Below are 55,533 nucleotides of genomic sequence, written 5' to 3' on the forward strand. Positions count from 1 at the left end.
ATGCCAATGATTTGTTCTTCTGTGAAACGCTTCTTCATGCTACCTCCACGGAGGCAGACTCTACATCATTACCGTACTAATCTCGGGGAGCAGGTCAGACGCCCACAGGCTGACGGCGTGGCCACCGACCACGAAATCTTGGTGTCGTCGTTCATCGTCACTCCGCTTCTGTGGCAACCAGTCGCGGCGATAGCGATGGCCGCGGCACCGCGAGCGAGCCGTTCATCCAGCTCAGGGTCTCCCAGGCGACCGCCTGCTCGAACGGGTCAGTCTCGGGCAGGCTGCAATACCCGCTGACGGCGCCGGCATCCATGCGGTGCTCCAGCACCGCGATGGCGGCATCAACGCGTCCTGCGAGGCCTTCAGGCGCGCCAGCGCGCAGTGCCGTCAGGTCGTTCACTTCCTGTTCAAGTTCCTCATCGAAGCGCATGGAATTTCCCTCGGAGAGCGAGCAACCAGGGCTCGATGTTGACGCCGAGCATGGCGTGACCGGCCGCGTTCGGATGCAGGAACGTGGGCGATGCATCCCGGAAGAACGCCGCGCCATTGGTGAGGTTGTAGGGACGCAGCTGCGACATGCGTAGGATGTCCAGCACAGGGATGGCGTAGTACTCGCACACGTTTTTCGAGGCGTCCGCGTACTGCCACAACGTCCCGTACGACGGGCCGGGGATGTCGCGCATGTGGTAATTGGGTGGCAGCGTGATCCATCGCCGCCGTGCGCCGCCTTCATGGCGCTGGCATCAGCGTCATGGTTGCCCGCGCGCCGGCCCTCGGCAATGCGGACTTCCTGCTGATCGTCAACGGCGGGCGCCACGCCGATGCGGCGTGGGACCTGGCCCGGGTCATCGGGCAGGGCTCGCGGGTCCAGCTCGAACACACAACCGCGTTTATGGGGCTGGCGTCTCGCAGCTATTCGACCGTGCAGTGGTTTCCGCCCGAAGCTGGCGGGCCCGCTGCTGGCGTGCGCGGCGTAGCTTCCATAAGAGGGCATAGCGTCGATGCCGACGCCGTAGACGCTGCAAGTCGAAATACACCGCTCCAGCATACCCAGCGGCTGATACCGCTCAGCGCACCCAGGCCTCAATCCTGGAGGCGCCCGTTCGATTCGATGCAAGCACAAGGCCAAGCGCAATGAGCAAGCCCACCAGCAGGGGCGACGTGCGTAGCACGACCAGGCGCACCAGCCGGTTGGTCTGGAGCATATGCGCCGCCAACGTGTTGATTGTTCTGGCCGTCGAGCTTTTCGAAATGGTCTTCGCCATTGAGCGCCACATCGGCTTTCTGGTCTTGGTCGCGCAAGTGCTCACAGTTTTCTATGCCCTGGTCCTGGTGGTCGGCTACGTGCCCGACCGTAAGGATAGCGGGCGCGATCCGTCCTAACCCCGACAACCCGCCCCGGTTGTCGGGGCCACATTCCAGGAGAAGACGATAGTGAGGACCATTCGCTATCCCCGCCGCCGCGGCTACATCAGCCACTACCGCGCTGGCCGCATCAATCGCCGCGAGACCAGCACGGCCTGGGCCGATCGGATGATCAAGCTCGACGGCCAGACGCGCACCGCGGCGTTTCGCCAAGGCCTCGTGGTCGCCCACGCTGCGGGCCACATGTCCGACCCCGTGGGGCGGTACGGCCGGCCCGGCACCAATACGCCCGAGTTCGATGAATATCAGGCCGGCTATGACCGCGCCCAAGAGCTGCTTGTACAGCATCCGTAGGAGCCTGCATGCACCACCAACCCACCACCATGGCAACGCACCCCATGCGTCTGTCTACCCTGACCGTGCCGCGGCACATTTACGAGAGGGCATGCGCGGCGCGCGATGCAGCCCAGCGTTTGTATGACGGTCAGACGTTGGCATTGCACCAGCGATCGATCGCCTACCTTGCTGCCAACGAAGAAATCCACCGGTTGAGACAGTTGCTTGTGGCTCACGGCATCAGCGCGCAGAAAGGAACAGAGTAATGACGCCTTCCAAAACTACTCGTGCCACAGTCGCTTCACGTCCCGATGTGCTGAGCCAAGGGCGCCGTAAGGTCGCCTGCCGTTACTACATAGCTGCCGAGCAATGCGATCAATTTTTCCGAAAGAAAAAGAGTCAGTTTGCAATGGTCTCGGAAGGCTTGGTTGGCGAGTACGTATTTTTCCAGCAAGCCCTCCACATCCCGACGATGCCGTTCAAGCATGGCGATCGCGGCGGCGAGGCGAATGCCGTTCTCATGCGGCAATTGGTTCAGTTGCCCGAGCATTTGTCGGGTCAATGGAAGATGCATTTTCCCAAGTTGGCGACTGACCTGCCCCCCCCATGGATCATCCGACGTAACTCCGACTCCATTCTCGAAATTCGCTCCTCGGTGCAACAGCACTCCCAAACTTCTGGCGGCTTGATAGGCAATAGTGCATTCGAAGAAAGCAAGTTGTCCAATCTCATCAGCGAAGGCTGCTTGACGACGTTCACGTTCTCTACGTTCAGTGCCTGCTATGTACAAGGCTACTGCGCTGGCGACAAGAGTCGCACTGGCTCCAAGAGCTTGCCAGGGCTCTCGAAGCAGATTGTCAGCCGCAGCATCCCAGTACGGGGTCCACGATACCAACCACAATGCAAGCGCCCCAAGGCGGAGCCAGTCTCCCTTTGTCAGCTGGACCATATTTTTTCCCCATCTCATTTCTCGGTCAAATCGTATTCCAGCCCCAGTGGAGTGTCAGCATGACTTCGACCGTCAGCTTCATCGTGGGAATGATCGTGGGCATGCTGTTCGGCGGCACGGTCGGCGTGGCCGCCGCCTGCATCTGCGTCGCGGCCCGCGACACGGACGACGCCCGGCCCGAGGACGACAGGGCCGACACCGCCGCGCTTGGCGCGATGCGCGGCGGCGTGACGACGAATGGGCGCCACTACCAGGCCGGTATCAGCCGGGCGTTCGTCAATTACAACCCGCTCGACGTGCTGAAGGAGCTGAGCGCGGCGATGGGCTATCACGGCGCCGTCGGTTACTGCATCGTGATGTCGGACTACATGCGCCAGCGATTGAGGGACACGATTGCGTTCCATGGCGGCGCGCTGGGGGTAGGGCGCCAGGGGGCTGACCTGCGCAAGCAAGGCGGCTACATCAATCTGGACGGACTGTTCCTTTCGCTGGTCACCGTCGGCGCCATCGCGGTGCTGGCCGTGGTCTACGGCGGGCCCTGGGCGTGGGATCTGATCAAGCCGTGGCTGCACGAGGTGACCCGATGAAGGCCGACGAGCAGGTTGCGGCGCTACTGGATGCGCTCGCCAGCGCCCCGATGAGCGCCGTAGACGGCTTAGCCAGACTTGAGGGTGGACGCAGCACTGGAGTACCGCAGTCCGGAACTTGCACAAGCGCCTTTCGCGTCGAAGCTAGACCAGACTTCACCCCAGGGAAAGTGCTCGCCCCCCAAGCTGAACGATCGACCAAGCTGCTGCGCCAACTCCATCCGAACAAAGGCGATCTCACGTTCGCTGGAAGCACGAGTTGGCCAGCCCCCGACTATCTCTGCATCGGTAATGCTTACACCAAAGTTCAACTGCTGCAACGATCCAAGGTGATAGCAAAGCGCGAAGGAGCATGGCAAACCACCGAAGCTCGCGCCGTGATAGTGGTGCCATTCGTATCCGGTGCCCATGTCCCTGTGACCTGCACGCATCGGCAACAACGTCGAGGGTACATCAGCGGCACGTGCACCTGCCCCGAGTTTCACCCCCAGGCCAGGGAACCATATGGCGCCGGTATCAGGACAAATGCGAAGGCTAGGAAGCGGGCTCTGGGATTCGTTGGTCAATGGCGAGCTCTACGAAGACTCGGTCTTGGGGTAAGCCGGCCGACTGCCAGCATGTTCGATCGTAGCACCCCTGCAAGCAGGACGGAGGTCAGATGAAGGCGGACACACCGAAGCGCATGCGGGTCCTGCCGCGCCAGCGCAAGATTTTCGGCACCAGCTACGACGTTGACGGCGAGGTCATGGCCTACACCGAAACGCAGGTGGCCGAGTTCGGCGACGCATGCTACCAGGACGGGCGCCGCGACGCGCTTGCGGCCGTCTCCCGCGCCCTGGCCACCGCTGGGGTGCCGGTAGGCCCCCACAGCTACTCGGCCGCGCAGCGCGCCGAGGATGACGCCTGGGCCGAATACCGCGCGGGACGCGGGCCGCATCCGGTGAAGCGATAGTGGCGCGCGAGACCATCCATACCGAGCTGGGCGAAGAGCTGGAACGCACGCGCTGCCGCGCGTTCTGGCCCGCCGATGACGAGTTCTACAGCCGCGTGCGCGCGGGCGGTGCGTTCAAGAGCTGGTGCAAAGCCTGCCTGATCGCCTACGACCGCGACCGCGCCCAGCGCCGGCAATCCACAGAGGTATCACGATGATCATTTTTTCTTTGCCCGCGAAGGGCGATAACCGCAGGGGGCATTCATGCGAAGCTCCCGACGCACACGACGCACAAGACCGAAAGCCGACACCGTTGGCGCCGGCGGCCAAGAACCGCTATCTGGCGACCATCCGCCGCATCCTGAACCTCGCCATGGAGTGGGAATGGATCGACCGGGTACCGAAGCTCAAGGCGTTCGAGGAACCGGACGTGCGTGTCCGCTGGGAGCCGCCGTCCGTCATCACGCACCTCATCCAGGCCATTTCACAAGACTGGCTCAAGGAGGTTGCGCTGTTCGCGGTCAGCACCGGCATGCGGGCGGACGAAATCCTGTCCCTCACGTGGTCCCAGGTTGATATCGTCCGCCGCACCGCGTGGGTTACGCACAGCGGAGCGAAATCCAAACGGGCGCGGGCCGTGCCGCTCAACGATGACGCGGTGGCGGTCTTGCGCCGCCGGCTGGGCAAGCACGACAACCTCGTGTTCACCCGGCAGGCAGCCAAGGGGCGGGAGGTGACCAAGATCAGCCAGATCGACGCGCGCATGTTCGCCCGAGCATGCAAGGCGGCCAAGATCGAAGATTTCCACTTTCACGACCTGCGGCACACCTGGGCGAGCTGGCACGTTCAGCGCGGCACGCCGCTCATGGTGCTCAAGGAGCTTGGCGGCAGGGAGCGGATCGAGATGGTGCAGAAGTACGCGCACCTGGCCACCTCGCACCTCGCCGCGCACGCAGAAAATGTCAAATTTTGGTCAAACGGCATCGCGCAAAAAGAAACGCCACCGGCGAGGGTGGCGCTAAGTGCTTGATACATAAGTGATTCTTTGGTGGGCCTCCTCGGAGTCGAACCGAGCACCAACGGATTATGAGTCCGCTGCTCTAACCAGGCATGAGCTAGAGGCCCGAGGGCGCAATTCTACACCGAGTTGCGCTCTCGGCCGGAGGACCGCTCAGATCACGTACAGATCCACGTACTCATGCACCGGCATGGCCTCCAGCGCCTGCTGGTCCAGCGACACGCCCAGGATGGTGTCCTGCTGCTTGGCCGGGAAGCGGCGGGCCAGGTTGGTCCGGAACTTGGCTTCCAGCAGCGGGATGCCGTCCTTGCGGCGACGCTTGTGGCCGATGGGGTATTCGCAGACGATTTCCTTGAGCTTCTTGCCGTCCTTGAATTCCACGGTCAGCGCGTTGGCGATGGAGCGCTTCTCGGGGTCGTGGTAGTCCTTGGTGAAGGCCGGGTCCTCGACGCAGACGATCTTGTCGCGCAACTGGTCGATGCGCGGGTCCTTCGCCACCTCGTCCTCGTAGTCGCCGGCGGTCAGGCGGCCGAACAGGATGGGCACGGCCACCATGTACTGGATGCAGTGGTCGCGGTCGGCCGGGTTGTCCAGCGGGCCCTTCTTGTCGATGATGCGGATGCAGGCCTCGTGGGTGCGGATGGTGATCTTCTTGATGTCGTCCGCGCTGCGGCCCTGCTTCTGCAACTGCTTGTGGATGTCCATCGCGCATTCGACGGCGGTCTGCGAGTGGAACTCGGCCGGGTAGGAGATCTTGAACAGCACGTTCTCCATCACGTAGCTGCCGTAGGGGCGCTGGAACTTGAAGGGCTGGCCCTTGAACAGGACGTCGTAGAAGCCCCAGGTCTTGGCGCTCAGCACCGAGGGATAGCCCATTTCGCCGGTACGCGCGATCAGCGCCAGGCGCACGGCGCGGCTGGTGGCGTCGCCGGCGGCCCAGCTCTTCCTCGAGCCGGTGTTGGGCGCGTGGCGATAGGTGCGCAGGCTCTGGCCGTCGACCCAGGCCAGGGACACGGCGTTGATCAGTTCATCGCGGGTCAGCCCCAGCATCTGGCCGACCACGGCGGTCGAGGCGACCTTGACCAGCACCACGTGGTCCAGGCCGACGCGGTTGAAGGAGTTCTCCAGCGCGATGCAGCCCTGGATTTCGTGGGCCTTGATCATGGCGGTCAGGACGTCGCGCATGGTCAGCGGTTTCTTGCCTGCGGCGACGGCCTGGCGCGACAGCCAGTCGGCCGTGGCCAGGATGCCGCCCAGGTTGTCCGAGGGATGGCCCCATTCGGCGGCCAGCCAGGTGTCGTTGAAGTCCAGCCAGCGGATCATGGCGCCGATGTTGAAGGCGGCCTGCACGGGATCGAGTTGGAACTGGGTGCCGGGCACCTTGGCGCCGTTGGGCACGACGGTGCCGGGAACGATGGGTCCGAGCAGCTTGGTGCAGGCCGGATATTCCAGCGCCTCCAGGCCGCAGCCCAGGGTGTCGATCAGGCAGTTGCGCGCGGTCTCGTAGGCCAGCTTGCTGGTGATGCGCTTTTTCAGGACGTAGTCGACGATGTCGACCAGGACCTGGTCGGGTTTGGGACGGACAGTGGAAATAGAAGACATGGGGCTCCCCCCTACGCGCTTCGCGCGCCCCCCAGGGGGCGGCACCAGCGGGCCGGCGGAGCCGGATCCGCGGTGCCCTGGATGGGCGGTTTGCGCTTTGCGGGTTTGATGGGTTGAAGGATGTTGGTTATTGCAGGAATGAAGCGGTCTTTTCTTTACTTGCGCTTGGCCAGCGGCACGAACTTGCGGTCTTCGGGGCCGGTGTAGTTGGCGCTGGGGCGGATGATCTTGTTGTCGATGCGCTGTTCGATGATGTGGGCCGACCAGCCGGCGGTGCGGGCGATCACGAACAGCGGGGTGAACATGGCGGTGGGAACGCCCATCTCGTGGTAGCTGACGGCGCTGAACCAGTCGAGGTTGGGGAACATCTTCTTGACGCTCCACATCACCGATTCCAGGCGCTCGGCGATCTCGTACAGCCGCATGTTGCCGGACTCCTTGGACAGGCGGTGGGCCACGCCCTTGATGACCTGGTTGCGCGGGTCGGATACGGTGTAGACGGGGTGGCCGAAGCCGATCACCACTTCCTTGTTCTCGACGCGGCGGCGGATGTCGGCCTCGGCCTCGTCGGCCGTCTCGTAGCGGCTCTGGACCTCGAAGGCGACTTCGTTGGCGCCGCCGTGCTTGGGTCCGCGCAGCGCGCCGATGGCGCCGGTCAGGGCCGAGTACATGTCCGAGCCCGTGCCGGCGATGACGCGGGCGGTGAAGGTGGAGGCGTTGAATTCGTGCTCGGCGTACAGGTTCAGCGAGGTGTGCATGGCCCGCACCCACGAGGCGGGCGCCGGCTTGCCGTGCAGCAGGTGCAGGAAGTGCCCGCCTATGCTGTCGTCGTCGGTATCGACGTCGATGCGCTCGCCGCGATGGCTGTAGTGGTACCAGTACAGCAGCATCGATCCCAGCGAGGCCATGAGCCGATCGGCGATGTCGCGCGCGCCGGGCAGGTTGTGGTCGTCCTTCTCGGGCAGCACGCAGCCCAGGGCCGACACGCCGGTGCGCATCACGTCCATGGGGTGGCTGGCCGCGGGCAGCCATTCCAGCGCCGCCTTCACGTTCGCGGGCAGGCCGCGCAACGCCTTCAGCTTGGTCTTGTAGGCCGCCAGTTCGTTGCGGTTGGGCAGCTTGCCGTGCACCAGCAGATAGGCGATCTCCTCGAACTCGCACTCATCGGCGATGTCCAGGATGTCATAGCCGCGATAGTGCAGGTCGTTGCCGCTGCGGCCCACCGTGCACAAGGCGGTATTGCCCGCCATCACGCCCGACAGGGCCACCGACTTCTTCGGCTTCGGCCCCGCGGCCGGCTGGTCCTTCTGATTCGATACCGTTGCGCTCATCGTCTCACTCGCTCCATTTGGCAGTTGCTACTGTTGAGATCCACCCCCTGGCAGCCTTCGGCCCTAGACCACGACACGGGGGATCCGGCTCTGCCGGTCCCCCGCCGTCGGCCCCCTGGGGGGCGCGCGTCAGCGCGTAGGGGGGGTCTACCTCTTTTTGAACAAAGCATCCAAATGCTGTTCGAACGCGTGATAGCCAATGCGATCGTACAACTCCTCGCGCGTCTGCATCATGTCGATCACGTTCTTCTGGTGCCCGTCGCGGCGGATGGCCGTGTAGACGGTTTCCGCGGCCTTGTTCATGGCGCGGAAGGCGGACAGCGGGTAGAGCACCATGGACACGTCGGCGCTGCGCAGTTCCTCCACCGTGAACAGCGGCGTCTGCCCGAACTCGGTGATGTTGGCCAGCACCGGCACCTTCACGGCGTCGACGAACTTGCGGTAGGTGGGCAGGTCGTAGGCGGCCTCGGCGAAGATGCCGTCGGCGCCCGCTTCCACGCAGGCCTGGCCGCGCTCGATGGCGGCGTCCAGCCCCTCCACCGCGATCGCGTCGGTGCGCGCCACCAGGAAGAAGTCGGGATCGGTCTTGGCATCGGCCGCCGCCTTGACGCGGTCCACCATTTCCGCGGCCGAGACGATTTCCTTGCCCGGACGGTGGCCACAGCGCTTGGCGCCGACCTGGTCCTCGATGTGGCAGGCAGCGGCGCCGGCCTTGATCAGGCTCTTGACCGAACGCGCGATGTTGAAGGCCGAGGGGCCGAAGCCGGTATCGATGTCCACCATCAGGGGCAGGTCGCACACGTCGGTGATGCGGCGCACATCGATCAGCACGTCGTCCAGCGTGTTGATGCCCAGGTCGGGCATGCCCAGCGAGCCGGCTGCCACGCCGCCGCCCGATACGTAGACGGCGCGAAAGCCCGCGCGCTTGGCCAGCAAGGCGTGGTTGGCGTTGATGGCGCCGATGATCTGCAGGGGATGTTCTTCGCGCAGCGCCTGGCGGAAGCGGGCGCCGGGCGAGGCAGGTCGTGAGGAGGTCATGGCGATGACTCGGACTAGGGAAAACTCAGCTTACTGCAAAGACCGTGCCATGCGTGGGCCAGGGCCGCCCCTTCCCCGCGCCAGGCCGCATGGCCACAGGCTTTGCCCGCGGCGTCCCAGGCGTCGACGGACTCGCCCGCCCGCCTTTGACGGCAGATTCATTTCACATTTGAAATCTATATAATCAAATCTGCAATACGGATCTTGCCATGGACCTCCCTGCCGCGCTTCCCCCCCGCTCGCAATCCCGGCCCGTCATCTGGACCATGGGCATCAGCCGCGTCTCCCGCGCCTTCGCCGAACTGGCTCCGGCATATGCCGGACAAGCCGATTTCCGCATCGTCGACGAAGGCTTCGAGACGGCGGCCCGCTCGATCAACGAGGCGGCGCGCCAGGGCCTGGTCGATGCGGTGGTCGCGGGCGGCTCGAACGGCGCCTACCTGCGCCAGCACGTGGACGTGCCGGTCATCCTGATCAAGGTCACGGGCTTCGACGTCATGCACGCCCTGACCACCGCCAGGCAGTTGTCCAGCCGCCTGGCCCTGGTCACGCACGCCTCCACCTTTCCCGAGACCGAAGCCTTCAAGCAGGCCTTCGGGCTGGACTTCCCCAGCCACAGCTACGTCACGACCGAGGACGCCGCCGCGCAGGTCAAGGCGCTCAAGCGCGCCGGACTGGAGGTCATCGTCGGCCCCGGGCTGGTTTCGGACCTGGCCGAGCAACAGGGCCTGGCCGGCGTCTTCCTTTACTCCAGCAATTCGATCCGCGTCGCAATGGAAGACGCCATCGAGGCGGCCCGGCTCGCGCGCATCGAACAGCGCCGCCGCGAATACCTGAACACGGTGCTGTCCCACCTGAACGAAGGCGTGGCCGCGGTGGACGCCGAAGGCCGCATCCAGTCGCTCAATCCGCCCATGGAGCGGCTGCTGGGCCTGCGGCGCGAACAGGCCATCGGCCAGCCGCTGGAGGAAGCCGCGCCGGCCATCTCGCTCGACGGCCCCCTGCGCCACGGGCAGAAAGAACTGGAGACCATCCAGAAGGTGCGCGACAAGGTGCTGATCCTCAACCGCATCCCCATCCTGAGCGGCGGCGAACTGCTGGGCGCGGTGGTCACGGCCCAGGATGCCCAGGCCATCCAGCGGGTGGACCGCAACCTGCGTACCGGCGCGCCGGCGCGGCCGTCGGGCACGCGCTACGACCTGGACGACCTGCTCGGCAGCTCCGGACCCATGCAGCGGGTGCGCGAGCTGGCCCGGCTGTACGCCGGCGTCAGCTCCACGGTACTGATCGAGGGCGAGAGCGGTACCGGCAAGGAGGTGCTGGCGCAGGGCATGCACCGCGCCAGCCCCCGCCGCGACTTTCCCTTCGTCGCCATCAACTGCGCGGCCTTCCCCGAACCCCTGCTGGAAAGCGAACTGTTCGGCTACGAGGAAGGCGCCTTCACCGGCGCGCGCAAGGGCGGCAAGACCGGACTGTTCGAGGCCGCCCACAACGGCACGCTGTTCCTGGACGAGATCGGCGACATGCCCCTGGCGCTGCAGGTGCGCCTGCTGCGCGTGCTGCAAGAGCGGCAGGTGCTGCCGGTAGGCGCGCTGGAACCGGTGGCGGTCAACGTACGGGTGATCGCGGCCACCCACCGCGACCTGCAAGCCATGGTGCGCGCCGGCGACTTCCGGCAGGACCTGTTCTACCGCTTGAACATCCTGCGCATCGCCATGCCGCCGCTGCGCGAGCGCGAAGGCGACATCGACGAACTGGCCGAGGAACTCTACGCCCGCGCGCAGCGGCGGCTGGGCATGGCCCGGCCCGTGCGCCTGCCGGCCTTCGTCCGATCACGGTGCGCGCAATACGCCTGGCCCGGCAACCTGCGGGAGATGGAAAACGTGCTGGAACGGGTGGCGGTATCGCATGCGGGCCGCAAGATCGGCCGCAAAGAACTGGAGCTGGAACTGGAGATCACCGTGCCCGAGCTGTACGGCGGCGCGGACGAGGCGCCCGCCGCCGGAGGCGAGGCCGCCTTCGCGCCGCTGGACGAGATCGCCCGGACCAGCCAGGCCGCCCACGCACGCCGGGTGCTGGACGCCTGCCATGGCGACCGCGCGGCGGCGTGCCGGATACTGGGCATCAGCCCCGCCACGCTGTGGCGCAAGCTGAAAGAGGCGCCGCCCGGCGCCTCGTAAGGCCTAGCAGAAGGCCTGGATGCCCGTCTGGGCGCGGCCCAGGATCAGCGCATGGATGTCGTGCGTGCCTTCGTAGGTGTTGACCACCTCGAGGTTGACGACGTGGCGGATCACGCCGAACTCGTCGGAAATCCCGTTGCCACCCAGCATGTCGCGCGCGACGCGGGCGATGTCCAGCGACTTGCCGCAGGAGTTGCGCTTCATGATGGAGGTGATCTCCACCGCAGCCGTCCCTTCGTCTTTCATCCGTCCCAGGCGCAGGCAGCCTTGCAGGCCCAGCGTGATCTCGGTCTGCATGTCGGCCAGTTTCTTCTGCACCAGTTGGTTGGCGGCCAGCGGACGGCCGAACTGCTTGCGGTCCAGCACATACTGGCGGGCGGTGTGCCAGCAGTACTCGGCGGCCCCCAGCGCGCCCCAGGCGATGCCGTAGCGTGCGGAGTTCAGGCAGGTGAACGGCCCCTTCAGGCCGGCCACGTTGGGCATGTAGTTCTCTTCCGGCACGAAGACCTCGTCCATGACGATCTCGCCGGTAATGGACGTGCGCAGGCCGACCTTGCCGTGGATGGCGGGGGCCGACAGACCCTTCCAGCCCTTCTCCAGGATGAAGCCGCGGATGTTGTCCTTACCGTCCTCGTCCTTGAGTTTGGCCCAGACCACGAACACGTCGGCAATCGGCGAGTTGGTGATCCACATCTTGGCGCCGCTCAGGCGGTAGCCGCCGTCCACCTTGGTGGCGCGGGTGACCATGGAGCCGGGATCCGAACCGTGGTTGGGCTCGGTCAGGCCGAAGCAGCCGATCAGCTCGCCGGTGGCCAGCTTGGGCAGGTATTTCTGCTTTTGCGCCTCGGTACCGAACTCATGGATGGGGACCATGACCAGCGAGGACTGCACGCTCATCATCGACCGGTAGCCGGAATCGACGCGCTCGACCTCGCGCGCGATCAGGCCGTAGCTGACGTAGTTCAGGCCGGGGCCGCCGTATTGTTCGGGAATGGTGGGCCCCAACAGGCCCAGCTCGCCCATCTCGCGGAAGATGGCGGCATCGGTGCGCTCGTTGCGGAACGACTCCAGCACGCGCGGCATCAGCTTGTCCTGGCAGTATGCCGCCGCCGCTTCCCGCACCATGCGCTCGTCGTCGGTCAGCTGCTGATCGAGCAGCAAGGGGTCGGCCCAGTTGAATTGTGCAGGCTTGTGCATAAGATTCATGTCTCGCAAGTAGTTGGGGAAACAGGAGACACCGTGTCCTCCCGGCGAATTTCCTGCAAGATATACGGATTCGAGCACCACGCCAAACGAGTTCTTTTCACTTATCTGTGCGTTTTCCGCACTTGGTAAAGTAGAGACTGACGATTCCGGGCCCCCCCTCATGCGCCGCAAGTTGCCCAGCACCGCCGCCCTGGCCGCCTTCGAGGCAGCCGCGCGCCACCAGAGCTTCACCAAGGCCGCGGCCGAACTGGCCCTGACCCAGAGCGCCGTCTGCCGCCAGATCGCCGGCCTGGAATCCTTCCTGGGCCTGAAGCTGTTCCGCCGCACCCGGCGCGGCGTCACCCTGACCCAGGCCGGCCAGACCTACGGCGAGACCGTGGCGCGCCGCCTGGACGAGGTCGAGCGCGACACCCTGGACCTGATGGCCCGGCGCGGCGAAGGCGGCGTGCTGGAACTGGCGTCCGTGCCCACCTTCGCCACCCGCTGGCTGCTGCCGCGCCTGGCCGACTTCGAACGCCACGCCCCCAACATCGTCCTGAACATCACTCCGCAAAGCCGGCCCTTCCTGTTCGAGGGCACCCCCTTCGACGCCGCCATCTACGCCGGCGACGGCCCCTGGCCGGGCACCGAGGCGGTCTTCCTGATGCCGGAGAAGCTGGTCCCCGTGTGCTCGCCCAAGCTGCTGGGCGTGCGCAAGCGCATCATGCCCGGGCAGTTCTCGGCCTACCGGCTGCTGCAGCAAAGCACCCGCCCCTACGCCTGGCGGCAATGGTTCGCCGCGCAAAACGTCAGCCATCCGCACGACCTGGGCGGGCCGCGCTACGAACTGTTCTCGATGCTGGTGGAAGCTGCCGTGCACGGCCAGGGCATCGCCCTCGTGCCACGGCTGATCGTGGAAGAAGAACTCGCATCGGGCCGGCTGATCGTCGCCTGCGAACGCGAATCGGTGCGGGACAAGAACTACTACCTGGTCCTGCCCGAGTGGAAGGCCGACCACGAACCCCTGCACCTGTTCACGCAGTGGCTGGCCGCCCAGGCGGCCCAGTACCGGGCGCAGCATGGGCTATAAAAAACCCCACCCCCTACGCCCTTCGGGCGCCCCCTCAAGGGGGCGGCGCTGGCGGACCGGCAAAGCCGGATCCGCGGCGCCCTGGATCAAAGCAGCCATGCGGTGCTCCGCACCGTTGATATCACTGGGCAGCCAGCGAAGCACCGGCGCCACAACCCGAGATAAAGGAACTAGGCACAGGATGCGGTGGATCCGGCTCCGCCGGTCCACCCGCATCGCCCCCTGGGGGGCGCCCGTAAGGGCGTAGGGGGGGGACCCCTCTACTGCCCTTCCAGGAAGCTCTTGAGCTTGTCGGCCCGGCTCGGATGGCGCAGCTTGCGCAGCGCCTTGGCTTCTATCTGGCGGATGCGCTCGCGCGTCACGTCGAACTGCTTGCCCACCTCTTCCAGGGTCTGGTCGGTGCTCATCTCGATACCGAAACGCATGCGCAGCACCTTGGCCTCGCGCGGCGTCAGCGAATCCAGCACTTCCTTGACGACGTTGCGCATCGAACCGTGCAAGGCCGCGTCCGAGGGCGCCAGCGTGGCGGTGTCCTCGATGAAGTCGCCCAGGTGCGAATCGTCGTCGTCGCCGATGGGGGTCTCCATCGAGATCGGCTCCTTGGCGATCTTCAGGATCTTGCGGATCTTGTCCTCCGGCATGTCCATCTTCTGCGCCAGGGTGGCGGGATCGGGCTCGGCGCCCGTTTCCTGCAGGATCTGGCGGCTGATCCGGTTCATCTTGTTGATCGTCTCGATCATGTGCACCGGAATGCGGATGGTGCGCGCCTGATCGGCGATCGAACGGGTGATGGCCTGCCGGATCCACCACGTGGCGTAGGTCGAGAACTTGTAGCCGCGACGGTATTCGAACTTGTCCACCGCCTTCATCAGGCCGATGTTGCCTTCCTGGATCAGGTCCAGGAACTGCAGGCCGCGGTTCGTGTACTTCTTGGCGATCGAGATCACCAGGCGCAGGTTGGCCTCGGTCATCTCGCGCTTGGCCTTGCGGGCCTTGGCCTCGCCGGTGGCCATCTGCTTGTTGACGTCCTTGAGGTCCTTCAGCGGCAGCACCACGCGGGCCTGCAGGTCGATCAGCTTCTGCTGCAGTTCCTGGATGGCCGGGATCTGGCGCGACAGCGTCTCGGAATAATCGTGGCCGGCGTTGACTTCGCCAAGCACCCATTCCAGGTCGGTCTCGTGCCCGGGGAAGGCCTTGATGAAGTGCGTGCGCGGCATGCCGGCGCGGTCCACACAGATCTGCATGATCGCCCGCTCGAGCTTGCGGACTTCCTCGACCTGCGCGCGCAGCGTGTCGGCCAGCCGCTCGACCATCTTCGCGGTGAAGCGGATGCCCATCATTTCCTCCAGGATGGTTTCCTGGGCGGTGATGTAGGCTTCCGACTTGTAGCCCTCGCGCTCGTAGGCCTGGCGCATCTTGTCGAACCAGCGCTTGACGCTTTCGAACTTCTCCAGCGACTTCACGCGCAGCTCTTCGACCTGCTTGCTGCTCATGCCGCCGGCGGGAGCGTCGTCGCCCTCTTCGTCGTCATCGTCGGACGACGAGGTGACGCCCGAACCGGCATATTCCTCGCCATCGTTCGGATCGATCAGGCCGTCGACGATCTCGTCGATCTGGATCTCGGAGGCGCGGACGCGGTCTGCGTGCTCCAGGATCTCGTTGATCGTGGTCGGGCAGGCGGAGATCGCCATCACCATGTGCTTGAGGCCGTCCTCGATGCGCTTGGCGATTTCGATTTCCCCTTCGCGGGTCAGCAGCTCGACCGAGCCCATCTCGCGCATGTACATGCGCACGGGGTCGGTGGTGCGGCCGAAATCGGAATCGACCGTGGACAGGGCGGCTTCCGCCTCTTCCTCGGCATCGTCGTCGGACGAGGCGACCGGAGCGTTCTCGTTCAGCAGCAGGGTTTCGGCATCGGGCGCCTGGTCGTAGACCGAGATGCCCATGTCGTTGAACGTGCTGATGATGCCGTCGATGGCTTCGGCATCGACCAAGTCATCGGGCAGATGGTCGTTGATCTCGCCATAGGTCAGGTAGCCGCGGTCCTTGCCGAGCTTGATCAGCAGCTTCAGGCGATTGCGGCGCGCCTCGTATTCCTCGGGCGTCACGGGTCCGCGGGCGATCAGGTCCTTGGGATCCGCCTTGCCGCGCTTGCCCCGTCCCTTGGGGATCTTGATTTCGGGAATCGGTTCGGCGTCGACGTCGCCATCGCCCACATCGTCGAAATCGCTGCCGGAGGACTCGGCCTGCTTGGCGTCCTTGGGCGGACGGCCCGGCCGCCGGCCCGCCGGCTTGGCCAGCAGTTCAGCCAGCTTCTTCTCGGCGTTCTTCTTGTCGGCGGCGGTCGCGGTCTTGGCCGCCGTCTTGGTGGCCTTCTTGGCCGCCTTGGCGGCGGGCTTGGCCTTCTCGGCGGGCTCGGCCACGGCGTCGAAGTCGGCGTCGACCGTCGGGGCGGCGGCTTGCGGGTCCAGCAGCTTGGTGCGGGCCCTGCCAGCCGACTTGACCGTCACCTTGACGCCGCTGGCGGCCGCCGTCTTGGACGCAGCCTTCTCCTTGGCCTTGTCTTGCCCTTCGGCTTTGGATTTGTTCACAGTCAGCGTCTTGCCTGTCGTTTTCGCCATGGTCGGTCAACCACTCCTAATATTTCATCCGGTGGCTGGATCGCTCCAGCCCCCAACCCGCGGGTCGGCACTCGTGCACCGATCTCGGCCGCCGCCGGGTACACGCGGCATACAACACTCGGCCTGCTACTGCTTGGATACATCCCGGCCGGATATCGGACAAGGCGTCTGGCAACCGCCGCGCCCCACGCATCCGGCAAGGGTCTCTGGCAAGATTGCGCATAGCAAAATCCATACCAGAAAACGGGAAAAAATTCTCCCGATCTAACCTACGGTAAACCCTCTATTCTAACACCCTCGGCTTCTTCAACTCTAGGATTCTTTCGGTCAGGGCAAGATAGCGGGCCTTGTCCTGCTCATCCTTCAGGCCCGAGGCCGCCAATTGCTGCTGTTCCGCGACGGCGGCGTGCAAGGCCACCATGCGTAGCGCGTCGTGCAGTTCCGCGTCGGGATTGGGCAACTCTTCTTCATAGATGGTGGCCGTCGACGCCATCACAAGAGTCTGCGACAGCTTGCTGCCCTCGGCCGCCTGCAACAGCGCGCCCGCATGCTGGGCGCCGGTCTCGCGCACCAGCGTCAGCAGCGCCTTGACCGATTCGTATCCTTGGTTGGCCTCCAGCAAACGTTCGGCATCTTCGTCCATGTGCCGGACCAGGCCTGGATGCGTCAGCAGCAGCTGAAGCAAACGCCCCGCTATCGGAATCACCTTGGCCCGCGGGCCCGTATAGCCCTGCGGCCGCTCGTCGCCATAGCGACCGTCGCGGTCCCGGAAGCGCCCGCTCTTGAAGCGCCCCGGCCGGAACCCGCCACCCGCGGCCGGCCCGGCGGGCCGATCATGGAAATCCGGGGCAGGTTCGTAGAAATGGTCGTCAGGCGGTTCGTGGTCGGGCCCCCAATCCGGGGCGTCGGCACTGTCCTGCACGCCATTATTAGACTCTGAGCGGGCCGGCACCGGGGAAGTTCCCCGCATCTGGGCGGGGGTCTGTACCAGTGGCCCGCTGGGCACGTCCTGCAACGGAACCAACTGGGCCAGCTCTTCGGTGGTCAGGCGGGTCAGTTGCGCCAGTTCCCGCTGCACCTGCATGCGCAGCGCGCCGGCCGGCATGGCCTGCAGCAGGGGCTTCGCGTCATGCACGCAGCGCGCCCTGCCTTCGGCCTCGTCCATCTGGTGCCGCTCGACCAGCTCGCCCAGCATGAACTGGGACAAGGGCATCGCCTCGCGCAAGGCCTTGCGGAAGCGTTCGGCGCCGAATTCGCGCACGTACGAATCAGGATCGTGCTCGTCCGGCAGGAAAAGAAAGCGGATCGATATATCGTCGCGCAGCAGCGGCAGGCAGGCCTCCAGCGCGCGCCAGGCGGCCTTGCGTCCGGCCTTGTCGCCGTCGAAGCTGAAAATCACGCTGTCGCTGGCGCGCAGCAGCTTCTGCACGTGCACCGGCGTGGTTGCCGTGCCCAGGGTGGCCACCGCGCATTCGATGCCGAGCTGCGCCAGCGCCACCACGTCCATATAGCCCTCGACCACCACCACCATTCCTTCCTTGCGGATGGCCTGCCGTGCTTCCCAGAGTCCGTACAGCTCGGATCCCTTCGAGAAGATGGGTGTTTCGGGGGAATTGAGGTATTTGGGCTCGCCCTTGCCGATGATGCGGCCGCCGAAGCCGATCAGGTGGCCCCGGGCATTCCGGATGGGAAAGGTGACGCGCTCGCGGAACCGGTCGTAACGTCGGCCGTCTTCGCTCAGGATGACCAGTCCGGCCTCGACCAGCAGCGGATCGTCGTAATTGGGCAGGACCGCCGACAAGCCCTGGCGCTCGCCGCCGGCCCAGCCCAGCCCGAACCGGGCCGCGATCTCGCCGGACACGCCGCGCCCCTTCAGGTAGGCCACGGCCGCGCTGGCACCACGCAATTGCTGGCGGTACCAGGTATTGGCGGTTTCCAGCACCTGGCTGTGGCGCGACACCATGGCTTCGCGCTGCTGGCGCGCGGCCCGCTGCCGCGGGCTGCGCTCTTCTTCGGGCACCGACATGCCCACCATGCCCGCCAGCGAGCGCACCGCCTCGGGAAAGCCGGCGCCGGTGTGCTCCATCAGGAAGCGGATGGCCGTGCCATGGGCACCGCACCCGAAGCAGTGATAGAACTGCTTGGTGGGGCTGACCGTGAAAGATGGCGATTTTTCGCCGTGGAAGGGGCACAAACCCAGCAGGTTGGCACCCGCCTTGCGCAACTGCACGTGCTGGCCCACGACATCGACGATGTCGACACGGGCCAGCAGATCCTGGATGAATGACTCGGGGATCATGCGCGCGGCACGAAGGAAGAACGCACGGCCTGCCGGCTCAACCCAGGCGGGCCTTGATCAGCTTGGACACTTCGGCCATGTCCGCACGGCCGGCCAGTTTAGGCTTGACCAGTCCCATCACCTTGCCCATGGCCGCGCCGCCGGTGACGCCCTGAGCCGAGACCTCGGCCACGGCGGCCGCGACCACCGCCTCGATCTCTTCCTGGGGAGCGGCCTGCGGCAGGAACTCCTGCAGGACCGCCATTTCCGCACGCTCCTGCTCGGCCGACTCGGTCCGGCCGGCCTGCTCGAACGAGGCGATCGACTCGCGGCGCTGCTTGACCTGCTTCTCGACGATGGCAACGATGTCGGCATCCGCCAGTTCGCGGCGCTCGTCCACTTCCTTCTGCTTGACCGCGGCCGACAGCAGCCGCAGGGTCCCGAGACGCTCGGTCGCCTTGGCGCGCATCGCGCTCTTGATTTCATCGGACAGGCGGGCTTTGAGGGTATCTGCGCTCATGAGGGATTCCGCGATAAGAAGAAAAGCCGGGCGCCACGACGGACGCGAGCCAGGACAGAGGATAACGGCAAAAACGCCAAAAGCCGCCCGGCTCGTGCCGTAGCGGCTCTGACAACTACTTTGCGAAACTACCGGAAAGCTAACTTCGCGCCAGGGGCGCGGCAGCAATCAGTACAGGCGCTTGGGCAGCTGCTGGCTGCGGATGCGCTTGTAGTGGCGCTTGACGGCGGCGGCATGCTTGCGTTTGCGCTCGGCCGTGGGCTTTTCGTAAAACTCGCGCGAGCGCAGTTCGGTCAGCAAGCCAGTCTTTTCAATGGTGCGCTTGAAACGACGCAGGGCGACCTCAAACGGCTCATTTTCTTTAACGCGAATTGTCGGCATGTAACGATTGCCTCGGGGTTGCTAGGGGTTGATCAAGCCTGCCAATATAGCAGATCCTTTTCCACATTGCCAACCCTTCCGCAGCCTCGGTGCTACACTGCCGCTAGGGTTAACTCTGATCATAATCGCGTCCACGCGTATTTTTCAATGATTGTCCTCGGCTTCGAAAGCTCCTGCGACGAAACCGGCGTCGCCGTCGTCAGCGCCGAACGCGGCTTGCTGGCCCACGCGCTGTACTCGCAGGTCGACATGCATCAGGCCTATGGCGGCGTGGTGCCGGAGCTGGCCTCGCGCGACCACGTGCGGCGGGTGCTGCCCCTGACCCGGCAGGCCCTGGACGACGCCGGCCTGACCCTGGACGACGTGGACGCCATCGCCTACACCGCCGGGCCGGGCCTGGCCGGCGCCCTGCTGGTGGGCGCCAGCGTGGCGCAGGCCATCGCCTGGGCCCGCGACCTGCCCTCCATCGCCATCCACCATCTGGAAGGGCACCTGCTGTCGCCGCTGCTGGCAACGCCCCGGCCCGAATTCCCCTTCGTCGCGCTGCTGGTCTCCGGCGGGCACACCCAGCTCATGCGGGTGGACGGCGTGGCCCGCTACGAATTGCTGGGCGAGACCCTGGACGATGCCGCCGGCGAAGCCTTCGACAAGACCGCGAAGCTGCTGGGCCTGGGATATCCCGGGGGACCGGCGCTGTCCCGGCTGGCCGAATCCGGCGACGCCGGCCGCTTCGACCTGCCGCGCCCGAAGCTGCACAGCCCGGACCTGGATTTCAGCTTCAGCGGCCTGAAGACCGCCGTGCTGACCCGCATGAAGTCCCTGGACCCCGACGACGCCCAGGCCCGCGCCGACCTGGCCGCGGCCACCCAGGATGCCATCGTCTCGGTACTGGTCGCCAAGGCCGCCAAGGCCCTCGAGGCCACGGGCCTGAAACGCCTGGTGGTGGCCGGGGGCGTGGGCGCCAACCGGCTGCTGCGCGAACGCCTGGCCGCCCACCTCGCGCGCCTGCGCGCGCAGGCCTTCTTCCCGCCGCTGGAATTGTGCACCGACAACGGCGCCATGATCGCCTTCGCCGCCGCCCTGCGCCTGCAGGCCGGCCTGGCCGACCCCACCGAGCGCCACATGAGCTTCACGGTCCAACCGCGTTGGCCACTGGAGCCCCCCCTACGCGCTGATGCGCGCCCCCCAGGGGGCGATGCGGGCGGACTGGCAAAGCCAGATCCGCCGCATCCTGGGTCTAGTGGGATCATCTTGGGTCGTGGCACGGTTGCCACCGCTGGCTGCCAGCGATGGCAAGTGCGTGGCGTGCCAAGAAACGGGCGCTAGATCGAGGGCGCAGCGGATCCGGCTTTGCCGGTCCGCCAGCGCCGCCCCCTTGAGGGGGCGCCCGAAGGGCGTAGGGGGTGAGCTTTCCCTCAGCGCGTAGGGGGGGGACTCCTCTTGCCGAGCTTGCTTTCCTTGCCGGCCATCAGCTTGGAGATATTCTGCCGGTGGCGGTAGAGCAGCATCAGCGCCATCAGGCCGATGGCGGTGCCGATACGGGAGTCGGCGGTCCAGGCGACGCCGTGGCCGAACACGTAATAGATGGGTGCGAAGATGGCCGCGACGATGGCGGCCAGCGACGAATAGCGGAAGAACACCGCCACGATCAGCCAGGTCGCCAGCGTCGCGACGCCCAGCCAGGGTTGCAGGCCCAGCAGCACGCCCAGCGCGGTCGCCACGCCCTTGCCCCCCTTGAACCGGAAGAACACCGGGTAGAGGTGGCCCAGGAATACCGCCAGCGCCACCACCGCGATCGTGGTGTCGCCAAAGCCAAGGCGATACGCATAGACCTGGGCCAGCCAAACCGCCACCCAGCCCTTGAAGGCATCGCCGATCAGCGTCAGGATCGCGGCGGCCTTGCTGCCGGAGCGCAGCACGTTGGTGGCGCCCGGATTTCCGGAGCCGTAGGTGCGCGGGTCGTCGAGCCCCATTACCCGGCTCACGACCACAGCGAACGAGATGGAACCGATCAGATAAGCGATGACGGCGGCGGCGACGGAGATCATGGATGGAAAACCCTTGGGCCTATGTGGCCACGTCACGGTGACGGTGGCATGACAGGCGGCGATTCTACCGGTTGGGCAGGGCACTGTCCCGCTGCAAGCGCACGAAAGCCGCCGCGCGTCCGCGTCACAGCGCGGCGGCGACCGGGACGGCCTTCAGCAGGCGGACGAGTTCGGCCGGATCGATGCCGACGAGATATCCCCGGCGCCCACCGTTGATCAGGATGCGCGGCAGTTCGAGCACGCTGCCTTCCACGTACACCGGCATGGCCTTGCGGGTCCCGAAGGGCGAGGTGCCGCCCACCTGGTAGCCCGAATGCCGCTGGGCCACCTCGGGCTTGCAGGGGGCCACTTTCTTGACGCCGATCTGCCGCGCCAGGTTCTTGGTCGATACTTCCTTGTCCCCGTGCATCAGGATGACCAGCGGCCGGGTGGCCTCGTCCTCCATGACCAGGGTCTTGACCACGATGTGCTCGTCCTCGCCCAATTGGCGCGCCGATTCGGAGGTGCCGCCGTGCTCGACGTAGTCGTAGGCATGTTCGGTGAAGGCGACGCCGTGCTTGCGCAGGAACTGCGTGGCGGGTGTTTCTGAAACGTGTCTGGCTTTGCTCATGGTGAAGGGCGGCCTCAGCCGCGCGGGTGATGCCGCGCGTGCAGCAGTTTAAGCCGCTCGCGCGCGATGTGCGTGTAGATCTGCGTGGTGGAGATGTCGGCATGCCCGAGCAGCATCTGCACCACTCTCAGGTCCGCGCCGTGATTGAGCAGGTGCGTGGCGAAGGCGTGCCGCAGCACGTGCGGCGACAAGGCGGCGCGCACGCCTGCCCGGACCGCGTACTTCTTGACGATGAGCCAGAAGCTCTGCCGGGTCATGGGAGCGGCGCGGGCGGTCACGAACAGCGCGTCGCTGACCTTGCCGCCCAGCAGCGCGGGACGCGCTTCTTCCAGATAACGCGTGATCCAGTGCGCCGCCTCGGCGCCCAGCGGCACGAGGCGGTCCTTGCCGCCCTTGCCCATGACCACGCGCACCACCCCCTCGTTCAAGCCGACGTCCAGGGACTTCAGGTCGACGAGTTCGGACACGCGCAGGCCCGTGGCGTACAGCGTCTCCAGCATGGCGCGGTCACGCAGCCCCAGGTCGGTGTCGAGGTCCGGCGCGCTCAGCAGGGCTTCGACCTGGGCCTCGGACAGCGTCTTGGGCAAGCGCGGCGGCTGCTTGGCGGCACGCAGGGTCAGGCAAGGATCGGCCTGCACGCGGTGCAGGCGCAGGGCCCATTGGAAATAGCGGCGCAACGTCGCCAGCCGCCGGTTGGCCGTGGTGGCCTTGCTCTGGTGGTGGACCGCCGCGAACCACGCCTCGATGTCGTGCGCCTGGGCACGGTCCAGGGCCGAGGCGCGCTTGTCTTTCAGCCAGGCGTCGAAGGCCGACAAGTCCTGGCGGTAGGCGCGCAGGGTGTTGTCGGACAGTCCGTCCTCCAGCCACATGGCTTCGAGGAACGCCGCGATGCCGGGATCGTCTCCCGGACGGACCACCCCCTGCCTGGACCTGGCCCGGCCATCCCGCGCCGCATTCATGCCGCGCGTCCCCGGCTCCGCCGCCGCGTGCCGGCGCCCGGTGGCGCAAGCAGCGCCACCTCCAGGACAGCCAGCACGTCGTCGCCGGTACGGGATGCGAAGGCGGGAACCGACTGCCGGCCGCGCCAGCCGTCGAGCCGGCCTTCGAGCAGCAGGGTCGCGAAACCATGGACCGCGGACCATGCCAGCAACAGCCGGCGCTCGAAATCCTCGCCCTGCCCGTCCAGCCCCCGTTCGGCCAGCGCGCCGGCCAGCGTGCTGGACAAATGGCCGGCGGCCTCGCTGCCCGCCTGCTCCAATCCCGGATCGCCGGGAGACAAGCGGTCGTAGCGGAACATCAGCTGGAACTGGGCGCGATGGCCGATCGCGAAATCGATGTAGGCCAGCCCCACCGCCCGCAGCTGGGCCTGCGGCGAGGCGGCGGCCTTGTCGCGATAGGCCCGCATCATGGCCGACAACTGCCGGAAGCCGGCAGCGGCGAACGCCGTCAGCAGCCCGGCGGCATCGCCGAAGTGATGCGCGGGCGCCGCATGGGAAACCCCCGCGCGGCGCGCGCATTCGCGCAGCGTAAAGCCTTCCAGGCCGCGCTCGTCGAGCAGGGATCGGGCCGCGTCGAGCAATGCCTGGCGCAGGTCGCCGTGGTGATAAGAACCCGCCTGGCGGGCAACGGTGCGACGGGGGCTCTTGCCACCCGGGGGAAGATCAGCTCGCATGCCCCATCTTCGCAAAGAAATCTTTACGCCGTCAAATTGACGGACAGCCTTCCCGGATTATTCTTGACAGTGTAAACATCGGAAGCTATCGTGGCGCTTTCTCATCTAGACAGCGTCAAGACCATGATTGCCGATTTCATTCTCGCGTGGATGCACCATCTCTGTTTCCTGGGCATGGCCGCGGCACTGGCCATGCAATGGACGCTCCTCAACCCTGCCCGTCCGAGCATCCCCCTGGCCCTGCTCGGCAGGACCGACGCCTGGTACGGCAGCCTGGCCATGCTGATCCTGGCCATCGGCGCGGCACGCGTCGCCTGGGCCCCCAAGGGCGCGGCCTTCTACCTGGACAACCCCGTCTTCTGGGCCAAGATCGCGGTCTTCCTGGCCGTCGGCGCCATCTCGGCCCTGCCCACCATCAACTACCTGCGCTGGCGCCAGCAAGCCCGCCACGACGCGGACTTCCAGCCAGCAGCCGCCGACGTAAGCAAAGTCCGCAAGGCCATCCGCCTCCAGTTCCTGGGCTGGCTAGCCCTCCCCATCCTGGCCGCCGCCATGGCTCGGGGGGTTTAACCCCCCCTACGCGCTTCGCGCGCCCGGCATGGTGAGCCCCCAGCCGCTACGCGGCAGCCCCCCGAGGGGGCGGGGACCCGCCTTGGGGCGGCCCGGCGCCGGGTCCCGGGGCGATGCGAGTGAACCGGCAAAGCCGGATCCACCGCATCCTGGGGTACCAACAGGCTGGCGGAGGACAGGCGTTCTTGCCTCTTGTCAGCACAAATGCGAACGGCCTTGCATCATGATGCAAGGCCGTTCCCGTATTCGCGGTGGTCCCAGACCCAGGGCACAGCGGATCCGGCTCTGCCGGTCCGCCAGTGCCGCCCCCTGGGGGGCGCGCGAAGCGCGTAGGGGGGGCCTTACTCCAATTTGATGTTTTGCTTCTTCACGACTTCCTTCGCCTTGTTCAGTTCCTTCTCGATCTCGGTGCGGAACTCGGCGGGCGTGTTGCCGACGGCGGCGGCGCCCTGCTTGGCCAGGGTGTCCTTCACCTGCGGATCGGACAGCACCTTCACCGCAGCGTCGCGCAGCTTGTTGATGATGTCGGCGGGCGTACCGGCGGGAGCCAGCAGGCCGTACCAGGCCGGGTCGTTCATCAGCGGCAGGCCGAGTTCCTTGAACGTGGGCACGTCGGGCAGGCCATCCACCCGCTTGTCCCACGCGACCGCCAGTGCCTTGAGCTTGCCGGCCTGGATGTTGGGCATGGACGAAGGCAGGTTGTCGAACAGCATCTGCACCTGGCCGCCCACCACGTCGGCGATGGCCGGTCCCGAACCGCGATAGGGAATGTGGACGATCTTGGCGCCCGTGCCCAGCTGGAAGAGTTCACCCAGGAAGTGATTGATGCTGCAAGTGCCCGAGGTGGCGAACGAGAACTTGCCGGGCTCTTTCTTGGCCAGTTCCAGGAACGACTTGAAGTCGTTGGCCGGGACCTTGGGATTGACGGCCAGCACGTTGGCCGTGTGGGCGAAGTTGGTGACCGGCTGGAAGTCCTTGAGCGGGTCGTAGCCCAGCTTGGGGTTGCAGGCAGGGTTGATGGCCATCGTCGAGACGGTGGCGATGCTCAGGGTATAGCCGTCCGGCGCGGCGCGCGCGGCTTCGCTGGCGCCGATGGCCCCGCCGCCGCCGCCGCGGTTCTCGATCACGAAGGGCTGGCCGAGTTCGCGGCCCATGCGCTCGCCCACGAGCCGGGCGATGATGTCCGTCGAGCCGCCCGGCGCGAACGGCACGATGACGCGTACGGGCTTGTTGGGATAGGACTGGGCGGCGGCCGTGCCAGGCACGGCGAGCATGGCGGCGGAAACGGTCAGCCCCGCCAGCGAAGCGGCGATTCTTGCTGCTTTCATGCGTACTCCTCTTGTGGATGGTCCTTCACGGAATCGGCCCGTGCCGCAACGATGCGGAGGCGTCTGCGCGCCGGTCTCGATGCTGCGCGTTTCTAATGCTGTCTTGACCTCATGGGCTCAAGTGGGCCTGGCCAAAAGAATAGCAAACAGGTTTGACACGCTGTGCATGTCACACCTCTCGTTTTCCCCGACTCTGGCGCTCCAGCGCCCAGCGCACGTGTTCCCGGACCAGTTCGCTGGGGTGGTCGGCGCGCTCGCGCAGCGCCGCGCGCGCCTGGTCCGAGGCCGGCGCGTTGCCCAGCGCCACCGCCAGGTTCCGCAACCAGCGCTCGTAGCCGATGCGGCGGATCGCGCTGCCCTGGGTACGTTCGTCGAAATCCCGCTCGCTCCAGGCGAACAGGTCCAGCAGCGAAGCCGTGTCCAGTCCATGGCGCGGCGCGAAATCCCCCTCGGCGCAGGCGCGCGCGTATTTGTTCCAGGGACAGGCGGTCTGGCAGTCGTCGCAGCCGTAGACGCGCGTGCCGATGGCCGGCCGCAGCGCCTCGGGGATGCTGCCCTTGAGCTCGATGGTCAGGTAGGAAATGCAGCGCCGGGCGTCCACCACGTAGGGCGCCACGATGGCGCCGGTCGGACAGGCGTCGATGCAGCGGCGGCATTGCCCGCAATGCGGCGTCTCCAGGCTGTCTGCCGGCAGGGGCAGGTCGGTCAGGATCTCGCCCAGGAAGAACCAGCTTCCGTCGCGTGACAGCAACAACGTATGCTTGCCGCGCCACCCCAGGCCGGCCTTGCGCGCCAGCTCCACTTCCATGACCGGCGCCGAATCGGTGAAGACCCGGTAGCCGAAGGGGCCGACGTGCTCGGCGATGCGGTCGGCCAGCCGTTGCAGGCGCTGGCGCAGGACCTTGTGGTAGTCGCGGCCCAGGGCATAGGTGGCGACGACCGCCCGGCCGCCGTCCTCGAGGGCCTGGCGCTGGCGCGCCGCCAGCGCGGGCCCGTCCAGCGGGGCATAGTCCATGCGTACCATGATGGCCGAGCGCGCCCCCGAGACCAATCGGGTCGGATCCTGCCGCAGCGGCAGGTGGCGCTCCATATAATCCATCTCGCCATGCATGCCCTCGGCCACCCAGGCGGCCAGCCGCCGGCCCGCCTCTTCCAGGTCGAGGTCGGCGAATCCCACCGCGGAAAAACCCAGCTCTCGGCCCCAGCCGCGTATGGTCTCGGCCAGCGCGGCCAGGTCGGGGCCGTCGTGGGTGGAAACGGGGGCAAACGGGGGCGACGCTGACATACTGTCATGGTAGCCCATGCCCATGAACCCTGCCCTTCATCCCGCCATGCCCGACTCCCGCCACGCCCATCTGCCCGACGAATCCGCCACCGAAGCCCTGGCCGCCCGGATGGCTCCGCTGGTGGCCCACGGAGGCCGCATCCACCTCCACGGCGACCTCGGAGCGGGCAAGACCAGCTTCGCCCGGGCACTGTTGCGCGGAGTCGGCGTTACAGGTCGAATCAAAAGTCCGACGTTCACGCTAGTTGAACCTTACAAAGTTTCGAACTTATACTGCTATCACTTTGATTTTTATCGTTTTACCGATCCACGCGAGTGGATCGACGCCGGATTCCGGGACGCCCTGCGCGATAACGCCCTCGTGCTCATCGAATGGGCGGAACGCGCAGGCGGTGCGCTTCCGGTCCCGGACCTGGACATCGCGCTGTCTTATGAAGGCGCAGGACGCGGGGTGACGCTCGACGCCCACACCGCAAAAGGGCAGGCATGGCTGAACACACTTTTTCCCGACACGACGGGCTAGAACCCGACCCCGACCTTCCGGCCGGCACACCGGCCCTGTCCTACGCCCAGGCCCAAGGGGTGCTCGCGCCCCGCGGCGTCTCGCGCCGCCGGCTGGTGGCCGGCCTGGCCGCCACCCTGGTGGTGCCCCTGGTCCCAACGGCCACCCGGGCCGCCGAACTGGTCGCGGTGCGCCTGTGGCCCGCCCCCGACTACACCCGGCTCACGCTGGAGCTGGACGCCGAGCTCAAGACCGAGCACTTCGTGCTGGACAATCCGGACCGCGTGGTCCTGGATATCGAAGGCGTGGAAATGAACGCCGCGCTGCGCGACCTGGTGTCCAAGGTCCGGCCGGACGACCCCTACATCGCCAGCGTACGCGTCGGGCAGAACCGCCCCAACGTGGTACGGCTGGTGCTGGACCTGAAGCAGGAAACCATTCCCCAGGTCTTCAGCCTCAAGCCCGTGGGCGAATACAAGCACCGCCTCGTGCTCGACCTGTATCCGAAGGCGGCCCAGGATCCCCTGGTCGCGCTGGCGAACAAGGGTAGCAGCGACCCGATGGCGCAGATGCTGGACAACCTGCAGTCCGAGCGCGACGCCATTCCCGCGCCCGGTACGGGCTCGGCCGCCAACGGCGCACCCATCCCGGAAGCGGTGCCCGAGGCGCCGCCGTCCATCCGCCGGCGCTCCGATCCCGCGGTCGCGCGCATGATCACCGTCGCGCTGGACCCCGGCCACGGCGGCGAGGACCCCGGCGCCATCGGCCGCGGCGGCACGCGGGAAAAGGACGTCGTGCTGCGGATCGCCCGCGGGCTCAAGGCCATGATCGACCAGCAGCCCAACATGCGCGCCATGCTGACCCGCGACGGCGACTACTTCGTGCCGCTGCACGTGCGCGTGGCGAAGGCGCGCCGGGTGCAGGCCGACCTGTTCGTGTCGGTGCACGCCGACGCCTGGATCAAGCCGGATGCGCGCGGCTCGTCGGTGTTCGCGCTGTCGGAAAGCGGGGCCAGCAGCAGCGCGGCGCGCTGGCTGGCGGCCAAGGAAAATGCTTCCGACCTGATCGGCGGCGTCAACATCGGCTCGCACGACAAGCAGATCGCCCGGGTGTTGCTGGACCTATCCACCACGGCCCAGATCAACGATTCGCTCAAGCTCGGCCGCGCGGTGCTGGACGAACTGTCCAACATCAACCGCCTGCACAAGCCGCGGGTCGAGCAGGCCGGCTTCGCCGTGCTGAAGGCGCCCGACATCCCGTCCATCCTGGTCGAGACCGCCTTCATCAGCAATCCGGAAGAGGAAAAGCGCCTGTCGGACGTGTCCTACCAGAGCAGCATGGCGACCGCCATCATGCAGGGCATCCAGCGCTATTTCGCGAAGAACCCGCCGCTGTCGAAGAACAAACTGACGTAGGGGTCCCCCCCTACGCGCTTCGCGCGCCCCCCAGGGGGCGGCGCTGGCGGACCGGCGGAGCCGGATCCGCGGCGCCCTGGCAACCTACCGGTTGGTGGAGGGGTGGGGGCTTTACAAAAAAACGGCCTCACACGAGGCCGTTTCGTTTTTCAGGCGCGTTTCGATCGCAGCCCGCCTATCAACTTCCATAGGCCGCCCAGTACGACCGGGACGATGGCGGCGGCCAGGCCTATCAGGACGATGGTGTTCAGGTGTTCGCGCACCAGGGGCAGGTTGCCGAAGAAGTAGCCGGCCAGGACGAGCAGGAGCACCCACAGCAGCGCGCCGATGACGTTGAAGAACTGGAAGCGGGCGACGGTCATGTAGCCGACGCCGGCGACGAAGGGAGCGAAGGTCCGGACCACGGGCAGGAAGCGGGCGATGATCAGGGTCTTGCCGCCGTGCTTCTCGTAGAAGGCGTGGGTCTTGATCAGCGCCGCGCGGTCCAGGAAGCGGATGTTCTGCGAGAAGACGCGGGGGCCGATGTAGCGGCCGACGTAGTAGTTGACGGTGTTGCCCGAGACCGCCGCGATCAGTAGCAGCACGATCAGCAGCCCGGGGTGCATGCTGCCGGTGGCGGCGAAGGCGCCGGCGATGAACAGCAGCGAGTCGCCAGGCAGGAAGGGCAGGACGACCAGACCGGTCTCGGCGAAGACGATCAGGAACAGGATAAGGTAGATCCAGGCGCCATATTGCGCGACCCATACGCCCAGGGTCTGGTCGATATGGATCAACATCTGAAGGAATTCGAGCATGGGAAACCGGCGGTGAGGGACGAGAGAAAAGGCGAGCGGGCACTATAGCCGACGCACGCGTTTCCGCGCATGTCAAAGCATGACAGGATCCCTGCGCCCGGGAGGGGCCACTATAATCCGCCCATGTCCGAACGTCGCCCCATCGCCCAGCTTCCCGACCTCCTGATCAGCCAGATCGCGGCGGGTGAAGTCATCGAGCGCCCTGCCTCGGTCCTGAAGGAATTGATGGAGAACGCCATCGACGCCGGCGCGCGCGCGATCGACGTGCGACTCGAGGGTGGCGGCATCCGGCGGATCGCCGTCAGCGACGACGGCGGCGGCATTCCTCCCGACGAACTGCCGCTGGCCGTGGCCCGCCATGCCACCAGCAAGATCCGGTCGCTGAACGAGCTCGAATCGGTGGCCTCGATGGGATTCCGCGGCGAGGCGCTGGCCTCGATCGCCTCCGTTGCCCGGCTCACCCTGATTTCACGCACGGCCAGCGCGGACCATGCCTGGCAATGGGAAGACGGGCAGATTTCCCCGGCCTCCGGCCCTCCGGGCACGACGGTGGACGTGCGCCAGTTGTTCGACCTGGTGCCGGCCAGGCGCAAGTTCCTGAAATCGGAAGCGACGGAATTCGGCCATTGCGTGGAGGCGTTCCAGCGCATCGCGCTCGCGCACTGCCATATCGCCTTCCGCCTGTTCCACCACGACCGTGCCTACCAGCAGCACCTGCCCGCCGACCCGGTGCGCCGCATCCATGACGTGCTGGGCGCGGAGTTCGGCCAGGGCGGCCTGCCGGTGCAGGCCGACGCCGGCGCGATCCGCCTGCGCGGCGTCGTCTCGCGCCCCACCGCCTCGCGCGCCCGCGCCGACCGCCAGTACCTGTACGTCAACGGCCGCTTCGTGCGCGACCGCACGGTCAGCCACGCCATGCGCGCCTCCTATGCGGACGTGCTGCACGGCGACCGCCAGCCGGCCTACGTGCTGTTCCTGGACCTGGACCCCGCTGCGGTGGACGTCAACGTCCATCCGGCCAAGCACGAGGTGCGCTTCCGCGAAAGCGGCGCGGTGCACCGCTTCGTGACGCAGATCATTGGCCAGACCCTGGCTCACGCCGCCGGCGCCGCGCCCGGCATGGACACGGCCGCCGAGGCGCCGCCGTCCGAGGCGGTCCTGGCCGGCGGCATGCCCGCCCCGGCCGTTCCCCATGCCATCGGCCCGGGCGCCGCGCCGGTACCCTCCTCGTCCGAGCCGGCCTTCGCGCGCCCCGTGGCGCCCGCGCTGGCCTCGTCCTCGCAATTGCCGTTCCGGCTGCAAGATGCCGCGCCCGCCTATCGCCCCGAGCTGGGCGCGCGCATCCTGGCCCTGCACGAGCCCCTGGCCCCCTCGCCCGCCGCCCCGCCCGGCGCCGCCGGCGTGGCCCAGGCCCTGGCCGGCGGCCGCCCCCGCCCTCTGCCGGACGGCACCGAGCTGCCGCTGGGCATGGCGATCGCCCAGTTGCACGGGATCTACGTGCTGGCGCAGAACGCGCACGGACTGGTCGTGATCGACATGCACGCGGCCCATGAACGCATCGTGTACGAACAGCTCAAGAATGCGCTGGATGCGCGCGAGATGCCGCGGCAGAACCTGCTGGTGCCGGTGGTGTTCCGGGCCTCGGAAAGCGACGTCGCGCTGGTCGAGGAGCAGCAGGAAGCCCTGTCCGACCTCGGCTTCGAGCTGCGGCCGGCCGGACCGGCGTCGATCGCCGTGCGCGCCGTTCCCGCGCCGCTCGCCCAGGCCGACATCGAGACCCTGGCGCGGGAGGTACTGCGCGACTTCGCCGAGGTGGGCGCGTCGCGCCTGCTGACCGAGCAACGCAACGAACTGCTGGCGACCATGGCCTGCCATGGCGCGGTCCGCGCCAATCGCCGGCTCAACCACGACGAGATGAATGGCCTGCTGCGGCAGATGGAAGCGACCGAACGCGCCGACCAGTGCAACCACGGCAGGCCGACCTGGGTACAGCTGAGCGTGGGCGACCTCGACCGCCTGTTCCTGCGCGGGCGCTGAGTCCGCACCGAAGATGGCCGACCGCAGCTCCCCTCCCGTCCTGTGCCTGATGGGCCCCACCGCCGCCGGCAAGAGCGCGGCCACGCTGGCGCTGGCCGACCGTTGGCCGCTCGAGATCGTCAACGTCGATTCCGCCACCATCTATCGTGGCATGGACATCGGCACGGCCAAGCCCAGCCAGGAGGAACGCCTGCGCGTGCCGCAACACCTGCTGGACATCCGCGATCCCGCCGAAAGCTTTTCGGCCGGCCAGTTCCGCGCCGAGACGCTGCGCCTGATCGCCGACATCCGCGGCCGCGGCCGCATCCCGCTGCTGGCCGGCGGCACCATGATGTATTTCAAGGCGCTGCGCGAAGGTCTGGACAACCTGCCGCAGGCGGACGCCGTCCTGCGCGCGCAATTGAACGCCCGCGCGGCCGACATCGGCTGGCCCGCCATGCATGCCGAACTGGCGCGCGTCGATCCGGCCACCGCCGCGCGGCTCTCGCCCAACGACAGCCAGCGCATCCAGCGGGCACTGGAAGTCCACGCGCTGACCGGACAGCCGATGTCGGCCCTGCTGACGGGCCAGGTCGCGCCGGACGCCACCGAGCAGCGCTACGTCAATCTCAGCCTGGAACCATCGGAACGGGCCGGCCTGCATGCCAGGATCGAACAGCGCTTCGACGCCATGCTCGAAGCCGGCCTGGTGGACGAGGTACGCCGCCTGCGGGCGCGCGGCGACCTGGGCCCCGAGCTGCCGTCCATACGATGCGTGGGCTATCGCCAGGTATGGAGCTACCTGGCCGGGGACATCCACGGCGCCGAGATGCGGGGCCAGGCCATCGCCGCCACCCGGCAACTGGCCAAGCGCCAGATCACCTGGCTGCGCGCGCTGCCGGACCGGCTGGCGGTGGACTGCCTGGCGCCGGACAGCACCGCGCGCGTGATCGACGCGGCGGCCGCGACGCTGGACGCCGCCGTCGCGGCGACCGCCAACCCACGCTGACGGCGCACCCGCGCCACGCCGCGCCAGCCGCGGCGTGCGCCGGGACGCCGGCCCTGCTATGCTGGATGCGTGCGCGGCCCGTTGCCGCGCTTTGCGCTTTCGACGACACGATTCATGAACAGGTACTGGAGCCGCGTCACTCAGCAACTGACGCCCTATGTCCCCGGCGAACAACCGCAGATAGACGGACTCGTCAAACTCAACACGAACGAGAACCCGTACCCGCCCTCGCCGCGCGCCCTGGAAGCCATACGCCAGGCCACCAACGAGGCGCTGCGGCGCTATCCCGACCCCGACGCCAACGTGTTCAAGGCGGCGGTGGCGCGTTTCCACGGCGTGCCGGTCGATCATGTCTTCGTCGGCAACAGTTCGGACGAGGTACTGGCCCATGTGTTCGTCGGCCTGCTCAAGCACGACCTGCCGCTGCTGTTCCCGGACGTGACCTACAGCTTCTATCCGGTTTACTGCGGCCTGTACGGCATCGATTACCGCACCGTGCCGCTGGCCGACGACCTGTCGCTGCGCGTGCAGGACTACGGCCAGCCGAACGGCGGGATCATCTTCCCCAATCCGAATGCCCCCACCGGCCGCCTGCTGCCCCTGGAGGACATCGAGGCGCTGCTGAAGGCGCATCCTGATTCGGTGGTCGTGGTGGACGAAGCCTACGTCGATTTCGGCGGCACCTCGGCGGTGCCGCTGGTGGCGGTCTACCCCAACCTGCTGGTGGTGCAGACGCTGTCCAAGGCCCGCTCGCTGGCGGGCCTGCGGGTCGGCTACGCCATCGGCCAGCCGCATCTGGTCGAGGGGCTGGAACGGGTCAAGAGCAGCTTCAACTCCTATCCGCTCGACCGCCTGGCCATAGCCGGCGCGACCGCGGCCATGGAAGACACCGCCTACTTCGACCGTACCCGCCAGGCCGTCATCGCCTCGCGCGTGCGCCTGACCGCCAAGCTGGAAGAACTGGGCTTCGAAGTGCTGCCGTCGGCCGCCAACTTCGTCTTCGCGCGCCACCCCGGCCACGATGGCGCGGCCCTGCAGCAGGCGCTGCGCGAACGCAAGGTGCTGGTGCGGCACTTCAAGCAGCCGCGCATCGACCAGTACCTGCGCATCACGGTCGGCACCGACGCCGAATGCGATGCGCTGCTCAATGCACTGAAGGATCTCCCCCCTACGCGCTGAAGGGAAGCTCACCCCCTACGCCCTTCGGGCGCCCCCTCAAGGGGGCGATGCGGGTGGACCGGCAAAGCCGGATCCACCGCATCCTGGGTCTATCAGATCACTTCGGTTTGGGCGGCGCCGGGTTGTTGGTCGATGATTTCGCCCAGGCGGTAGACGGTTTCGCCCTGTTCGCGCAGCGTCGCTGCCACGGCGTCGGCCTGGTCGGCGGAGACCACCACCACCATGCCGATGCCGCAGTTGAAGACGCGGTGCATTTCGGTGTCGGCCACCTGGCCTTCGCGTTGCAGCCAGGTGAACAGCTCGGGCATCGTCCAGGCGTCGCGGTGCAGGCGCGCGGCCAGGCCGGGACGCAGGATGCGCGGCACGTTGTCCAGCAGGCCGCCGCCGGTGATGTGGGCCAGGCCCTTGATCTCGTGCTTGGCGATGGCCGCCAGTACCTGCTTGACGTAGATGCGCGTGGGCGCCATGACGACGTCGCGCAGCGGCTGGCCGTGGAAGTCCTGGTCCGGCGTGGCGCCGGCGCGTTCGATGATCTTGCGCACCAGCGAGTAGCCGTTGGAGTGCGCGCCGCTGGAGGCCAGGCCCAGCACGGCGTCGCCGGGCTGGATGCGGCTGCCGTCGATGGCCTGCGACTTCTCGACCGCGCCGACGGCGAAGCCCGCCAGGTCGTATTCGCCGTCGGGATACATGCCGGGCATCTCGGCGGTTTCGCCGCCGATCAGTGCGCAGCCGGCCAGTTCGCAACCCTTGGCGATGCCGCCGACGACCGTGGCGGCGGTGTCCACCGACAGGCGGCCGCAGGCGAAGTAGTCCAGGAAGAACAGCGGCTCGGCGCCCTGCACCAGGATGTCGTTCACGCTCATGGCCACCAGGTCGATGCCCACGGTGTCGTGCTTGTTCCACGAGAACGCCAGGCGCAGCTTGGTGCCCACGCCGTCGGTGCCCGACACCAGCACGGGCTCGCGGTACTTCTTGGGCACCTCGAACAGGGCGCCGAATCCGCCAATGCCGGCCAGCACTCCTTCGCGCATGGTGCGCTTGGCGAGGGGCTTGATGCGCTCGACCAGGGCATCGCCCGCGTCGATGTCGACGCCCGCGTCGCGGTAGGTTAGAGAGGAAGCGCTGGGTTGTTGTGCGGACATGGGATGGACCGAAAAGTGGATGGGCGCGGGCTTTCGCGGCAAAAAAACCAGCCGGGACCGCCTGAAAGCTATAATTTTACGATGATTGGTATTCCCATGCAGCGGACAGGGATTTACATCGGGACAACTCCCGGTGGCACCCGCCGCGCCCCGCATTCCTTTTCTGCCTGCGCAGCCTTGCCCGGCCCGACCTGTCGCCACCCAACGCCATGATCGTCCGACGCTGCGGGTCTCTTAGCCGCCCCTCATGAAGCAGTTGCTACTCGACGTTCTTGCCGCGCCGGCTCCGTCCCTGGAAAACTATGTCGCGGGCCCCAATGTCGAGGCCCTGGCGACCCTGCGCGCCCTGGAGCCGGGCCGCGCCGTCTACCTCTGGGGACCGGCGGGATGCGGCCGCACGCACCTGCTGCGCGCCCTGTCCGACCGGCCGGGCGCGGTCTACCTGGACAGCCACAGTCCCGTGTCGGCCTACCGGCGCGCCGCCCAGCCCGAGGAATCCGACGTCCGCCCCGCGCTGATCGCCATCGACGACCTGCATCTCCTGGACGAACCGCGGCTGGCCTGCGTGTTCTCGCTGTACAACCGCTGGCGCGAAACCTCGGCCACCGACATCGCCCTGTCCCTGATCGTCGCCGGCGAGCGGGCCCCGGGCCAGCTGGAGATCCGCGAGGACCTGCGCACCCGGCTGGGCTGGGACCTGGTATTCCGGCTGGAGGTGCTGTCCGATGCCGAAAAGACCGACGCCCTGATCCGCCAGGCCGCCAGCCGCGGGCTGCAGCTCGCCCCCGAGGTGGTGAACTGGATTCTTACCCATTACGAGCGGGACATGCGCCAGCTGGCCGCCCTGCTCGACGCCCTGGACCGCTATTCGCTGGCGGCCAAGCGCCCGATCACGCTGCCGCTGTTGCGCGCCATGCTGGCCGAACAGCCCCAACCGTCCACCATTCAGTCGTATTCTTCGTTGTCATGACCCCCACCCAAGCGCCGCCTTCCCGCCTCGCCCTGTTCGACCTGGACCACACCCTGCTGCCGCTCGACAGCGACTACCGGTGGGCCGACTTCCTCGCCCGCGCCGGGCACGTCGGCGACCCCGCCGCCGCCTGCGCCCGGAACGAGGAACTGATGCGCCGCTACGACGAAGGCAAGCTGACCGCGATGGAGTCGGCCGAATTCATGCTGGGCCTCCTGGCCCGCAACACGCCCTACGACCTGGCCCGCTGGCACGAGGATTTCATGGCCGAGGTGATCCGTCCGGCCATCTCCGCCCAGGCCATCGCCCTGGTGCGCGAACACCTGGAAGCGGGCGACCTGTGCGCCATCGCGACCTCGACCAACACCTTCGTCACCGCGCCCATCGCGCGCGCCTTCGGCATCCCCGTGCTGCTGGCGACCGAACCGGAATACGTCGCCGGCCGCTACACCGGCCGCATCCAGGGCATTCCCTGCTTCCGCGAGGGCAAGGTCGTGCGCGTCAACCAGTGGCTGGCCGGCCACGGCTGGCAGTTGTCGGATTTCCGCCAGTCTTTCTTCTATAGCGACTCGATGAACGACGTCCCGCTGCTCGAAGCGGTGACCGACCCGGTCGCCGCCAACCCATCCGCCGCGCTGCGCGAACTGGCGCGCGAACGGGGCTGGCGCATCACGGACCTGTTCGCATGATCAAGAAGCTCATCAGTAAGCTATTCACCCCCCGCGCCGCGCGCCCCATCCTGAGCGTCAAGCGGCATGCGCCCCTGCGCGTGCCCCAGGCCAAGCACGGCATCGACCGCCGGCTGGTCTCGCGCCATGCGATCAAGGTCTGCGATGTGCTGCACGAGCACGGCTTCGAGGCCTACATCGTCGGCGGCGCGGTGCGCGACCTGATCGTGGGCGCCCAGCCCAAGGACTTCGACGTGGCCACCAACGCCACGCCGGAACAGATACAGCCGCTGTTCCGCCGCGCCCGCATCATCGGCCGCCGCTTCCGCCTGGTGCACGTGGTGTTCGGCCAGGAGATCATCGAGACCTCCACCTTCCGCGCCTCGGGCTCGGACGAACAGACCACCGACGAACACGGCCGCATCCTGCGCGACAACGTCTTCGGCACGCTGGAGGAAGACGCCGCGCGGCGGGACTTCACGCTGAACGCGCTGTACTACGACCCGGCCACCGAGATCGTCATCGATTACCACGACGGCGTGGCCGACCTGAAGAAAAAGACCGTCAGCATCATCGGCGACGCCTCCAAGCGCTACCGCGAGGACCCGGTCCGCATGCTGCGCGGCATGCGCTTCGCCGCCAAGCTGGGCTTCACCATCGCGCCGGCCACGCTCGCGCCCATCCGCGAGATGGCCCACCTGATCGAGAACGTGCCCGCCTCGCGGCTGTTCGACGAGATGCTGAAGATGCTGACCTGCGGCCACGCGCTGGACTGCCTGCGCCGGCTGCGCGCCGAAGGCCTGCACAAGGGCCTGCTGCCGCTGCTGGACGTGGTGCTGGAACAGCCCGGGGGCGAACGCTTCGTGAAGCTGGCCCTGGAACGCACCGACGTGCGCGTGCGCAGCGGCAAGTCGGTCAGCCCCAGCTTCCTGTTCGCCGCGCTGCTGTGGCAGCAGGTCAACCAGCGCTGGCAGCAGTACCGCGCGGATGGCGAGCTGCCCATGCCCGCCCTGGGCATGGCCGTGGATTCCGTGCTGGACGACCAGACCGAGAAGCTGGCCATCCAGCGCCGCTTCGTCTCAGACATGCGCGAGATCTGGTTCATGCAGCCGCGCTTCGAACGGCGCCAGAGCAAGGGCGCCTGGCGCATGCTCGAACAGCCGCGCTTTCGCGCCGCCTGCGATTTCCTGCAACTGCGCGCCGCCGCCGGCGAGGTGGACAGCGCCCTGGCGCAATGGTGGATGGACCTGGCCGACGCCAGCGATTCGGCGCGCGCCGAGATGCTGGAAGAACTGGCCCGCCAGCCGCGCGCGGCCGGGGAAGCCGCGGCCCCCCGCAAGCGCCGCCGGCGCAGCGGCCGCTCGCGCCAGGGAGGCCCCGCCGAGGGCGGTCCGGAAGGCGGCACCCCGGTAGCGGGATGAACGCGCCCGCCTGGCAGACGGCCTGGGTGGGATTGGGCGCCAACCTGGGCGACCCGGCCGCCACCCTGCGCGCGGCGCTGGCCGCGCTGGCTGCCCATCCCGAGGTACGGCAGGACGCGCTTTCGCGCTTCTACCGCACCGAGCCGATCGACTCCAGCGGTCCCGACTACGTCAACGCCGTCGTGCGCCTGCGCACCACGCTGCCCCCTTTGGCGCTGCTGGACCTGCTGCAGGACATCGAACGGCGCCACGGCCGCGAACGTCCCTATCGCAACGCCCCCCGCACCCTGGACCTGGACCTGCTGGCATACGACGGCCAGCGCCTGGATACCCCTCGGCTGACCCTGCCCCACCCCCGCATGCACCAGCGCGCTTTCGTGCTGCGCCCCCTGTCGGACATCGATCCGGACATGGCGCTGCCCCAGGGGCGGGTGGAGGAACTGCTGCGGGCCTGCGCGGACCAGGCGGTCCTGCCGCTGGACTAAGGCCTGCTCACGCCAAAAGAAGGCTCGCACAGGCCGGGAATGGGGCCTAGGCGGTCTTGCCCCGCGTATTGCCTTGTTACGCGGCGGCGAGTGCCTCGCGCTATCCTGGAGGCTCGGGCAACCAACCGCCTACCGCCATGAACACGACCCCGCTCTTCCCCCTCGGCCGGGCGCTGTATCCCGAGGGCGTCCTGCACTTGCGCATCTTCGAGATCCGCTACCTGGACATGATCAAGCAGTGCATCGCCGATCAGTCCTCGTTCGGCGTCGTGCCGCTCCTGGCCGGCCACGAAGTCCGCACGCCGGAAGGCAAGGAAGTCCTGGCCGACTTCGGCACCATGGCGAGGATAGAACAGTGGGACGCACCCATGCCGGGCCTGCTGCAACTGCGCTGCGTGGGGACGACGCGCTTTCGCCTGGTGGCGAGCGAACAGCGCAAGTACGGTCTCTGGGTCGGGCAGGTCGAGCCGCTGGCCGACGACCCCGTGGTCCCCATCCCGGCTGCCCTGCAGCCCGCGGCCAATACGCTGGGCCGCCTGATAGCCGAACTCCAGCAGCAGCGCGCAGCCGGCCCCGACCTTCCCATCGAGCCGCCCTTCCGGCTGGACGAATGCGGATGGGTCGCGAACCGCTGGGCGGAAATGCTGCCGCTGCTGCCGCCGCAACAGCGCCACCTGCTGGCCGACGATGACCCGGAAAGCCGCCTGGACCAGATCCAGGACATCCTGAAGCGGCGCAAGCTCCTGGCCGAATGAGATGAGATTCCCGGGCGGGAGCCCGGCAATGTGCGGCGTGGGCCTGATCGGCGTCGCCTACCGGCGCGACACCATGCTGTCTACCGCCAGCAAGGCCCTGATCCAGGAGATCCGCCACCTGACGGACGACCTGCTGCAGCAGGAAATCACGACCGACATGCGAACAGGGGCCGCCATTGCTCCAGCTTCTGCTCGAAGCTATACATCGCGGCCGCCGGCGACGAAGAAGCCAGCCGGAACACGCGGTAGCCGTAGTCGGCCAGGTGATGGCCCAGCTTCCAGGACAGGCCGCCGTTGAAGCCGATGCGTTCGAGCAGCGGCGCATGTTCCTTCAGGTAGGCCGCAAGCGGATTGACCTCGGCCTCGGTCACGGCGGCATCCAGGCTGCCCTGGCGCCGGCAACTGGCGACGACGTCCCAGATGCCCACGCGGTGCCGGATGGCAACGCGCAGTCGTTCCTCGTAGGGCACCAGGTGCAGTGCCTCGACCTCCAGGCAGGCGCCCAGCAGGCGCCAGAACTGGTTGCGCGGATGGGCGTAGTACTGGCCCACGTTCAGCGACGCCACGCCCGGGAAACTGCCCAGCAGCAGCACCGTGGCGTCGGACGCCAGCACCGGCGGAAAGCCGCTGAGCTGGGGCTGCGCCGCGGCGCTCACAACCGCCCCAGCTCCGGCGCCAGCGAACGCGCCCATTTGCGCGCCGGCAGGCCGTAGCGGTTCTCGACCTCCTCGGCGCGCGCCAGCAGCGCCTGCGCGTCGATCCGCAAGGCCGGGCCGGCCAGGGCGATCGCCACCCGGTTGCCTTCCTCGATTTCGGGCAGGACCGCCACGCGCCCCTCGAACGCCTCGTCCAGATTGCGGCGGTTATGTTCGTAGCTGTCGTGCGCGCCGAACAGGTTGACGGTCACGACACCCGCCTGGCTGGCGTTGGCGCTGACCACCCGCCGGCAGCCGCGATAGAACTCGACGGAATCGCGCACCGGGCCGCGCGCGGCATGGTCGTACAAATCCACCATCAAGGCGCGGCAACTGCCGCGATTGGCTATGTCCTCCACCCACGCGCCCGCGTCATCATGGGTGACCATGAATCGCTCGTTGTCGGCGGGCAGGCGGAAATAGGCGCGGCAGGCGGCGGTCACGCTGGGGTTCCATTCCACGACGCGCACCAGGCTGTCGGTGTGCTTCAGGCAGAAGCGCGTCAGGGATCCCGCGCCCAGCCCCAGCGTACCGATGGCCTGCTCGCCGCCGGCCTGCGGCGGATCGAGGAACAGCAGCCACGCCATCATCTGGCGCGTGTACTCCAGCTCCAGCGAAAAAGGGCTGCGTATCCGCATCGCGCCCTGGATCCAGGGGCTGCCGAAATGCAGGTAGCGAACGCCCTGCTCTTCCGAGAACGTCGGCTCGTCGAGCTCGCTGGGGCCGGCGGCGCGCCGCCGGTCCGGCCCGGGCCGTTGCGCCTTGCGGCTCAAGAGGACTGGCTCAGCAACAGGCTGTTCATGCTGCGCACGAACGCGGCCGGATCCTCCAGCGGCGCGCCCTCGGCCAGCAGGGCCTGGTCCAGCAGCAAGCGGGCCCACTGGCCGAAGTCGGCATCGCCGGCCTGCCGCACGCGCGCAATCAGCGGATGGCCCGGGTTGATCTCCAGGATGGGGCGCGACTCGGGCGCGGCCTGTCCGGCCGCCTTGAGCAGGCGCTGCAAGTGCTGGCTCATGTCCTGCTGGTCCACCACCACGCAGGCGGGGGAATCGACCAGGCGGAAGGTCACGCGCACGTCCTTGACCGCCTCGCCCAGCGCCTCCTTCAGCCGCTCGACCACCGGCTTGAGCTCTTCCGAGACTTCTTCCTGCTGCTTCTTCTCTTCCTCGTCTGCCAGCGCGCCCAGGTCCAGGCCGCCCTTGGCGATGGAGGCCAGCGGCTTGCCGTCGAACTCGTTGACGAAGGACAGCATCCATTCATCGACGCGGTCCGTGAGCAACAGGACCTCGATGCCCTTCTTGCGGAAAATTTCCAGGTGCGGGCTGCTGCTGGCCGCGGCGAAGGTCTCGGCCGTGACGTAGTAGATCTTGTCCTGGCCTTCCTTCATGCGGGCCACGTAGTCGGCCAGCGACACCGTCTGCGCGGGGGTGCCGTCCTGGGTGGAAGCAAAGCGCAGCAGCTTCAGGATGCGCTCCAGGTTGGTCGCGTCCTCGCCCACGCCTTCCTTGAGCACCTGGCCGAACTCGGTCCAGAAGGTCGCGTAATCGTCCTTGCGGTTCTCGGCCAGGTCCTCGAGCAGGCTCAGCACGCGCTTGGCGCTGCCTTCGCGGATGGCGCGCACGTCACGGCTTTCCTGCAGAATCTCGCGCGAGACGTTCAGCGGCAGGTCGGCCGAATCGATGACCCCGCGCACGAAGCGCAGGTAGGCCGGCAACAGCTGTTCCGCGTCGTCCATGATGAAGACACGCTTCACATACAGCTTGACCCCGTGCTTCCTGTTGCGGTCCCACATGTCGAACGGCGCGCGCCGCGGCACGTACAACAGCTGCGTATACTCGCTGCGGCCCTCCACCCGGTTGTGGCTCCACGCCAGCGGCGCCTCGAAGTCATGCGCCACGTGCTTGTAGAACTCGGTGTACTGCTCGTCGGTGACCTCGGACTTGCTGCGCGTCCACAGCGCGCTGGCCTGGTTGACGGTCTCTTCCTCGTCGCGGGTGACCTGCTCGGATTTCTCGGCGTCCCATTCCTCTTTCTTCATCAGGATGGGCACGGAGATGTGGTCCGAATAGCGGCGCAGGATCTCGCGCAGCTTCCACGACGACAGGAAGTCGTCCTCGCCCTCGCGCAGCGTCAGGATGATGTCCGTGCCCCGCCCGGCCTTCTCGGCCGCCGAGATCGTGAACTCGCCGTCGCCGGCCGACTCCCAGCGTATCGCCTGGTCCGCCGGCTGGCCCGCGCGGCGGCTGACGACGGTGACTTTCTGCGCGACGATGAACGACGAATAAAAGCCCACGCCGAACTGGCCGATCAGTTGCGCATCCTTCTGCTTGTCGCCGGTCAGCTGCTGGAAGAACTCCCGCGTGCCCGAGCGGGCGATGGTGCCCAGGTTGGCAATGGCCTCGTCCCGCGTCATGCCTATGCCGTTGTCGGAAATCGTGATGGTCCGCGCGGCCTTGTCGAAGCCCACGCGGATGGCCATCTCGCCCTCGCCTTCCAGCAGTTCCGGCCGGTCGATGGCCTCGAAACGCAGCTTGTCGCAGGCGTCGGACGCATTGGAGACCAGTTCGCGCAGGAAGATTTCCTTGTTGCTGTACAGCGAGTGGATCATCAGGTGCAGCAACTGCTTGACTTCGGTCTGGAAGCCCAGGGTTTCGGAGGTGTTGGTCTGACTCATGGCAATAACAAGGCCCATCCCGGCGCGCACGGTTCAGGCGCGCCAGGCATGGCGGTTGACGAAAGGAAGTTGTCCGGTTGGAGCAAAAAGCTCACGCGGCGTAGATAGGGCCGCGCGCACCTTTTTCAAGCATAACAGCCCCCACCCGCATCGCCCCCCGGGACCCGGCGCCGGGCCGCCCCAAAGCGGGTCCCGGCCCCCTTTGGGGGGCTGCCGCGTAGCGGCTGGGGGCCCACCATTCTGGGCGCGCGTCAGCGCGTAGGGGAGGGTCCTAATCTGCTGGTGATAGGTACGCCCGCCAGCAGGAACTCCATCTGGTCGGCCAGGATGCGGCGATTGCGCAGGATCATGCCTTCCCAGCGGTTGGGCCGGTACGGCAGGTAGAGCAGCGGCATGCCGGCCTGCTCGGGGGTGCGGTTGCCCTTGCGCTGGTTGCACGAGCGGCAGGCCGTGACCACGTTTTCCCAGGTATTGGCGCCGCCGCGCGACTCGGGGCGGACGTGCTCGATGGTCAGTTCGGACTCGGGGAAACAGCCGCCGCAATAGGCGCAGACGTGCATGTCGCGCGAGAACAGGCGTTCACGGCTGATGCTGATGGAGGCGGAACGGTCGCCGCGGAACTCGCGGCCGCGCACGGCGATGATGCTGGCGGTGCTGACGGTGGACACCTGCCCGGTCAGCCGGTTCGTGCCCCCGCGGTAGGTGACGGTGGTGTCCCCCAGTTCCCATGCCACCCTTCCCGCCACGTGCAGGCAGATGGCTTTTTCGATATCCACCCAGTGCACCGGCGTGCCGGCGACATCGAGCGCGAGAACCAGATGAGCCACAGTTTTCTCCTGAATGGATTGCCTATCGCTATCTTTCACTGGTTTTTTATACAGCGCCTCAATGACCAAATCAAGACAAATGCCGATTCCGCACAACATTCCCCTGCCCACCAAGACAAACAACCCAGGCCCAGGATGCGGTGGATCCGGCTCCGCCGGTCCACCCGCATCGCCCCCTTAAGGGGGTGCCCGAAGGGCGTAGGGGGTGGGCTTCCCTTGCGCGCGTAAGCGCGTAGGGGGGGTCAATCAGTCGGAGCGCGGATCAGCCAGCGGCCATCGCGCCAGACCCGGCTCTCGCCGTGGTGCATCACGAAGAACTCGTCGGGGGCGACGCCCGCGTAGCGGCGTGCCCGCGCCAGGTCCCGGGGAGGCTGGTCCAGCGCCTCGTCGGTCAGCTCGAACGTGCCCCAGTGGATGGCGACGGAAGCCCTGGCACCCAGGTCGCGATGCGCCTGCACGGCCTCGGTGGGATTCATGTGATGGCCGCGCATGAACCAGCGCGGCGCATAGGCGCCTATCGGCAGCGCCGCCAGGTCGAAAGGCCCCATGCGTTCGCCTATGGCGGCGATGTCCTTGGAATAGCCGAAGTCGCCGCCGAACAGGAAGTTGAACGCGGGCTCGCGCGTCCGGACCGCCCAGGCGCCCCACAACGAAACGTTCCGGTCGAAGGGCGTGCGGGCGCTCCAGTGCTGCACGGGCAGCAGCGTCAGGATGGCATCGCCCACCACCGTCTGGCCCCACCAGTCCAGCGGCCGCAAGTCGGTGGCCTCGGGCACGTTCTGGCGGAACCAGACGTCCACGCCCAGGGGCACCATGAAGACGGGCGGACCGCCGGGCTGCGCCGCCAGCGCCTTGACCGAGGCGAAATCCAGGTGGTCGTAGTGGTTGTGCGAGATCACCACGGCATCGATGTGCGGCAGGTCGGCCAGCGCGACGCCGGGTGGCTGGTGGCGCTTGGGCCCCATGAACCCGAAGGGCGAGGCGCGTTCGGAGAACACCGGATCGGTCAACAGGTTGAAGCGGCCCAGCTGCACCAGCAGCGTGGAATGCCCGACCCAGCTGACCCGCACGTCCGGCGAGGCCTCCTTCAGCCAGGCGGTGTCCGCCACGACCGGCGACAGGGACTCCGTCGGAGGCGGCGGCAGGCCCTGCGCCCACCGGTCGAACTGCCAGCGCCAGAAGTCCAGCGTGCCCGGCTGGGCATACGAATACAGGTTGCGGAATCCATGCGGCGTATGGTGCGGCTGGGCGGCATCGTAGTACGGGTTGACGGGGGAGCACCCCGCCACCGCGCAGGTCGCCAGGACCGCCGCCAGCCCCCGCCGCATCATGGCCTTACAGCACCGGCGACAGCACGGGCTGCTTGGGCTTGGCGTCCAGCAGCCGGCCCTTGCGGGCCCGCTTGCCGACGTAGACCGCCAGTCCGCCGCCGGACAGGATCTCTTCATGCGGCTTGTTGCGGTAGATGCCCGTGATCCGCAGCCCCGCCGGCCCGACCGGCACCACCTGGGCCAGGGTGTCCTTGGGATCGATGTCCATCAGCGCCGTGCCGCGACCGCCCGAGGACAGCGCCTTGACCTCGGCCAGGCCGAACACCAGGAAACGGCCCTTGTCGGTCAGCAGCGCGAGCGAATCGGCGCCGTCGAACACCGGCACGGGCCGCAGCGGGCTGTCGCCCTCGTCCAGCGTCATGAATTGCTTGCCGCCACGCTGGCGCGTGGCCATGTCGCCCAGGCGGGTGACGAAGCCGACGCCGCGCTCGGTGGCCAGCAGCCACCGGCTTTCGGGGGCCGCCGCGATCATGTGCAGGATGCGGGATCCGGCTTCCAGGTCGATCAGCGTGGTCACCGGCACGCCATCGCCGCGCGCCGACGGCAGCGCGCTGACGGCCACCGAATAGACGCGACCGTTGCTGCCCAGCGCGATCAGCGTATCGGTGGTCCGGCATTCGAACGCGCCGTACAGCGCATCGCCCGCCTTGAACGTGAACAGGCTGGCATCGTGGCCGTGGCCCTGGCGGGCCCGCAGCCACCCCTTCTGCGACACGATGACGGTGACCGGCTCGTCGATGACCTTGGCCTCGACGGTGGCGCGCTCGGCCGCTTCGATCAGCGTGCGGCGATCATCGCCGTACTGTTTGGCGTCGGCTTCGATTTCCTTGACGATCAGCCGCTTGAGCGAATTCGGATTGGCCAGCAGTTCCTCGAGCTTGCCCTGCTCGTCCTTCAGGTCCTTCAGTTCCTGCTCGATCTTGAAGCCTTCCAGGCGCGCCAGCTGCCGCAGGCGCATCTCCAGGATGTCCTCGGCCTGGCGCTCGGACAGCTTGAAGGCCTGCATCAGCGCGGGCTTGGGTTCGTCCGACTCGCGGATGACCTTGATCACCGCGTCCACGTTCAAGTAGACCACCATGCGGCCTTCCAGCACATGGATGCGGTCCAGCACCTTGTCCAGGCGATGGCGCGAACGCCGCGTGACGGTCTGGGTGCGGAAGACGAGCCACTCGTCCAGGATCTCGCGCATGGACTTCTGGCGCGGCCGCCCGTCGTTGCCCACCGCCACCAGGTTGATGGGCGCGCTGCTTTCCATGGACGTATGGGCCAGCAGCGTGTTGACGAACTCGTCGCGGTCCACGCGCGAGGTCTTGGGCTCGAATACCAGCCGCACGGCCGCGTCCTTGCCCGACTCGTCGCGCACCGCGTCGAGCAGGCTCAGCAAGGCCGCCTTGGTCTGCTGTTGTTCGTTCGAGAGGCTTTTCTTGCCCGCCTTCACCTTGGGATTGGTGAGTTCCTCGATCTCTTCCAGCACCTTCTGGCCGGAGGTCGACGGCGGCAGTTCGGTGACCACCAGTTGCCACTGGCCGCGCGCCATTTCCTCGAACTTCCAGCGCGCGCGCACCTTGATCGAGCCGCGGCCTGTGCCGAGTATCTGGGCGATCTCGGACCGCGGCGTGATGATCTGGCCGCCGCCGGGATAATCGGGTCCGGGCAGCAGGCCGTAGAGCTCGTCGTCGGCGATCCTGGGATTCTTCAGCAGCGCCACCGCGGCCTGCGCCACTTCGCGCAGGTTGTGCGGCGGGATCTCGGTGGCCATGCCCACCGCGATGCCCGAGGCGCCGTTCAGCAGCACCACGGGCAGGCGCGCCGGCAGTTGCCTGGGCTCCTGGTACGAGCCGTCGTAGTTGGGAATGAAGTCGACCGTGCCTTCGTCCAGCTCGTCCAGCAGCAGCCGGGCGATGGGCGTGAGCCGCGCCTCGGTGTAGCGCATGGCCGCGGCGCCGTCGCCGTCGCGCGAGCCGAAGTTGCCCTGTCCGTCGATGAGCGGATAGCGCAGCGAGAACGACTGCGCCATGCGCACCAGCGCATCATAGGCCGCCTGGTCGCCGTGGGGATGGTACTTGCCCAGCACGTCGCCCACCACGCGGGCCGACTTCACGGGCTTGGCGTTCGCGCCCAGCCCCATGGCCTGCATGGCATACAGGATGCGCCGCTGCACCGGCTTCTGGCCGTCGCTGACGTCCGGCAGCGCCCTGCCCTTGACCACCGATACCGCGTAATCCAGATAAGCCTGTTCCGCATAGCGCGCCAGCGTGATCGCGGCGTCGCCGCCCGGCCGCTCGAACAGGCCGGGTTGTTGTTCGTCCGTCATCAAATATCCACCTCGGCGAGGTCGCCTTTCTCTTCCAGCCACGAGCGCCGCTGCGCGGCCTCACCCTTGCCCATCAGCATGTCGAACATGCGCGTGGTCTCGTCCGCGCCGAGTTCGCCGTAGGTGACCGGCAGCAGGCGGCGGGTGTCGGGGTTCATCGTGGTTTCCCAAAGCTGCTCGGGGCTCATTTCGCCCAGGCCCTTGAAGCGGCTGATGCTCCAGGACCCCTCGCGCACGCCTTCCTTGCGCAGCTTGTCCTCGACCGCGGTCAGCTCGCCCTGGTCCAGGCAATAGAGCTTGCGCGGCGGCCGCTTGCCCTGCGCCGGCACGTCCACGCGGAACAGCGGCGGGCGCGCCACGTACACGTGCCCGGCCTCGACCAGCCTGGGAAAGTGCCGCAGGAACAACGTCAGGAGCAGCACCTGGATGTGCGATCCGTCCACGTCCGCGTCGGACAGGATGCAGACGCGCCCGTAGCGCAGCCCGGACAGGTCGGGATCGTCGCCCGCGCCATGGGGATCGACGCCGATCGCCACCGCGATGTCGTGGATCTCGTTGTTGGCGAACAGGCGGTCGCGCTCGACCTCCCAGGCGTTGAGCACCTTGCCGCGCAGCGGCAGGATGGCCTGGAATTCCTTGTCGCGCCCCATCTTGGCCGAACCGCCCGCCGAGTCGCCCTCGACCAGGAAGACCTCGGTGCGGGAGGCGTCGCTGCTTTCGCAATCGGTCAGCTTGCCGGGCAGCACGGCCACGCCCGAGCTCTTGCGCTTCTCGACCTTCTGCGTGGCCCGCACGCGCGACTGCGCCTGGCGGATGACCAGCTCGGCCAGCTTCTTGCCGTATTCGACGTGGGAGTTCAGCCACAGCTCCAGCGCCGGCTTCGAGAACCCGCCCACCAGGCGCACCGCGTCGCGGCTGTTCAGTCGTTCCTTGATCTGGCCCTGGAACTGCGGGTCGAGCACCTTGGCCGACAGCACGAAGCTGGCGCGCGCGAACACGTCCTCGGGCAGCAGCTTGACGCCCTTGGGACTGAGGTTGTGCAGTTCGACGAAACCCTTGACCGCGTTGAACAGGCCGTCGCGCAGCCCGGCCTCGTGCGTGCCGCCGGCCGGCGTCGGGATCAGGTTGACGTAGGACTCGCGCACGACGTTGCCGTCCTCGGTCCAGGCCACCACCCACTGCGCGCCCTCGCCCTCGGCGAAGTTCTCGTTGTCGCCGCCGGCGTACTGCTCGCCTTCGAACAAGGGAATGAGCAGTTCGGCGCCGGCCAGCGCCTCGGTCAGGTAGCCGCGCAGGCCCTGCTCGTACAGCCAGGTCTGGGTCTCGCCGGTTTTCTCGACCCGCAGCGTGACCTTCACGCCGGGCAGCAGCACGGCCTTGCTGCGCAACAGGCGCGACAGCTCGCCCATGGGGATCGTGCCGCTGTCGAAATACTTGGGGTCCGGCCAGCAGCGCACGCGCGTGCCGCTCTTCTTGCGGGCGGGATCGGACACCTGCGCCAGTTCCTCGACCACGTCGCCGTGCTGGAACACCAGCCGGTGGGCCGCGCCGTCGCGCCAGACCGTGACTTCCATGCGCGACGACAGCGCGTTGGTGACCGAGACGCCGACGCCGTGCAGGCCGCCGGAGAACGAATAGGCGCCGCCGCCCTGCTTGTCGAACTTGCCGCCGGCGTGCAGGCGGGTGAAGACCAGTTCGACGACCGGCGCGTTTTCCTCGGGGTGCAGGCCGACGGGAATGCCGCGGCCCTCGTCCTCGACGGTCACGCTGCCGTCGGCGTGCAGGGTGACCTGCAGATGTTTGCCGTAGCCGGCAAGCGCCTCGTCGGCGCCGTTGTCGATCACCTCCTGCACGATGTGCAGGGGGTTTTCGGTTCGAGTGTACATGCCCGGGCGCTGCTTGACGGGCTCCAGCCCCTTCAGCACCCGGATGGAAGCTTCGTTGTAGCGAGTGGCCAAGTTATCCCCAGCGACTGTGGAAAATGAAGGGTATTTTACGGACGGAGGGCCTGGCCATGCGGGCCGGCGTGGCACGCCCATTTTTTGGGCACCCCTGCCTTGCCCGGCGGGTGGCGGTCACAGGCCGCACAGGGCCATGAGCCCTTCCCATCCGACGACGAGTTGCGGGCGCAAATAGCCCAGGAAGGCTACCGCAAGCACGGTGCCAAGCAAAGCATAGGCAAGGACCGCCCGCCAGGCGCGCCCGCGCCTCCCGGATTGCCCCTGCCGGTTGCGATCGGCCATGGACCTGCCTCCTGTTCCCGGCCGTGTTCATGCCGGCACCAATGCGCGCTCGCGCACGGGCATACACAGCGCCGCCGCGACCAGACCGAGCGCGACCGAAATCCACCAGACCGCATCGTAGCTGCCGGTGGCGACGTACAGCTTGCCGCCTAGCCAGACACCGACGAAGCTGCCGATCTGGTGGCCGAAGAATACGATACCGGTCAGGGTCGACGCATAGCGCATGCCGTAGATATGTCCTACCAGCGCGGTGGTCAACGGCACGGTCCCCAGCCAGACCAGCCCGATCAAGGCCGAGAACGCATACAGCACCGCCGGCGTCAGCGGCAGCAGGATCAGCAGCATGATCGCCGCCGAGCGCGTCGCGTACAGCAGCGCCAGCAGGTGCTTCTTGCTGTGGCGGCCGCCCATCCGGCCGGCCCAGTACGAGCCGAACACGTTGAACAGGCCGATGAGCGCGATGGCCAGCGCGCCGTCCGAGGCCTTCAGGCCGCCGTCCACCACGAAGGCCGGCAGATGCAGCGTGATGAAGGCCGTGTGGAAGCCGCAGACCGCGTAACTCCAGAACAGGAAGTGGTAGGAACCGTGCCCCATGGCCTGGCGTACCGCCGCGCCCAGCGACTGCGCGCCGGCGACATGCGCCGGCTTGCCCGTCAGCCGCGTGGCCAGCGGCAGCGCCAGCAGCATCAGCGCCGACAGCGCCCACAGCGCGCCGGTCCAGTCGAAATGATCGATCAGCAATTGCCCGGCGGGCACGACCACGAACTGCCCCATGGAGCCGCCCGCGCTGGCGATGCCCATCGCGGTGCTGCGGCCCTCGGGCGGCACGGCGCGCGCCACCACCGGCAGCAGCACGGCGAATGTCGTGCCGGCCTGCCCCAGTCCGACCAGCACGCCGGCGCACAGGTACAGCATGGCCTCGGACCCGGCGTAGCGCGTGCCGACCAGGCCCAGCGCGCACAACAGCGCCGATGCGACGATGGTCCGGCCCGACCCCCACTTGTCGGCCACCGATCCCATCAGGATGGCCGAGACGCCCCACACCAGGTTCTGGATGGCGAAGGCGAGCGAGAACACGTCGCGCCCCCAGCCGTGGACCAGCCCCATGGGCTGCATGAACAGGCCGAAGGTCGCGCGCACGCCCATCGCGAACAACAGCACGAGCGACGCGCAGACGACGATGCTTCCTGAGCGGGACGAGGGAGTCGGTGACGAAAGAGGCTGCGGCGGCATGAAGGACTGGATGATGGAAAATCGCGGCGCCGGTGCGTGCGCGACCGGCCACGGCCTGCGCATTGTAGTCGCACCGCTCCCGCTACGCCGGCTCGCGGCCCGGCGCCTGGTCCAGCAGGCGCTCGACGATGGCCAGGATCTGCCCCGCGGCGTCGCCGATGTGGCGCTCCAGCACCGATCGGGCCTCGTCGGCCCGGCGCTCGCGGCACAGCGAGACCAGGGCCAGGTGCTCCTGGTGGGCCTGCTGCCGGATCGGGGCGTTGACCACCTGGAAGCGGAAATAGCGCTCGGACTTCTCGTGCAGGCCGCGCACGATGGCCAGGGCGGCCGGCCGCTGGGCCGCCCGGTACAGGCCTTCGTGCAATTGCCAGTTCAACTGGCCCCACTGATCGGGCCCCGCCGTGTCCATGCGCGCCACGCATTGTTCGGCCCGCGCCAGTTCCTCTTCCGATATCCGCGCGGCCGCCTCGTGGATCAGCCAGGGCTCCAGGCGCAGGCGAATGTCGAACAATTCCTCGACCTCGGCGCGCGACAGCATGGAGACGAAGGCCCCCCGGTGGGGAATGGCGTCCACCAGGCCCTCGGCGCTGAGCTGGCGGATGGCTTCGCGGACCGGAATCCGGCTCACGCCCAATTCGTCGGCCAGCAATTCCTGGCGCAGCGGCGAGCCGGGAGGGATCGCCCCCGACAGGATGCGGTCGCGCAGCGCCTCGGCCACCAGTTCGGACGTGGTCCGGCGCACGAGCCGGTTGCCGGAGGACGGCCGGGCGGGAGGGGAAGACGGGGGCAGGTCGTTTCTGGGCATGGCGAAGGCAGAGATGACGGGGTCCAGGTAAACCCCGACAGACGCGCCACGGACACGGGGGTTTAAATAGAAGTATATTGGATCCACTATCCAACAGCCACCGGTCATCTACCGTTGGCTGATGACGGCCTTCATGGCCGTTTTTCGTAGACTTTCAAATTGGATCCAATATAAAGTAGTCAATATCCTCGAAAGATTCCAAGGAGTGTCCGCATGACCATCCGATGGCAAGGCGTGTTTCCCGCCGTCACGACCAAGCTCAAGCCCGACTATTCACTGGATGCCGACGCCATCCGCGCCGGCCTGGAACGCCTCATCGCCCGCGGCGTGAACGGCGTGCTGATGATGGGCATGGTGGGCGAGAACGCGCAGTTGTCGCCCCGGGAAAAGCAGGAAGTGCTGCGCATCGCGCTGGATACGGTGAAGGGGCGCGTGCCGGTGCTCTCCGGCGTGGCCGAGACCAGCACCGAGCGGGCCGCCGCCTTCGCCCGCGACGCCCACGCGCTGGGCGTGGACGGCCTGATGGTGTTCCCCGGCCTGACCTACAAGTCGGATGCCGACGAGACCGTGGCCTTCTACCGGACGGTGGCGCAGGCCTCGCCCCTGCCCATCCTGCTCTACAACAATCCCCGCGGCTACGGCGTGGATCTCACGCCCGACGTGGTGGCCCGCCTGCTGGAAGAGCCCACCATCGTCGCGCTCAAGGAAGAGTCCTACGACACCACGCGCGTCACCGATCTCATCACCCGCTTCGGCGATCGCCTGGCCGTGGTCTGCGGCGTCGACGACCTGGTGGTCGAAAGCGCCGCGCTGGGCGTCCGGTGCTGGGTGTCGGGCATGGCCAACGCGGTGCCGCGCGAATCCGTGGACCTGCTCGCGCTGGCCGCGGCGGGGGACTTCGACAAGGCCCGCCAGCTGTATCACGTGCTGACGCCGCTCTATCACCTGGATACCGTGGTCAAGCTGGTGCAGCACATCAAGCTGGCCGAGCACCTGATCGACGGCACAGCGGAAACCGTCAAGCCGCCCCGGCTCCCGTTGTCGGGCGCCGAACGGGAACGCACCATCGCCATCGTCCGCGAGACCCAGGCCGGCCTGCGCCGGCTGGGATACGACTACTGACTCCCCCGCCCCCAAGGCGCCTGGCGCCACCGGGGGCTTTCCCACAGCAGAAGGACCGCACCATGAACCTCGCCCGCCTGCTTTGCGCCTCGCTTGCCAGCCTGTCCATGCTGGCTTCGTCCTGGGCCGCCGGCTATCCGACCAAGCCCGTGGAGCTCGTCGTCGCCTACCAACCCGGCGGCGGCAGCGACAACACCGCCCGTGCCATCGCCGACGCGGTGCGCCCCATCTTTCCGCAGTCCGTCTACGTGGTCAACAAGCCCGGCGCCAGCGGCTCTATCGGCTGGTCCTACGTGGCCACCGGCCCGGCCGACGGGTACCGCCTGGTCCTCATGACGCCGGAGATGCTGGTCGTGCCGCTGATGGGCATAGGCAAGACCAGCGTGGACGAATTCCAGCCCATCGCCCGCTTCACCGACGATCCGTCGTCGATCACGGTACGCGCCGACGCGCCGTGGCACACCATCCAGGAGTTCCTGGCCTATGCCAAGGCCAACCCCGGCCGCGTCGCGATCTCGAACGCCGGCAACGGCACGGTGCCGCACATGGCGGCCGCGGCGCTGGGAGAATCGGTGGACATCGCGTTCACGCACGTCCCCTACCAGGGATCGGCGCCGGCCATCATGGGCCTGCTGTCGGGCGACGTGCAGGCCACCACGGTGGCCTACGCGGAACTGCGCCAGCATGTGGAAACCGGCAAGCTGCGCACGCTAGCGGTGATGTCGGAGAAGCGGATCGAGACGCTGAGCCAGGTTCCGACCTTCAAGGAACTGGGCCACGACCTGCTGTTCAGCGTGTGGCGCGGCGTGGGGGTCCCCAAGGGCACCCCCGCCGAGGCGGTGGAGAAATGGCGCGCGGCGGCCCGGACCCTGTCGCAGTCGACCGAGTTCCAGACCACCATGCGCAAGCAGAACCTGACGCCGGCCTACGCCGACCTGTCCGAGTTCTCGTCCGACGTGGCCAGGCAGGGCCAGGCCTTCAAGACCCTGGTGCCCAAGCTCAACCTCAAGCAGTAATGCGCGAAGGGCGGCCCGAAGAACATCCGGGCCGCCCGCGGGCCATCAGTCGATGATGATGTTGGCCTTCTGGATGACCGGCCGCCAGAGCTGGATCTGGTCCTTGATGTACTGGCCGAATTCCTCGGGCGTGTTGTACATCGGCTCCAGCCCTTCCTTGCGGAACTGCTCCAGGGTTTCCGGATTCTTCAGCACCGCCACGATCTCCTTGTTCAAGCGATCCACGATGGGCTTGGGCGTGCCCGCGATGGTCAGGAGGCCATACCACTGGCTGGCCTCGAAACCTTCGAGGCCCTTGGTCTCGCTGATGGTCGGCACGTCGGGCAATTGCGGCAGGCGCTTGGCGGTGGCCACGGCGATGGGGCGCAGGCGGCCGGCCTGGAAGAACGGCGCAAGCGGCGGATAGCCGGTCAGCACCAGCGAAGTCACGCCGCCGACCAGGTCGTTCAGCGCGGGCGCCGTTCCCTTGTAGGGCACGTGCTGGATCTGGATGTTGGCCTTGAGCTTGAAGTATTCGGTGGCCAGGTGGGCCGCGCTGCCGTTGCCGCCCGAGGCGTAGTCGTAGCCGTTGGGCTTGGCGCGCACGGCCTTGATCAGTTCGTCCACCGTGCGCACGTCCAGCTTGGCCGGGTTGACCGCCAGCACGTTGGGCACGCCGGCCACCAGCGAGATCGGGGCGAAATCCTTCACCGGATCGTAGGGCAGGCGGCGATACAGCGTGGCATTGGCGCCGAAGGTGCCGATGGCGCCCATGATCAGGGTGTAGCCGTCGGCCGGCTGCGACTTGGCGTACTGCGTGCCCACGATGCCGCCCGCGCCGGGCTTGTTCTCGACCACGATGGGCTGGCCGAGCGCCGCGCCCAGCTGCTTGCTCATGACGCGCGCGATGATGTCGGTGCTGCCGCCCGGCGTGAACGGGACGACCAGGGTGATGGGCCGGGACGGATAGTTGTCGGCCGCATGCAGCGGAGCGGCGAAAGCGGCGCAGATGATGGCCGAGGTGACGACTTGCTTGAACATGACGATGGGTCTCCTGTGTGTATTGATATATGGGCGGCGAGCCCGCCGCCCCGTGGCTCAGGGACGGGCGCCCCGGGCCTCGATGCGCCGCTGGCGCGCGATCAGCCTTCGGGCCCGTTCGATGACCGGAATGTCGATCATCCTGCCGTCCAGCTGGAACGACGCGCGGCCTTCGGCCTGCGCCTGCTCCGCCGCCTCGATGACGCGCGCGGCATGCGCGACGTCCTCGGGCCGCGGCCCGTACTCCTCGTTGACGATGGCGACCTGCCCCGGATGCACGCAGCTCGCGCCGTCGAAACCGAACTGGCGCGAGCGCCTGACCATGGCGCGGAACCGGTCCCAGTCGGAAAAATCGGCCACGGTGCCGATATAGCCCAGCGGCATGACGCCGGCGGCGCGCGCCGCCAGGATCATTCGCTGCTTGGGCATCAGCAGCGCCTCGTCGGTGGGCTCGAAGCCGCCGTTCAGGGCGAAGTCCTCGCCCCCTATGTTGATGGCCGCCACGCGCGGCGAGGCGCGGGCGATGTCGGTCATCTCCTCGAACGCCTCGGGCGTCTCGATCATGACCAGGAAACGGGTGTGTCCCATGGCCAGGCCACGGTCCGCCTCCAGCTCGGTCACCAGTTCGTCCAGCAGCCGCACGTGCGACGGGCCGTCCACCTTGGTGATGGCGATCCCGTCCACGTCCGCGCCCACGCTGGCCTCGACGTCGCGCACGCACAGGCCGAGCGGGCGGTTCACCCGCACCAGCACGTCGGCCCCGCCGCGCCGCACCTGCGCGGCGGCGGCCGCGACCGCTTCGCGCGCCACGGCTTTCTCGGAAGCCGGCACGCTGTCCTCGAGGTCGAGCATGATGGCATCCGCGCCGCGGGTGTGCGCCTTCTCGATGAAGCGCGGCACGTTCGCCGGCACATACAGCAGCGATCGCCAGACCGGCAGCTCGCGCTGCCTGGCTTGTTCGGCCATGCTCGT

At 67.5% G+C, this 55,533-nt stretch carries 54 protein-coding genes, 1 tRNA gene and 1 pseudogene (2 of these 56 cut by a window edge); 23 read left to right on the forward strand and 33 right to left on the reverse strand.

The features are described from left to right. Positions 1-157: 157 nt before the first annotated feature. The gene (locus tag ABD104_RS04915) at positions 158-430 is read right to left on the reverse strand and encodes a hypothetical protein (protein ID WP_343927212.1); all 273 of its coding nucleotides are present in this window, start codon (positions 428-430) and stop codon (positions 158-160) included. Next, positions 417-683, reverse strand: a complete 267-nt coding sequence (locus ABD104_RS04920) for an SGNH/GDSL hydrolase family protein (protein WP_343927213.1) — start codon at positions 681-683, stop codon at positions 417-419. The genes ABD104_RS04915 and ABD104_RS04920 overlap by 14 nt, the downstream gene beginning before the upstream one ends. Before the next feature lie 451 nt (positions 684-1,134). Here ABD104_RS04920 and ABD104_RS04925 point away from each other — a divergent pair, with 451 nt between their 5' ends. The 3 genes from ABD104_RS04925 to ABD104_RS04935 are packed head-to-tail and all read left to right on the forward strand — an operon-like array spanning position 1,135 to position 1,967. Continuing rightward, positions 1,135-1,383: a hypothetical protein gene (locus tag ABD104_RS04925; protein WP_343927214.1), complete on the forward strand. Its 249-nt coding sequence runs from the start codon at positions 1,135-1,137 to the stop codon at positions 1,381-1,383. 51 nt (positions 1,384-1,434) lie between these two features. Then, on the forward strand, positions 1,435-1,719 hold the full coding sequence (locus ABD104_RS04930) for a hypothetical protein (protein ID WP_343927215.1): 285 nt from the start codon (positions 1,435-1,437) through the stop codon (positions 1,717-1,719). An 8-nt stretch (positions 1,720-1,727) separates the two neighbouring features. Further along, a complete protein-coding gene (locus tag ABD104_RS04935; protein WP_343927216.1) occupies positions 1,728-1,967 on the forward strand; it encodes a hypothetical protein in 240 nt (79 codons plus the stop codon). Positions 1,968-2,002: 35 nt separating this feature from the next. On the opposite strand, the gene ABD104_RS04940 is transcribed toward ABD104_RS04935, so the two are convergent. Further along, positions 2,003-2,650: a hypothetical protein gene (locus ABD104_RS04940; protein ID WP_343927217.1), complete on the reverse strand. Its 648-nt coding sequence runs from the start codon at positions 2,648-2,650 to the stop codon at positions 2,003-2,005. 59 nt (positions 2,651-2,709) lie between these two features. Between ABD104_RS04940 and ABD104_RS04945 the strand changes: the two genes are divergently transcribed. The 4 genes from ABD104_RS04945 (at position 2,710) to ABD104_RS04960 (ending at position 5,198) form a co-directional block, all read left to right on the forward strand. Continuing rightward, positions 2,710-3,237 carry a hypothetical protein gene (locus ABD104_RS04945; protein WP_343927218.1) on the forward strand — a complete coding sequence of 176 codons (528 nt, stop codon included), beginning with the start codon at positions 2,710-2,712 and terminating at the stop codon, positions 3,235-3,237. A gap of 658 nt (positions 3,238-3,895) precedes the next feature. Continuing rightward, positions 3,896-4,189: a hypothetical protein gene (locus tag ABD104_RS04950; protein ID WP_343927219.1), complete on the forward strand. Its 294-nt coding sequence runs from the start codon at positions 3,896-3,898 to the stop codon at positions 4,187-4,189. Beyond that, on the forward strand, positions 4,189-4,386 hold the full coding sequence (locus ABD104_RS04955; protein ID WP_343927220.1) for a hypothetical protein: 198 nt from the start codon (positions 4,189-4,191) through the stop codon (positions 4,384-4,386). The genes ABD104_RS04950 and ABD104_RS04955 overlap by 1 nt, the downstream gene beginning before the upstream one ends. Further along, entirely contained in the window at positions 4,383-5,198 is an 816-nt protein-coding gene (locus tag ABD104_RS04960) for a tyrosine-type recombinase/integrase (RefSeq protein WP_343927221.1), read from the forward strand. The genes ABD104_RS04955 and ABD104_RS04960 overlap by 4 nt, the downstream gene beginning before the upstream one ends. 16 nt (positions 5,199-5,214) lie before the next feature. Here the strand turns inward: ABD104_RS04960 and ABD104_RS04965 are convergent. The 4 genes from ABD104_RS04965 to prpB form a co-directional block, all read right to left on the reverse strand. Then, positions 5,215-5,293, reverse strand: a tRNA-Ile gene (locus ABD104_RS04965). A gap of 46 nt (positions 5,294-5,339) precedes the next feature. Beyond that, entirely contained in the window at positions 5,340-6,788 is a 1,449-nt protein-coding gene (locus ABD104_RS04970; RefSeq protein WP_343927222.1) for a bifunctional 2-methylcitrate dehydratase/aconitate hydratase, read from the reverse strand. Positions 6,789-6,943: 155 nt separating this feature from the next. Further along, entirely contained in the window at positions 6,944-8,119 is a 1,176-nt protein-coding gene (gene prpC / locus ABD104_RS04975) for a bifunctional 2-methylcitrate synthase/citrate synthase (RefSeq protein WP_087840841.1), read from the reverse strand. Between the two features lie 147 nt (positions 8,120-8,266). Then, positions 8,267-9,157, reverse strand: coding sequence for a methylisocitrate lyase (prpB, locus tag ABD104_RS04980; RefSeq protein WP_343927223.1), 891 nt, complete (start codon positions 9,155-9,157; stop codon positions 8,267-8,269). 209 nt (positions 9,158-9,366) lie between these two features. Here prpB and prpR point away from each other — a divergent pair, with 209 nt between their 5' ends. After that, positions 9,367-11,337, forward strand: a complete 1,971-nt coding sequence (prpR, locus tag ABD104_RS04985) for a propionate catabolism operon regulatory protein PrpR (protein WP_343927224.1) — start codon at positions 9,367-9,369, stop codon at positions 11,335-11,337. Positions 11,338-11,340: 3 nt separating this feature from the next. Here prpR and ABD104_RS04990 read toward each other — a convergent pair whose 3' ends face one another. Then, positions 11,341-12,534, reverse strand: a complete 1,194-nt coding sequence (locus tag ABD104_RS04990) for an acyl-CoA dehydrogenase (RefSeq protein ID WP_279818023.1) — start codon at positions 12,532-12,534, stop codon at positions 11,341-11,343. Between the two features lie 169 nt (positions 12,535-12,703). Between ABD104_RS04990 and ABD104_RS04995 the strand changes: the two genes are divergently transcribed. Continuing rightward, positions 12,704-13,612: a LysR family transcriptional regulator gene (locus ABD104_RS04995; RefSeq protein ID WP_087840845.1), complete on the forward strand. Its 909-nt coding sequence runs from the start codon at positions 12,704-12,706 to the stop codon at positions 13,610-13,612. 260 nt (positions 13,613-13,872) lie between these two features. On the opposite strand, the gene rpoD is transcribed toward ABD104_RS04995, so the two are convergent. The 4 genes from rpoD to rpsU form a co-directional block, all read right to left on the reverse strand. Next, positions 13,873-16,233, reverse strand: coding sequence for an RNA polymerase sigma factor RpoD (gene rpoD, locus ABD104_RS05000; RefSeq protein ID WP_243724448.1), 2,361 nt, complete (start codon positions 16,231-16,233; stop codon positions 13,873-13,875). A gap of 283 nt (positions 16,234-16,516) precedes the next feature. Continuing rightward, positions 16,517-18,532: a DNA primase gene (gene dnaG / locus ABD104_RS05005; protein ID WP_132979397.1), complete on the reverse strand. Its 2,016-nt coding sequence runs from the start codon at positions 18,530-18,532 to the stop codon at positions 16,517-16,519. A 37-nt stretch (positions 18,533-18,569) separates the two neighbouring features. Beyond that, entirely contained in the window at positions 18,570-19,031 is a 462-nt protein-coding gene (locus ABD104_RS05010; RefSeq protein WP_087840847.1) for a GatB/YqeY domain-containing protein, read from the reverse strand. A gap of 168 nt (positions 19,032-19,199) precedes the next feature. Continuing rightward, complete coding sequence (gene rpsU / locus ABD104_RS05015) at positions 19,200-19,412, reverse strand: 30S ribosomal protein S21 (protein ID WP_087782307.1); 213 nt, start codon at positions 19,410-19,412, stop codon at positions 19,200-19,202. 147 nt (positions 19,413-19,559) lie between these two features. Between rpsU and tsaD the strand changes: the two are divergent. Further along, positions 19,560-20,567 (forward strand): annotated as a pseudogene (gene tsaD, locus ABD104_RS05020) (tRNA (adenosine(37)-N6)-threonylcarbamoyltransferase complex transferase subunit TsaD); the annotation flags it as partial. 260 nt (positions 20,568-20,827) lie between these two features. On the opposite strand, the gene plsY reads toward tsaD, so the two are convergent. From plsY to ABD104_RS05040, 4 genes are all read right to left on the reverse strand, one after another. Beyond that, positions 20,828-21,460: a glycerol-3-phosphate 1-O-acyltransferase PlsY gene (plsY, locus tag ABD104_RS05025; RefSeq protein ID WP_087840849.1), complete on the reverse strand. Its 633-nt coding sequence runs from the start codon at positions 21,458-21,460 to the stop codon at positions 20,828-20,830. 124 nt (positions 21,461-21,584) lie between these two features. Beyond that, positions 21,585-22,070, reverse strand: a complete 486-nt coding sequence (gene ybaK, locus ABD104_RS05030; RefSeq protein ID WP_087840850.1) for a Cys-tRNA(Pro) deacylase — start codon at positions 22,068-22,070, stop codon at positions 21,585-21,587. Between the two features lie 14 nt (positions 22,071-22,084). Next, positions 22,085-23,029: a site-specific tyrosine recombinase XerD gene (gene xerD, locus ABD104_RS05035; RefSeq protein ID WP_132979399.1), complete on the reverse strand. Its 945-nt coding sequence runs from the start codon at positions 23,027-23,029 to the stop codon at positions 22,085-22,087. Further along, positions 23,026-23,742, reverse strand: coding sequence for a TetR/AcrR family transcriptional regulator (locus tag ABD104_RS05040; RefSeq protein ID WP_087840852.1), 717 nt, complete (start codon positions 23,740-23,742; stop codon positions 23,026-23,028). Before ABD104_RS05040 ends, xerD begins: the two co-directional genes overlap by 4 nt. Positions 23,743-23,832: 90 nt before the next feature. Here ABD104_RS05040 and ABD104_RS05045 point away from each other — a divergent pair, with 90 nt between their 5' ends. Then, entirely contained in the window at positions 23,833-24,312 is a 480-nt protein-coding gene (locus ABD104_RS05045; RefSeq protein WP_132979400.1) for a DUF2214 family protein, read from the forward strand. Between the two features lie 341 nt (positions 24,313-24,653). Here ABD104_RS05045 and ABD104_RS05050 read toward each other — a convergent pair whose 3' ends face one another. Beyond that, entirely contained in the window at positions 24,654-25,586 is a 933-nt protein-coding gene (locus ABD104_RS05050; RefSeq protein ID WP_371695565.1) for a tripartite tricarboxylate transporter substrate binding protein BugE, read from the reverse strand. A gap of 223 nt (positions 25,587-25,809) precedes the next feature. After that, the gene (queG, locus tag ABD104_RS05055) at positions 25,810-26,925 is read right to left on the reverse strand and encodes a tRNA epoxyqueuosine(34) reductase QueG (RefSeq protein ID WP_343927225.1); all 1,116 of its coding nucleotides are present in this window, start codon (positions 26,923-26,925) and stop codon (positions 25,810-25,812) included. A gap of 22 nt (positions 26,926-26,947) precedes the next feature. On the opposite strand from queG, the gene tsaE reads away from it, so the two are divergent. Continuing rightward, a complete protein-coding gene (tsaE, locus tag ABD104_RS05060; RefSeq protein ID WP_343927226.1) occupies positions 26,948-27,448 on the forward strand; it encodes a tRNA (adenosine(37)-N6)-threonylcarbamoyltransferase complex ATPase subunit type 1 TsaE in 501 nt (166 codons plus the stop codon). Continuing rightward, positions 27,412-28,842 carry an N-acetylmuramoyl-L-alanine amidase gene (locus ABD104_RS05065; RefSeq protein ID WP_087840856.1) on the forward strand — a complete coding sequence of 477 codons (1,431 nt, stop codon included), beginning with the start codon at positions 27,412-27,414 and terminating at the stop codon, positions 28,840-28,842. The genes tsaE and ABD104_RS05065 overlap by 37 nt, the downstream gene beginning before the upstream one ends. A 149-nt stretch (positions 28,843-28,991) precedes the next feature. Here ABD104_RS05065 and ABD104_RS05070 read toward each other — a convergent pair whose 3' ends face one another. Then, entirely contained in the window at positions 28,992-29,636 is a 645-nt protein-coding gene (locus ABD104_RS05070; RefSeq protein ID WP_087840857.1) for a VTT domain-containing protein, read from the reverse strand. 123 nt (positions 29,637-29,759) lie between these two features. Here ABD104_RS05070 and mutL point away from each other — a divergent pair, with 123 nt between their 5' ends. From mutL to hisC, 3 genes are all read left to right on the forward strand, one after another. Further along, positions 29,760-31,673, forward strand: a complete 1,914-nt coding sequence (gene mutL, locus ABD104_RS05075; protein WP_343927227.1) for a DNA mismatch repair endonuclease MutL — start codon at positions 29,760-29,762, stop codon at positions 31,671-31,673. A 13-nt stretch (positions 31,674-31,686) separates the two neighbouring features. Continuing rightward, on the forward strand, positions 31,687-32,661 hold the full coding sequence (miaA, locus tag ABD104_RS05080) for a tRNA (adenosine(37)-N6)-dimethylallyltransferase MiaA (protein WP_087836875.1): 975 nt from the start codon (positions 31,687-31,689) through the stop codon (positions 32,659-32,661). 114 nt (positions 32,662-32,775) lie between these two features. Further along, positions 32,776-33,840, forward strand: a complete 1,065-nt coding sequence (hisC, locus tag ABD104_RS05085) for a histidinol-phosphate transaminase (RefSeq protein ID WP_343927228.1) — start codon at positions 32,776-32,778, stop codon at positions 33,838-33,840. A gap of 92 nt (positions 33,841-33,932) precedes the next feature. Here the strand turns inward: hisC and purM are convergent, their stop codons facing one another. Then, positions 33,933-34,982: a phosphoribosylformylglycinamidine cyclo-ligase gene (gene purM, locus ABD104_RS05090; RefSeq protein WP_087836877.1), complete on the reverse strand. Its 1,050-nt coding sequence runs from the start codon at positions 34,980-34,982 to the stop codon at positions 33,933-33,935. Between the two features lie 247 nt (positions 34,983-35,229). Here purM and hda point away from each other — a divergent pair, with 247 nt between their 5' ends. From hda to ABD104_RS05115, 5 genes are all read left to right on the forward strand, one after another. Continuing rightward, the gene (gene hda, locus ABD104_RS05095) at positions 35,230-35,952 is read left to right on the forward strand and encodes a DnaA regulatory inactivator Hda (RefSeq protein WP_087836878.1); all 723 of its coding nucleotides are present in this window, start codon (positions 35,230-35,232) and stop codon (positions 35,950-35,952) included. Then, on the forward strand, positions 35,949-36,641 hold the full coding sequence (locus ABD104_RS05100; RefSeq protein ID WP_087836879.1) for an HAD family hydrolase: 693 nt from the start codon (positions 35,949-35,951) through the stop codon (positions 36,639-36,641). The genes hda and ABD104_RS05100 overlap by 4 nt, the downstream gene beginning before the upstream one ends. Further along, positions 36,638-38,041 (forward strand): polynucleotide adenylyltransferase PcnB, encoded by a 1,404-nt coding sequence (gene pcnB / locus ABD104_RS05105; protein WP_087836880.1) that lies wholly within the window; start codon positions 36,638-36,640, stop codon positions 38,039-38,041. Before ABD104_RS05100 ends, pcnB begins: the two co-directional genes overlap by 4 nt. Further along, on the forward strand, positions 38,038-38,526 hold the full coding sequence (folK, locus tag ABD104_RS05110; protein ID WP_087836881.1) for a 2-amino-4-hydroxy-6-hydroxymethyldihydropteridine diphosphokinase: 489 nt from the start codon (positions 38,038-38,040) through the stop codon (positions 38,524-38,526). Before pcnB ends, folK begins: the two co-directional genes overlap by 4 nt. A gap of 137 nt (positions 38,527-38,663) precedes the next feature. After that, the gene (locus ABD104_RS05115; protein ID WP_087836882.1) at positions 38,664-39,281 is read left to right on the forward strand and encodes an LON peptidase substrate-binding domain-containing protein; all 618 of its coding nucleotides are present in this window, start codon (positions 38,664-38,666) and stop codon (positions 39,279-39,281) included. 146 nt (positions 39,282-39,427) lie between these two features. Here the strand turns inward: ABD104_RS05115 and ABD104_RS05120 are convergent, their stop codons facing one another. The 10 genes from ABD104_RS05120 to ABD104_RS05165 form a co-directional block, all read right to left on the reverse strand. Then, entirely contained in the window at positions 39,428-39,937 is a 510-nt protein-coding gene (locus ABD104_RS05120; RefSeq protein ID WP_243724450.1) for a DNA-deoxyinosine glycosylase, read from the reverse strand. Then, the gene (locus tag ABD104_RS05125) at positions 39,934-40,749 is read right to left on the reverse strand and encodes a class I SAM-dependent methyltransferase (protein ID WP_087836884.1); all 816 of its coding nucleotides are present in this window, start codon (positions 40,747-40,749) and stop codon (positions 39,934-39,936) included. Before ABD104_RS05125 ends, ABD104_RS05120 begins: the two co-directional genes overlap by 4 nt. Next, a complete protein-coding gene (gene htpG / locus ABD104_RS05130) occupies positions 40,746-42,650 on the reverse strand; it encodes a molecular chaperone HtpG (RefSeq protein ID WP_087836885.1) in 1,905 nt (634 codons plus the stop codon). The genes ABD104_RS05125 and htpG overlap by 4 nt, the downstream gene beginning before the upstream one ends. A 251-nt stretch (positions 42,651-42,901) precedes the next feature. Beyond that, positions 42,902-43,477, reverse strand: a complete 576-nt coding sequence (locus ABD104_RS05135) for an HNH endonuclease (protein ID WP_371695535.1) — start codon at positions 43,475-43,477, stop codon at positions 42,902-42,904. 242 nt (positions 43,478-43,719) lie between these two features. Beyond that, complete coding sequence (locus tag ABD104_RS05140; RefSeq protein WP_132979405.1) at positions 43,720-44,808, reverse strand: MBL fold metallo-hydrolase; 1,089 nt, start codon at positions 44,806-44,808, stop codon at positions 43,720-43,722. A gap of 4 nt (positions 44,809-44,812) precedes the next feature. Continuing rightward, positions 44,813-47,122 carry a DNA topoisomerase IV subunit A gene (gene parC / locus ABD104_RS05145; RefSeq protein WP_132979406.1) on the reverse strand — a complete coding sequence of 770 codons (2,310 nt, stop codon included), beginning with the start codon at positions 47,120-47,122 and terminating at the stop codon, positions 44,813-44,815. Next, positions 47,122-49,080 (reverse strand): DNA topoisomerase IV subunit B, encoded by a 1,959-nt coding sequence (parE, locus tag ABD104_RS05150; protein ID WP_279818001.1) that lies wholly within the window; start codon positions 49,078-49,080, stop codon positions 47,122-47,124. The genes parC and parE overlap by 1 nt, the downstream gene beginning before the upstream one ends. Before the next feature lie 117 nt (positions 49,081-49,197). After that, the gene (locus tag ABD104_RS05155) at positions 49,198-49,365 is read right to left on the reverse strand and encodes a hypothetical protein (protein WP_165963071.1); all 168 of its coding nucleotides are present in this window, start codon (positions 49,363-49,365) and stop codon (positions 49,198-49,200) included. 27 nt (positions 49,366-49,392) lie between these two features. Continuing rightward, complete coding sequence (locus ABD104_RS05160; RefSeq protein WP_132979408.1) at positions 49,393-50,598, reverse strand: MFS transporter; 1,206 nt, start codon at positions 50,596-50,598, stop codon at positions 49,393-49,395. Between the two features lie 82 nt (positions 50,599-50,680). Beyond that, the gene (locus tag ABD104_RS05165) at positions 50,681-51,403 is read right to left on the reverse strand and encodes a GntR family transcriptional regulator (protein ID WP_132979409.1); all 723 of its coding nucleotides are present in this window, start codon (positions 51,401-51,403) and stop codon (positions 50,681-50,683) included. Between the two features lie 213 nt (positions 51,404-51,616). On the opposite strand from ABD104_RS05165, the gene ABD104_RS05170 reads away from it, so the two are divergent. Together ABD104_RS05170 and ABD104_RS05175 are read left to right on the forward strand one after the other, a co-directional pair. Then, positions 51,617-52,525: a dihydrodipicolinate synthase family protein gene (locus ABD104_RS05170; protein ID WP_087836891.1), complete on the forward strand. Its 909-nt coding sequence runs from the start codon at positions 51,617-51,619 to the stop codon at positions 52,523-52,525. A gap of 62 nt (positions 52,526-52,587) precedes the next feature. Next, a complete protein-coding gene (locus ABD104_RS05175; RefSeq protein WP_087836892.1) occupies positions 52,588-53,541 on the forward strand; it encodes a Bug family tripartite tricarboxylate transporter substrate binding protein in 954 nt (317 codons plus the stop codon). A gap of 45 nt (positions 53,542-53,586) precedes the next feature. Here the strand turns inward: ABD104_RS05175 and ABD104_RS05180 are convergent, their stop codons facing one another. Further along, on the reverse strand, positions 53,587-54,561 hold the full coding sequence (locus tag ABD104_RS05180; RefSeq protein ID WP_279817996.1) for a Bug family tripartite tricarboxylate transporter substrate binding protein: 975 nt from the start codon (positions 54,559-54,561) through the stop codon (positions 53,587-53,589). Positions 54,562-54,618: 57 nt separating this feature from the next. Next, on the reverse strand, positions 54,619-55,533 hold the 3' portion of the coding sequence (locus ABD104_RS05185) for an HpcH/HpaI aldolase/citrate lyase family protein (protein ID WP_243724452.1). The gene runs 3 nt beyond the window's last position; 915 of the gene's 918 nt are visible here — the last part of the coding sequence; its start codon lies off the right edge, out of view; the stop codon is at positions 54,619-54,621. After that, a protein-coding gene (locus tag ABD104_RS05190; protein ID WP_087836894.1) for a CaiB/BaiF CoA transferase family protein crosses the window boundary here: on the reverse strand, position 55,533 shows a 1-nt sliver of it. The gene runs 1,247 nt beyond the window's last position; a 1-nt sliver of its 1,248-nt coding sequence is all that appears in the window; its start codon lies beyond the right edge, outside the window; only part of the stop codon is in view: it crosses the right edge, with 1 base visible at position 55,533. Before ABD104_RS05190 ends, ABD104_RS05185 begins: the two co-directional genes overlap by 4 nt.

The sequence above is a fragment of the Pigmentiphaga daeguensis genome, assembly GCF_039523035.1.
GTDB lineage: Bacteria > Pseudomonadota > Gammaproteobacteria > Burkholderiales > Burkholderiaceae_B > Pigmentiphaga > Pigmentiphaga daeguensis.

Excerpts from the sequence above, each read along its gene's own strand:
- ABD104_RS04915 (WP_343927212.1), bottom strand. The coding sequence starts at position 430 with ATGCGCTTCGATGAGGAACTTGAACAGGAAGTGAACGACCTGACGGCA.
- ABD104_RS04920 (WP_343927213.1), bottom strand. The coding sequence starts at position 683 with ATGCGCGACATCCCCGGCCCGTCGTACGGGACGTTGTGGCAGTACGCG.
- ABD104_RS04925 (WP_343927214.1), top strand. The coding sequence starts at position 1,135 with ATGAGCAAGCCCACCAGCAGGGGCGACGTGCGTAGCACGACCAGGCGC.
- ABD104_RS04935 (WP_343927216.1), top strand. The coding sequence starts at position 1,728 with ATGCACCACCAACCCACCACCATGGCAACGCACCCCATGCGTCTGTCT.
- ABD104_RS04940 (WP_343927217.1), bottom strand. The coding sequence starts at position 2,650 with ATGGTCCAGCTGACAAAGGGAGACTGGCTCCGCCTTGGGGCGCTTGCA.
- ABD104_RS04945 (WP_343927218.1), top strand. The coding sequence starts at position 2,710 with ATGACTTCGACCGTCAGCTTCATCGTGGGAATGATCGTGGGCATGCTG.
- ABD104_RS04950 (WP_343927219.1), top strand. The coding sequence starts at position 3,896 with ATGAAGGCGGACACACCGAAGCGCATGCGGGTCCTGCCGCGCCAGCGC.
- ABD104_RS04960 (WP_343927221.1), top strand. The coding sequence starts at position 4,383 with ATGATCATTTTTTCTTTGCCCGCGAAGGGCGATAACCGCAGGGGGCAT.
- ABD104_RS04970 (WP_343927222.1), bottom strand. The coding sequence starts at position 6,788 with ATGTCTTCTATTTCCACTGTCCGTCCCAAACCCGACCAGGTCCTGGTC.
- prpC (WP_087840841.1), bottom strand. The coding sequence starts at position 8,119 with ATGAGCGCAACGGTATCGAATCAGAAGGACCAGCCGGCCGCGGGGCCG.
- prpB (WP_343927223.1), bottom strand. The coding sequence starts at position 9,157 with ATGACCTCCTCACGACCTGCCTCGCCCGGCGCCCGCTTCCGCCAGGCG.
- prpR (WP_343927224.1), top strand. The coding sequence starts at position 9,367 with ATGGACCTCCCTGCCGCGCTTCCCCCCCGCTCGCAATCCCGGCCCGTC.
- ABD104_RS04990 (WP_279818023.1), bottom strand. The coding sequence starts at position 12,534 with ATGCACAAGCCTGCACAATTCAACTGGGCCGACCCCTTGCTGCTCGAT.
- ABD104_RS04995 (WP_087840845.1), top strand. The coding sequence starts at position 12,704 with ATGCGCCGCAAGTTGCCCAGCACCGCCGCCCTGGCCGCCTTCGAGGCA.
- rpoD (WP_243724448.1), bottom strand. The coding sequence starts at position 16,233 with ATGGCGAAAACGACAGGCAAGACGCTGACTGTGAACAAATCCAAAGCC.
- dnaG (WP_132979397.1), bottom strand. The coding sequence starts at position 18,532 with ATGATCCCCGAGTCATTCATCCAGGATCTGCTGGCCCGTGTCGACATC.
- ABD104_RS05010 (WP_087840847.1), bottom strand. The coding sequence starts at position 19,031 with ATGAGCGCAGATACCCTCAAAGCCCGCCTGTCCGATGAAATCAAGAGC.
- rpsU (WP_087782307.1), bottom strand. The coding sequence starts at position 19,412 with ATGCCGACAATTCGCGTTAAAGAAAATGAGCCGTTTGAGGTCGCCCTG.
- plsY (WP_087840849.1), bottom strand. The coding sequence starts at position 21,460 with ATGATCTCCGTCGCCGCCGCCGTCATCGCTTATCTGATCGGTTCCATC.
- ybaK (WP_087840850.1), bottom strand. The coding sequence starts at position 22,070 with ATGAGCAAAGCCAGACACGTTTCAGAAACACCCGCCACGCAGTTCCTG.
- xerD (WP_132979399.1), bottom strand. The coding sequence starts at position 23,029 with ATGAATGCGGCGCGGGATGGCCGGGCCAGGTCCAGGCAGGGGGTGGTC.
- ABD104_RS05040 (WP_087840852.1), bottom strand. The coding sequence starts at position 23,742 with ATGCGAGCTGATCTTCCCCCGGGTGGCAAGAGCCCCCGTCGCACCGTT.
- ABD104_RS05050 (WP_371695565.1), bottom strand. The coding sequence starts at position 25,586 with ATGCTCGCCGTGCCTGGCACGGCCGCCGCCCAGTCCTATCCCAACAAG.
- queG (WP_343927225.1), bottom strand. The coding sequence starts at position 26,925 with ATGTCAGCGTCGCCCCCGTTTGCCCCCGTTTCCACCCACGACGGCCCC.
- tsaE (WP_343927226.1), top strand. The coding sequence starts at position 26,948 with ATGAACCCTGCCCTTCATCCCGCCATGCCCGACTCCCGCCACGCCCAT.
- ABD104_RS05065 (WP_087840856.1), top strand. The coding sequence starts at position 27,412 with ATGGCTGAACACACTTTTTCCCGACACGACGGGCTAGAACCCGACCCC.
- ABD104_RS05070 (WP_087840857.1), bottom strand. The coding sequence starts at position 29,636 with ATGCTCGAATTCCTTCAGATGTTGATCCATATCGACCAGACCCTGGGC.
- mutL (WP_343927227.1), top strand. The coding sequence starts at position 29,760 with ATGTCCGAACGTCGCCCCATCGCCCAGCTTCCCGACCTCCTGATCAGC.
- miaA (WP_087836875.1), top strand. The coding sequence starts at position 31,687 with ATGGCCGACCGCAGCTCCCCTCCCGTCCTGTGCCTGATGGGCCCCACC.
- hisC (WP_343927228.1), top strand. The coding sequence starts at position 32,776 with ATGAACAGGTACTGGAGCCGCGTCACTCAGCAACTGACGCCCTATGTC.
- purM (WP_087836877.1), bottom strand. The coding sequence starts at position 34,982 with ATGTCCGCACAACAACCCAGCGCTTCCTCTCTAACCTACCGCGACGCG.
- hda (WP_087836878.1), top strand. The coding sequence starts at position 35,230 with ATGAAGCAGTTGCTACTCGACGTTCTTGCCGCGCCGGCTCCGTCCCTG.
- ABD104_RS05100 (WP_087836879.1), top strand. The coding sequence starts at position 35,949 with ATGACCCCCACCCAAGCGCCGCCTTCCCGCCTCGCCCTGTTCGACCTG.
- pcnB (WP_087836880.1), top strand. The coding sequence starts at position 36,638 with ATGATCAAGAAGCTCATCAGTAAGCTATTCACCCCCCGCGCCGCGCGC.
- folK (WP_087836881.1), top strand. The coding sequence starts at position 38,038 with ATGAACGCGCCCGCCTGGCAGACGGCCTGGGTGGGATTGGGCGCCAAC.
- ABD104_RS05115 (WP_087836882.1), top strand. The coding sequence starts at position 38,664 with ATGAACACGACCCCGCTCTTCCCCCTCGGCCGGGCGCTGTATCCCGAG.
- htpG (WP_087836885.1), bottom strand. The coding sequence starts at position 42,650 with ATGAGTCAGACCAACACCTCCGAAACCCTGGGCTTCCAGACCGAAGTC.
- ABD104_RS05140 (WP_132979405.1), bottom strand. The coding sequence starts at position 44,808 with ATGATGCGGCGGGGGCTGGCGGCGGTCCTGGCGACCTGCGCGGTGGCG.
- parC (WP_132979406.1), bottom strand. The coding sequence starts at position 47,122 with ATGACGGACGAACAACAACCCGGCCTGTTCGAGCGGCCGGGCGGCGAC.
- ABD104_RS05155 (WP_165963071.1), bottom strand. The coding sequence starts at position 49,365 with ATGGCCGATCGCAACCGGCAGGGGCAATCCGGGAGGCGCGGGCGCGCC.
- ABD104_RS05160 (WP_132979408.1), bottom strand. The coding sequence starts at position 50,598 with ATGCCGCCGCAGCCTCTTTCGTCACCGACTCCCTCGTCCCGCTCAGGA.
- ABD104_RS05165 (WP_132979409.1), bottom strand. The coding sequence starts at position 51,403 with ATGCCCAGAAACGACCTGCCCCCGTCTTCCCCTCCCGCCCGGCCGTCC.
- ABD104_RS05170 (WP_087836891.1), top strand. The coding sequence starts at position 51,617 with ATGACCATCCGATGGCAAGGCGTGTTTCCCGCCGTCACGACCAAGCTC.
- ABD104_RS05175 (WP_087836892.1), top strand. The coding sequence starts at position 52,588 with ATGAACCTCGCCCGCCTGCTTTGCGCCTCGCTTGCCAGCCTGTCCATG.
- ABD104_RS05180 (WP_279817996.1), bottom strand. The coding sequence starts at position 54,561 with ATGTTCAAGCAAGTCGTCACCTCGGCCATCATCTGCGCCGCTTTCGCC.